This is a genomic window from Streptomyces sp. AM25 (genome assembly GCF_058146165.1).
In genome coordinates this window covers 55021-109803 of sequence record NZ_JBKIWN010000018.1, presented here as the reverse complement: position 1 = coordinate 109803, position 54783 = coordinate 55021, and the positions used below count along the sequence as shown (strand labels likewise).

At 72.0% G+C, this 54783-nt stretch carries 59 protein-coding genes and 2 pseudogenes (2 of these 61 cut by a window edge); 35 read left to right on the top strand and 26 right to left on the bottom strand.

Going from position 1 to position 54783, the window contains the following annotated elements:
• Positions 1 to 216, top strand: partial view of a nucleoside deaminase gene (locus tag ACLHRZ_RS24905; protein ID WP_490420728.1) — the 3' portion only. The gene continues 288 nt to the left of window position 1, outside the view; the window shows 216 of its 504 coding nt (coding positions 289-504); the start codon falls outside the window, past its left edge; the stop codon is at positions 214 to 216.
• Between the two features lie 356 nt (positions 217 to 572).
• Complete coding sequence (locus ACLHRZ_RS24900) at positions 573 to 2045, top strand: radical SAM protein (protein ID WP_490420727.1); 1473 nt, start codon at positions 573 to 575, stop codon at positions 2043 to 2045.
• A gap of 29 nt (positions 2046 to 2074) precedes the next feature.
• Here ACLHRZ_RS24900 and ACLHRZ_RS24895 read toward each other — a convergent pair whose 3' ends face one another.
• Positions 2075 to 2779, bottom strand: a complete 705-nt coding sequence (locus ACLHRZ_RS24895; protein ID WP_490420726.1) for a class I SAM-dependent methyltransferase — start codon at positions 2777 to 2779, stop codon at positions 2075 to 2077.
• 120 nt (positions 2780 to 2899) lie between these two features.
• On the bottom strand, positions 2900 to 3091 hold the full coding sequence (locus ACLHRZ_RS24890; protein WP_490420725.1) for a hypothetical protein: 192 nt from the start codon (positions 3089 to 3091) through the stop codon (positions 2900 to 2902).
• Between the two features lie 101 nt (positions 3092 to 3192).
• On the opposite strand from ACLHRZ_RS24890, the gene ACLHRZ_RS24885 reads away from it, so the two are divergent.
• The 3 genes from ACLHRZ_RS24885 to ACLHRZ_RS24875 all read left to right on the top strand — a co-directional run bounded on the left by ACLHRZ_RS24885 (position 3193) and on the right by ACLHRZ_RS24875 (position 4630).
• The gene (locus ACLHRZ_RS24885) at positions 3193 to 3684 is read left to right on the top strand and encodes a hypothetical protein (RefSeq protein ID WP_490420724.1); all 492 of its coding nucleotides are present in this window, start codon (positions 3193 to 3195) and stop codon (positions 3682 to 3684) included.
• A gap of 117 nt (positions 3685 to 3801) precedes the next feature.
• Positions 3802 to 4266: a hypothetical protein gene (locus ACLHRZ_RS24880; RefSeq protein ID WP_490420723.1), complete on the top strand. Its 465-nt coding sequence runs from the start codon at positions 3802 to 3804 to the stop codon at positions 4264 to 4266.
• Positions 4267 to 4477: 211 nt separating this feature from the next.
• Positions 4478 to 4630: a hypothetical protein gene (locus ACLHRZ_RS24875; RefSeq protein WP_490420722.1), complete on the top strand. Its 153-nt coding sequence runs from the start codon at positions 4478 to 4480 to the stop codon at positions 4628 to 4630.
• A 539-nt stretch (positions 4631 to 5169) separates the two neighbouring features.
• Here ACLHRZ_RS24875 and ACLHRZ_RS24870 read toward each other — a convergent pair.
• Entirely contained in the window at positions 5170 to 5649 is a 480-nt protein-coding gene (locus ACLHRZ_RS24870) for a DUF6083 domain-containing protein (protein WP_490420721.1), read from the bottom strand.
• 229 nt (positions 5650 to 5878) lie between these two features.
• Here ACLHRZ_RS24870 and ACLHRZ_RS24865 point away from each other — a divergent pair, with 229 nt between their 5' ends.
• The 3 genes from ACLHRZ_RS24865 (at position 5879) to ACLHRZ_RS24855 (ending at position 8147) form a co-directional block, all read left to right on the top strand.
• Entirely contained in the window at positions 5879 to 6217 is a 339-nt protein-coding gene (locus ACLHRZ_RS24865; RefSeq protein ID WP_490420720.1) for a hypothetical protein, read from the top strand.
• Between the two features lie 16 nt (positions 6218 to 6233).
• Entirely contained in the window at positions 6234 to 7178 is a 945-nt protein-coding gene (locus ACLHRZ_RS24860) for a threonine/serine dehydratase (protein WP_490420719.1), read from the top strand.
• A gap of 216 nt (positions 7179 to 7394) precedes the next feature.
• Complete coding sequence (locus tag ACLHRZ_RS24855) at positions 7395 to 8147, top strand: phosphotransferase (RefSeq protein ID WP_490420718.1); 753 nt, start codon at positions 7395 to 7397, stop codon at positions 8145 to 8147.
• A gap of 164 nt (positions 8148 to 8311) precedes the next feature.
• Here the strand turns inward: ACLHRZ_RS24855 and ACLHRZ_RS24850 are convergent, their stop codons facing one another.
• The gene (locus ACLHRZ_RS24850) at positions 8312 to 8773 is read right to left on the bottom strand and encodes a hypothetical protein (protein WP_490420717.1); all 462 of its coding nucleotides are present in this window, start codon (positions 8771 to 8773) and stop codon (positions 8312 to 8314) included.
• A 916-nt stretch (positions 8774 to 9689) separates the two neighbouring features.
• On the opposite strand from ACLHRZ_RS24850, the gene ACLHRZ_RS24845 reads away from it, so the two are divergent.
• A complete protein-coding gene (locus tag ACLHRZ_RS24845; RefSeq protein WP_490420716.1) occupies positions 9690 to 10787 on the top strand; it encodes an endonuclease domain-containing protein in 1098 nt (365 codons plus the stop codon).
• A gap of 226 nt (positions 10788 to 11013) precedes the next feature.
• Positions 11014 to 11424, top strand: a complete 411-nt coding sequence (locus tag ACLHRZ_RS24840) for a hypothetical protein (RefSeq protein ID WP_490420715.1) — start codon at positions 11014 to 11016, stop codon at positions 11422 to 11424.
• 27 nt (positions 11425 to 11451) lie between these two features.
• On the opposite strand, the gene ACLHRZ_RS24835 is transcribed toward ACLHRZ_RS24840, so the two are convergent.
• Positions 11452 to 13128, bottom strand: coding sequence for a bifunctional 3'-5' exonuclease/DNA polymerase (locus ACLHRZ_RS24835; protein WP_490420714.1), 1677 nt, complete (start codon positions 13126 to 13128; stop codon positions 11452 to 11454).
• Positions 13129 to 13389: 261 nt separating this feature from the next.
• Between ACLHRZ_RS24835 and ACLHRZ_RS24830 the strand changes: the two genes are divergently transcribed.
• The 3 genes from ACLHRZ_RS24830 (at position 13390) to ACLHRZ_RS24820 (ending at position 15597) form a co-directional block, all read left to right on the top strand.
• Entirely contained in the window at positions 13390 to 13623 is a 234-nt protein-coding gene (locus ACLHRZ_RS24830) for a chaplin family protein (protein WP_490420713.1), read from the top strand.
• Positions 13624 to 13829: 206 nt separating this feature from the next.
• Positions 13830 to 14843, top strand: a complete 1014-nt coding sequence (gene ligD / locus ACLHRZ_RS24825; protein ID WP_490420712.1) for a non-homologous end-joining DNA ligase — start codon at positions 13830 to 13832, stop codon at positions 14841 to 14843.
• A gap of 109 nt (positions 14844 to 14952) precedes the next feature.
• Complete coding sequence (locus ACLHRZ_RS24820; RefSeq protein ID WP_490420711.1) at positions 14953 to 15597, top strand: hypothetical protein; 645 nt, start codon at positions 14953 to 14955, stop codon at positions 15595 to 15597.
• Positions 15598 to 15610: 13 nt separating this feature from the next.
• On the opposite strand, the gene ACLHRZ_RS24815 is transcribed toward ACLHRZ_RS24820, so the two are convergent.
• The 3 genes from ACLHRZ_RS24815 to ACLHRZ_RS24805 form a co-directional block, all read right to left on the bottom strand.
• Entirely contained in the window at positions 15611 to 16150 is a 540-nt protein-coding gene (locus ACLHRZ_RS24815) for a class I SAM-dependent methyltransferase (protein WP_490420710.1), read from the bottom strand.
• Positions 16151 to 16160: 10 nt separating this feature from the next.
• Entirely contained in the window at positions 16161 to 17384 is a 1224-nt protein-coding gene (locus tag ACLHRZ_RS24810) for a serine hydrolase domain-containing protein (RefSeq protein WP_490420709.1), read from the bottom strand.
• A gap of 154 nt (positions 17385 to 17538) precedes the next feature.
• Positions 17539 to 18666, bottom strand: a complete 1128-nt coding sequence (locus ACLHRZ_RS24805) for a sialidase family protein (RefSeq protein ID WP_490420708.1) — start codon at positions 18664 to 18666, stop codon at positions 17539 to 17541.
• A gap of 241 nt (positions 18667 to 18907) precedes the next feature.
• Here ACLHRZ_RS24805 and ACLHRZ_RS24800 point away from each other — a divergent pair, with 241 nt between their 5' ends.
• Positions 18908 to 19324, top strand: coding sequence for a hypothetical protein (locus ACLHRZ_RS24800; protein WP_490420707.1), 417 nt, complete (start codon positions 18908 to 18910; stop codon positions 19322 to 19324).
• A gap of 87 nt (positions 19325 to 19411) precedes the next feature.
• Entirely contained in the window at positions 19412 to 21040 is a 1629-nt protein-coding gene (locus tag ACLHRZ_RS24795; protein ID WP_490420706.1) for an APC family permease, read from the top strand.
• Between the two features lie 129 nt (positions 21041 to 21169).
• Here ACLHRZ_RS24795 and ACLHRZ_RS24790 read toward each other — a convergent pair whose 3' ends face one another.
• Positions 21170 to 22405, bottom strand: a complete 1236-nt coding sequence (locus ACLHRZ_RS24790; RefSeq protein WP_490420705.1) for a cytochrome P450 family protein — start codon at positions 22403 to 22405, stop codon at positions 21170 to 21172.
• Between the two features lie 309 nt (positions 22406 to 22714).
• Here ACLHRZ_RS24790 and ACLHRZ_RS24785 point away from each other — a divergent pair, with 309 nt between their 5' ends.
• Entirely contained in the window at positions 22715 to 23374 is a 660-nt protein-coding gene (locus ACLHRZ_RS24785; RefSeq protein WP_490420704.1) for a DUF4360 domain-containing protein, read from the top strand.
• 48 nt (positions 23375 to 23422) lie between these two features.
• Complete coding sequence (locus ACLHRZ_RS24780) at positions 23423 to 24730, top strand: PP2C family protein-serine/threonine phosphatase (RefSeq protein ID WP_490420703.1); 1308 nt, start codon at positions 23423 to 23425, stop codon at positions 24728 to 24730.
• 155 nt (positions 24731 to 24885) lie between these two features.
• Here ACLHRZ_RS24780 and ACLHRZ_RS24775 read toward each other — a convergent pair whose 3' ends face one another.
• The 4 genes from ACLHRZ_RS24775 to ACLHRZ_RS24760 form a co-directional block, all read right to left on the bottom strand.
• On the bottom strand, positions 24886 to 26331 hold the full coding sequence (locus ACLHRZ_RS24775) for an FAD-dependent monooxygenase (RefSeq protein ID WP_490420702.1): 1446 nt from the start codon (positions 26329 to 26331) through the stop codon (positions 24886 to 24888).
• Positions 26332 to 26355: 24 nt separating this feature from the next.
• Positions 26356 to 27066 (bottom strand): VC0807 family protein, encoded by a 711-nt coding sequence (locus tag ACLHRZ_RS24770; protein ID WP_490420701.1) that lies wholly within the window; start codon positions 27064 to 27066, stop codon positions 26356 to 26358.
• 65 nt (positions 27067 to 27131) lie between these two features.
• On the bottom strand, positions 27132 to 27773 hold the full coding sequence (locus ACLHRZ_RS24765) for a TetR/AcrR family transcriptional regulator (protein WP_490420700.1): 642 nt from the start codon (positions 27771 to 27773) through the stop codon (positions 27132 to 27134).
• 139 nt (positions 27774 to 27912) lie between these two features.
• Positions 27913 to 28407 (bottom strand): hypothetical protein, encoded by a 495-nt coding sequence (locus ACLHRZ_RS24760; protein WP_490420699.1) that lies wholly within the window; start codon positions 28405 to 28407, stop codon positions 27913 to 27915.
• 147 nt (positions 28408 to 28554) lie between these two features.
• On the opposite strand from ACLHRZ_RS24760, the gene ACLHRZ_RS24755 reads away from it, so the two are divergent.
• The gene (locus ACLHRZ_RS24755) at positions 28555 to 29085 is read left to right on the top strand and encodes an NADPH-dependent FMN reductase (protein WP_490420698.1); all 531 of its coding nucleotides are present in this window, start codon (positions 28555 to 28557) and stop codon (positions 29083 to 29085) included.
• Between the two features lie 112 nt (positions 29086 to 29197).
• On the opposite strand, the gene ACLHRZ_RS24750 is transcribed toward ACLHRZ_RS24755, so the two are convergent.
• The 5 genes from ACLHRZ_RS24750 to ACLHRZ_RS24730 all read right to left on the bottom strand — a co-directional run bounded on the left by ACLHRZ_RS24750 (position 29198) and on the right by ACLHRZ_RS24730 (position 33033).
• Positions 29198 to 30064 (bottom strand): hypothetical protein, encoded by an 867-nt coding sequence (locus ACLHRZ_RS24750; RefSeq protein ID WP_490420697.1) that lies wholly within the window; start codon positions 30062 to 30064, stop codon positions 29198 to 29200.
• A gap of 108 nt (positions 30065 to 30172) precedes the next feature.
• Positions 30173 to 30721, bottom strand: a complete 549-nt coding sequence (locus ACLHRZ_RS24745; RefSeq protein WP_490420696.1) for an EF-hand domain-containing protein — start codon at positions 30719 to 30721, stop codon at positions 30173 to 30175.
• A 138-nt stretch (positions 30722 to 30859) separates the two neighbouring features.
• Positions 30860 to 31519 carry a hypothetical protein gene (locus tag ACLHRZ_RS24740; RefSeq protein WP_490420695.1) on the bottom strand — a complete coding sequence of 220 codons (660 nt, stop codon included), beginning with the start codon at positions 31517 to 31519 and terminating at the stop codon, positions 30860 to 30862.
• 160 nt (positions 31520 to 31679) lie between these two features.
• Positions 31680 to 32267 (bottom strand): NADPH-dependent FMN reductase, encoded by a 588-nt coding sequence (locus tag ACLHRZ_RS24735; RefSeq protein ID WP_490420694.1) that lies wholly within the window; start codon positions 32265 to 32267, stop codon positions 31680 to 31682.
• Positions 32268 to 32331: 64 nt separating this feature from the next.
• Positions 32332 to 33033 (bottom strand): PhzF family phenazine biosynthesis protein, encoded by a 702-nt coding sequence (locus ACLHRZ_RS24730; protein ID WP_490420693.1) that lies wholly within the window; start codon positions 33031 to 33033, stop codon positions 32332 to 32334.
• Positions 33034 to 33103: 70 nt separating this feature from the next.
• Between ACLHRZ_RS24730 and ACLHRZ_RS24725 the strand changes: the two genes are divergently transcribed.
• Together ACLHRZ_RS24725 and ACLHRZ_RS24720 are read left to right on the top strand one after the other, a co-directional pair.
• A complete protein-coding gene (locus ACLHRZ_RS24725) occupies positions 33104 to 33691 on the top strand; it encodes a TetR/AcrR family transcriptional regulator (RefSeq protein WP_490420692.1) in 588 nt (195 codons plus the stop codon).
• A gap of 34 nt (positions 33692 to 33725) precedes the next feature.
• Positions 33726 to 33908: pseudogene (locus tag ACLHRZ_RS24720) on the top strand (DUF4865 family protein); the annotation flags it as partial.
• Between the two features lie 108 nt (positions 33909 to 34016).
• Here the strand turns inward: ACLHRZ_RS24720 and tnpA are convergent.
• On the bottom strand, positions 34017 to 34418 hold the full coding sequence (gene tnpA / locus ACLHRZ_RS24715; RefSeq protein WP_490420691.1) for an IS200/IS605 family transposase: 402 nt from the start codon (positions 34416 to 34418) through the stop codon (positions 34017 to 34019).
• On the opposite strand from tnpA, the gene ACLHRZ_RS24710 reads away from it, so the two are divergent.
• From ACLHRZ_RS24710 to ACLHRZ_RS24670, 9 genes are all read left to right on the top strand, one after another.
• Positions 34396 to 34581, top strand: a complete 186-nt coding sequence (locus ACLHRZ_RS24710) for a zinc ribbon domain-containing protein (protein WP_490420690.1) — start codon at positions 34396 to 34398, stop codon at positions 34579 to 34581. The genes tnpA and ACLHRZ_RS24710 overlap by 23 nt on opposite strands.
• 40 nt (positions 34582 to 34621) lie before the next feature.
• Positions 34622 to 34918, top strand: coding sequence for a DUF4865 family protein (locus ACLHRZ_RS24705; protein WP_490420750.1), 297 nt, complete (start codon positions 34622 to 34624; stop codon positions 34916 to 34918).
• Positions 34919 to 35101: 183 nt separating this feature from the next.
• Positions 35102 to 35710: a hypothetical protein gene (locus ACLHRZ_RS24700; RefSeq protein ID WP_490420689.1), complete on the top strand. Its 609-nt coding sequence runs from the start codon at positions 35102 to 35104 to the stop codon at positions 35708 to 35710.
• 142 nt (positions 35711 to 35852) lie between these two features.
• Positions 35853 to 36335: an NADH-quinone oxidoreductase subunit B family protein gene (locus tag ACLHRZ_RS24695; protein WP_490420688.1), complete on the top strand. Its 483-nt coding sequence runs from the start codon at positions 35853 to 35855 to the stop codon at positions 36333 to 36335.
• Entirely contained in the window at positions 36332 to 38362 is a 2031-nt protein-coding gene (locus ACLHRZ_RS24690) for a proton-conducting transporter transmembrane domain-containing protein (RefSeq protein WP_490420687.1), read from the top strand. Before ACLHRZ_RS24695 ends, ACLHRZ_RS24690 begins: the two co-directional genes overlap by 4 nt.
• Positions 38359 to 39321 (top strand): respiratory chain complex I subunit 1 family protein, encoded by a 963-nt coding sequence (locus ACLHRZ_RS24685; protein WP_490420686.1) that lies wholly within the window; start codon positions 38359 to 38361, stop codon positions 39319 to 39321. The genes ACLHRZ_RS24690 and ACLHRZ_RS24685 overlap by 4 nt, the downstream gene beginning before the upstream one ends.
• A gap of 7 nt (positions 39322 to 39328) precedes the next feature.
• The gene (locus ACLHRZ_RS24680; protein ID WP_490420685.1) at positions 39329 to 40036 is read left to right on the top strand and encodes a hypothetical protein; all 708 of its coding nucleotides are present in this window, start codon (positions 39329 to 39331) and stop codon (positions 40034 to 40036) included.
• The gene (locus tag ACLHRZ_RS24675) at positions 40036 to 41532 is read left to right on the top strand and encodes a proton-conducting transporter transmembrane domain-containing protein (protein ID WP_490420684.1); all 1497 of its coding nucleotides are present in this window, start codon (positions 40036 to 40038) and stop codon (positions 41530 to 41532) included. Before ACLHRZ_RS24680 ends, ACLHRZ_RS24675 begins: the two co-directional genes overlap by 1 nt.
• Before the next feature lie 3 nt (positions 41533 to 41535).
• Positions 41536 to 43050 carry a hydrogenase large subunit gene (locus ACLHRZ_RS24670; protein WP_490420683.1) on the top strand — a complete coding sequence of 505 codons (1515 nt, stop codon included), beginning with the start codon at positions 41536 to 41538 and terminating at the stop codon, positions 43048 to 43050.
• 22 nt (positions 43051 to 43072) lie between these two features.
• On the opposite strand, the gene ACLHRZ_RS24665 is transcribed toward ACLHRZ_RS24670, so the two are convergent.
• A complete protein-coding gene (locus ACLHRZ_RS24665) occupies positions 43073 to 43948 on the bottom strand; it encodes a universal stress protein (protein WP_490420682.1) in 876 nt (291 codons plus the stop codon).
• Positions 43949 to 44119: 171 nt separating this feature from the next.
• On the opposite strand from ACLHRZ_RS24665, the gene ACLHRZ_RS24660 reads away from it, so the two are divergent.
• The 5 genes from ACLHRZ_RS24660 (at position 44120) to ACLHRZ_RS24640 (ending at position 48874) form a co-directional block, all read left to right on the top strand.
• Complete coding sequence (locus tag ACLHRZ_RS24660) at positions 44120 to 44740, top strand: Rv1733c family protein (protein ID WP_490420681.1); 621 nt, start codon at positions 44120 to 44122, stop codon at positions 44738 to 44740.
• 15 nt (positions 44741 to 44755) lie between these two features.
• Positions 44756 to 45781: a zinc-binding alcohol dehydrogenase family protein gene (locus ACLHRZ_RS24655; protein ID WP_490420680.1), complete on the top strand. Its 1026-nt coding sequence runs from the start codon at positions 44756 to 44758 to the stop codon at positions 45779 to 45781.
• Between the two features lie 43 nt (positions 45782 to 45824).
• Complete coding sequence (locus tag ACLHRZ_RS24650; RefSeq protein ID WP_490420679.1) at positions 45825 to 46739, top strand: ABC transporter ATP-binding protein; 915 nt, start codon at positions 45825 to 45827, stop codon at positions 46737 to 46739.
• The gene (locus ACLHRZ_RS24645) at positions 46736 to 47560 is read left to right on the top strand and encodes an ABC transporter permease subunit (RefSeq protein ID WP_490420678.1); all 825 of its coding nucleotides are present in this window, start codon (positions 46736 to 46738) and stop codon (positions 47558 to 47560) included. Before ACLHRZ_RS24650 ends, ACLHRZ_RS24645 begins: the two co-directional genes overlap by 4 nt.
• Positions 47561 to 47644: 84 nt before the next feature.
• The gene (locus ACLHRZ_RS24640; protein WP_490420677.1) at positions 47645 to 48874 is read left to right on the top strand and encodes an FUSC family protein; all 1230 of its coding nucleotides are present in this window, start codon (positions 47645 to 47647) and stop codon (positions 48872 to 48874) included.
• Between the two features lie 62 nt (positions 48875 to 48936).
• Here the strand turns inward: ACLHRZ_RS24640 and ACLHRZ_RS24635 are convergent, their stop codons facing one another.
• The 6 genes and pseudogenes from ACLHRZ_RS24635 to ACLHRZ_RS24610 all read right to left on the bottom strand — a co-directional run bounded on the left by ACLHRZ_RS24635 (position 48937) and on the right by ACLHRZ_RS24610 (position 53831).
• On the bottom strand, positions 48937 to 49797 hold the full coding sequence (locus ACLHRZ_RS24635) for an isocitrate lyase/PEP mutase family protein (RefSeq protein ID WP_490420676.1): 861 nt from the start codon (positions 49795 to 49797) through the stop codon (positions 48937 to 48939).
• A gap of 390 nt (positions 49798 to 50187) precedes the next feature.
• Positions 50188 to 50562, bottom strand: a pseudogene (locus ACLHRZ_RS24630) (L,D-transpeptidase); the annotation flags it as partial.
• A 448-nt stretch (positions 50563 to 51010) separates the two neighbouring features.
• Entirely contained in the window at positions 51011 to 51631 is a 621-nt protein-coding gene (locus ACLHRZ_RS24625; protein ID WP_490420675.1) for a trimeric intracellular cation channel family protein, read from the bottom strand.
• Between the two features lie 74 nt (positions 51632 to 51705).
• Positions 51706 to 52248, bottom strand: coding sequence for a hypothetical protein (locus ACLHRZ_RS24620; protein WP_490420674.1), 543 nt, complete (start codon positions 52246 to 52248; stop codon positions 51706 to 51708).
• Positions 52206 to 52805, bottom strand: a complete 600-nt coding sequence (locus ACLHRZ_RS24615; protein WP_490420673.1) for a hypothetical protein — start codon at positions 52803 to 52805, stop codon at positions 52206 to 52208. The genes ACLHRZ_RS24620 and ACLHRZ_RS24615 overlap by 43 nt, the downstream gene beginning before the upstream one ends.
• Before the next feature lie 102 nt (positions 52806 to 52907).
• The gene (locus ACLHRZ_RS24610; protein WP_490420672.1) at positions 52908 to 53831 is read right to left on the bottom strand and encodes an MBL fold metallo-hydrolase; all 924 of its coding nucleotides are present in this window, start codon (positions 53829 to 53831) and stop codon (positions 52908 to 52910) included.
• Positions 53832 to 54011: 180 nt separating this feature from the next.
• On the opposite strand from ACLHRZ_RS24610, the gene ACLHRZ_RS24605 reads away from it, so the two are divergent.
• Positions 54012 to 54783, top strand: the 5' portion of a protein-coding gene (locus tag ACLHRZ_RS24605) for a hypothetical protein (RefSeq protein ID WP_490420671.1). It continues 446 nt past the right edge of the window; only the first 772 of its 1218 coding nucleotides appear in the window; its start codon is at positions 54012 to 54014; its stop codon lies beyond the right edge, outside the window.

Here is a 54783-nt window from a genome sequence, read left to right as displayed (position 1 = left end):
TGGGCGCGCATTCCGCGGGTGGTGTACGCGGCGGACAGCCGCGACGTGGCGGAGCACGGCTTCGAGGACCTGCGGCTCTACCGCGAGCTGACGCTGGACAGCACGGACCGGACCCTGCAGGGCGTTCCCGTGGACGGCCCGGTCCGGGCGGAGGCCGTGTCCGTACTCAAGGCCTGGAGCGATGCACTGCCGGAGCCGGTGGTTCCGAAATACTAGGCGGGCTTGGCGAAGCACGGTGCATGATCGTGCCCCGAAGGGGCGCGGGGAACTGCACGACCAGCCACAACGAGCCCGCAGATGACGCACTGCACTTCCCGCGGAGCGCTTTGGCGCCGTCTGCATTGCCCTCTTTGGCCGGAAGGTTGCTGTACACACCCGCTCTTTGGTGCGGACCATCGATGAGTGCGACATAGCACGCGATCCCGAAAATGAGAACTCACCGTCCATTTCGGGTTCTTCAGGCATCGGCACCGCCCTCGGGAAGACACATGGCTTCTTCGGCAACTCCTCTGCTTCTGTCTGCACCGACCCTTTCACCGGACACCGCGCACGTCCCCACCGGTCGAATTCTGATGATCCATCCGCCCTATGTGCACGACGACTACCTCGGCACCGGCACCCCGTTCTCCCCGGACCGGCTCCCCTTCCTGCCCGTCGCACCGCTGTACGCGGCCGCATTGCTGGAACGGCAGGGCCTCGCCGAACCCGACCTGTTCGACTGCCAGCTCCACGACCTGCGCAGCGCCGAGAACCTGGAGGACTACGACGCGTTCGGCATCGCCGTCATGGGCGCGCAGAACATCAGCCCGGCGGCCCAGGTCCACCGCCACCTCACGGTCGAACGCGGACTGCCGGCCGACAAGGTCCACGTCGGCGGCCAGGGCGTGGAACGGCTCTCCCCCGAGGAGTTCGCACGGATCTTCCCCGGGGCCCACCAGACGGACCGGCGGTGGCTCTCCGCCGCCCCCGGCGCCATGGACATCGACCTGCGCCACCAGCTCGACCGCCTCGGCGAGGACGACCTGCGCACCTACCTCACCCACGAACTGACCCTGCCCTTCAGCCAGGGATGCCTGTTCGGATGCAGTTTCTGCGGCGCACAGATCCAGCAGCGGGAGTCGTTCTTCAACGTCCGGGCCCATCTGGAGAACGCCTGCCAGATCGCGGAACGCCTCGGCCTGACGTCGCTGTACCTCTACTGCACCTCACTGGACTTCTTCCAACAGGGCCTCCCGGGCGGGAACCTGGGCCTGCTCACCGCCCAGCTCGAGGCCGTCATCGAGGTGGAGGAGCGGTACCCGGGAATCCGCATCGGCCTGCACGCCCTCACCCGCGCCGACTCCTACAACGCCGCGATGCGCTCGGAGCAGGTCCGCGACCTGGTGCTGCGCGCAGGGTTCGACCGCTTCGGCTTCGGCGCCGACGGCGCGGCATCCGTCGCGGTCCTGCGGGCCATGCGCAAACACGCCGACACACTGCGCTCCGACCTCATCACGGCCTTCCAGCACATGGAGGAACATGAACTCGTCCCGGAGATCCTCTACGTGTTCGGTATTCCCGAGGAGACCGAGGAGACGCTCGCCGAAACGCGCACGCTCTGCGGTCTACTGCTGGAGACCTTCCCGTCCTCGGAGTACCGCGGATTCCCCGCGAAGAACGAGATTCCGGGCAACTCCAACTGGAAACGCCCCGGATGGCGCGGCTCGGCGGCCCACCGCACACTGCTCGACCACCCGGACCACTTCCTGAACCTGGGGTTCGAGGCACTGGCGAACGAAACCTCGCACCGCGACCCGGAAATGCGCATGCTGGTCAACCGCTACGCCGTGGACATGAGCCGGCACGCCCACGACCTCGGCCGGGTCCGCAGCTACCTGACCCTGCCCGTGGCCACCCCCGGCGCCGCGATCATGGATGAGGAGACTCTGGACGGATTCCGGGACATCGCGGCGCACTACGCGCCGGACGCCGCAACCGAACTGCGGGCGGACAATCTGGCCGAACTACGGCCGGTGCTCAACTCGGCGATTCCGAAGGACTACTGAGGAAAAGGACTACTGAGAGAAGGGAATAATCACGCCGGTTTGGTGCCGGACACCACCGTGGTCGGCACCCAGGGCCCGGTCCACCACATCCGCGCCCCCACTCCTCGACGGGTGACATCGCGCAGCCCGAGCCGTTCCAGATCGGCGCGGTACCGGCGCGTGTTGCGAATATCGGCGACGACGATACGGCCGCCGGGCCTGAGCACCCGCACCGCCTCCTCGATCGCAGCGGTACGGCCGGCGTCGTCGGGGATGTTGTGGATCGCCAGGCTGCTGACCACGGCATCGAACGTGCCGTCTTCGAAGGGAAGCCGAGTCATGTCGGCAGTGTGCAGCTCGACCCGGTCGGCCACACCCTCCGCCCGCGCATTGCGCTCGGTGACAGCGGGGTCGTTGCCGCTCTGATCCCGACTGCGCCACAAGTCGACGCCGTGCGCCCGCCCTTCGGGTAGCCGACGGGCCGCCGCCAGGAGCACCGCGCCCCGCCCGCAACCCAGGTCGACGACGTCCTCGTCACCGCCCAGCGCCAGTTCGTCGAGAAGCTCCTCCCAGACGGCGAACTTGCCGCGCCGGGTCGCGTACATGTACAGACCAGCGGCGACGAGCGCAAAGCAGCCGAAGAAGAGAGGCCAGGCTGCGAGTGCCGGCCATCCCATGGCCAAGGAGACGATGCCCCAGGCCAGCAGCACGACACCCGCAACGCCATAGAAGGCCGGGACGTACGGAGCGTCCACACCGTACTCCCCCTGACGCCGGACAGAGGACTGAGCAGATAAACGGGAAGGCAAGACCACCCCTGACGATCCGGGAACGGACATCATCCGCGGGTCAGGCTATCCCCCAGTTGACAGGACTCACTCCTCGCGCGACGTGCCGAGCCCACCACGCCGACTCTCCACGAGCGCCCCGCCCGCGGCCCCGACGGCGACGCCCAGGCCCATGCCGAGCCCGATGTTGCCCAGGACGAGCAGCCCGACGACGACACCCCCGGACAAGCCGATGGACATCCCCAGCGCGAGTGCCGTACCTGGATCGTTCTTTGCCATCTGACCATTGTGCCTGCGCAGGCCGGCGGCACGGGCAGAGGGGCCCCGTGCACCATTCAGTATGATATACGCCAGATATTCCGTCCCGGATTGCGATCTCGATGCCTGACCTCCGACGACTCCCGTCATCACGACTGAACTGGACCGTGCACCTTGCGCCTTGGGTCTTCCCCATCGACTACAGCGGACGGAAACCCTGGACCCGCACCCCGCGCCTCCTCCTGTTGCTGCTGCTGGGGCCCGTTCTGCTGATCGGGGCACTCAACCCGCTGGCCTCCGTGCCATGGCAAGAACGGATCCTGTGGGGGCTCGCCGGGTTGATCGTCACTACGTTTCTGGCGCTCTGCACCGCCGGCTATCGGCGGCTCGCCGCGTTCGTGGACGCCGAAGACCAAAAGTTCGGCGCAGTGGAAGAGCGTCACCGTCGTCACGTGCGCCCGCCGGCCGACGATGAGCCCCTGGATCCGGGCCGGCGTCCCATCGCCTTGTCACGCGACCCCTTCGAACTCGAGTCCAGCAGCGTCCCCATGCCGGCGGACCTCACGTCCCTGCACTGGTGGCGGCCGAACTACTGGCAGCGCGTGCCCCGATGACTCCACCGGGCGAGAGGCGTTCACCGCTTGTTGAACGGTGTGCTGGAACGTTCGTCACGGCGCGGGATACAGCCCGCACCACCACGAACACCGAGAACACCGAAACGAGGAACAACCATGCGCACTTCCGCACGCTTCGCGATGCTGGCCACGGTGACCGCCATCGGACTCGGCACGATCTCCACCGGCACCGCCCAGGCCGACGCCCAGGCGGCCCGCAGCACCCATGTCCGTCTGCACAACGGGACCGGGTGCACGCTGACGCGCACCGACTACGGCCTGGACCACGGCATCTGGTCGCAGGGCCAAGAGCCCCCGTACCAGCTCGGCAACACCGGCGACGCCGACTTCCAGTCGGAGAGCAACGGCTTCATGACCGGCACCGAAGGTCATGTGACCTTCCAGGCGTCCAACTGCGAGGAGGGCTTCCGAAACGGGCGGACCGTCCGGCTGCACTGGGACAACCCGTTCGCCGGGTCCAACAGCTACGACAAGGACGGCACCGACAACACCTTCCGCGACACCCGTGACGGTGGCGGCGGCGACAACGCTTATGTGGCGTGGGGCGTCTACAAGAACTGACCCACGACGCGAGCGCCGTCAGAGTGGCCTCCGCGATGGGCCAGCCGGCTGCGAGTGCACGCTCGTAGTGGAGGAAGGATCCCCTTCCCGTGAGACAGCGGATACAGGCATCGGCGCTGCATCGCTGAGGCTACGTCAACTTCACGGCTGCAGCCAGATTTTCGATGGATTCGGCCACTCGCAGAGCACAGCCTGTCAGGACGCCGAGGGCGTGGGTGGCAACCCCAATGACGGCAGCCAGGCCACCGGTCTCGGCGAGTCCCACGACAAGCCCGTCTACCGCACCCGCATCGACTTCTACTGCGGCCTCGCTCTGTTCGGCGGGAGGGCCGCCGCCCGCCTGACCAACCTCCTCGTCGGCTGATCCGTCTACAAGCCCCCGCGCTCGTCGCCTCACCAGGTCGACGGGGGCGGGGGCTTTCTGCCCGTCGGTATCACCGCCATGTACGCGATCGAGGACGAGCCGCTGGGCCGTGGCGGCGGCCTCTGAGCTGGAGCGGCTGGGTCGGCGGCTGGTTGCGGCGCGGGCGGCGTTCGGTCGCTGATCTGCAACTGTGGTGTGCTGGGCGGTTGTTCGCCCGGCGGTGTTTCGGACCGTGGTGGTGATGGCCTACTGCCCCCATTTGTCGGGCCATGGCGTGGTCTCGTTTCGAAGGAGGCCCCATGTTTCCTGTTGGTGCGCGTGTGGTGATCGTGAGCGTTGATCACCCTGCCTGATCGCGGGCGTCGAAGCTCTTCGGTCGGACGACGGTGGTGACGGATCACGTGGACGACATGTACGAGGTCGCGGTGCTCCACGCCGGGCGGTTCACGTCGCTCGTGCGGTGGATGTCCAACGCCGAGGATCTGCGGTCGGTTTGAGGATCAGAGCCCGATGGCCGCGGCCGGCGCCCCGGGCTGATGTCAGTGGGTGGGGAGTCCGGCGGTGGCGCGGTTGTGGCGCCAGATGACGGTGAAGATCGCGGGTAGATGGGTGGGGCAGGGCTCGTGTGCGCAGACGGTTTTGTGGGCGATGCGGCAGGTCGTGAACCGGGAGGGCAGCGCTGTCTTCCAGTTGATGACACGACCGTCCCCGCCGACGACCCATCGCAGTTCCTGCGGTACTTCGGCAGGGGGCAGCTCGATGCAGGGTTCGAGGAGAACGTAGCGGTCGTGGCCGGTCTGCCACCGGTCCTGCTCCTGACCGCACGTCCGGCAGATCGGTGGTGCGTCTGGCGCTGGCGCGAGTGCGCCCTCTTGGAGGGCTTGCTCGTCGTCGGCGATGTGCATCTCGTCGTGGAAGCAGCGGTCGCAGAGCGGCCCGTAGGACTGGCCGCGGTCGGTGACGCTGCCGCCGATGGCCGGGCATCCCCGGCAGGCATGCGGTTCGTAAATGGCCCCCATCGTCCGGATATTGCTTGCCGGTGAGCAGCGTCGGCGAGTGGTTGCTAGGCCGTTTGTGCTGGTGGCGAGTGGTGTCGGTGGGTTGGTGGGTGGCGGCCGGGTTGTCGTTGGTCCCACGGCTGTACAGGCGGGGTGGCCGTAGCGGCTGTCTTGCCTCTCGAGTACCCGTCTGCTGCGTGGCAGCAGACCGGGTGATCCATTCAGGTTCGTCGTTCAGGGAGGAGACTGCTTGTCTCGTACAGTTCTTGATCCGTCGTTTGCCCCGGTGGAGGCGGCGGCGCAGCTCGCGTTCAACGTGTGGGTAGAGGTTCCATCGGCTGGTGGGGCGACGTCAGTATGGCGTCACCGCTGGGAGCCGGACGGTGAACGGGCCCGGGAGGCTTACGGGTATGCGCCGTCCGCGGTCCAGGGGCGGCAGCGGGTGGAGCCGGCGCCGGAGTCGGGTGACGGTCTGCTGTTCAATCCGGCCGGCTTCCACGCGGTGGAGCCGAATCCCGGGGAGCGGCGGATCGCTTTCGCCTTCTTCCCGAGGCTGACCACCACGGGCCAGCTCATCGCCTGGTCCTGACGCTAGGAGAGAGATCGTGAACACCCTCGTCTTCGATGATGTCAAACAGGCCGCCGATCGGATCACCGGCCATGTCCGCCCGGTATCCGTCGCGCCGGTCGACTCGGAAGCGATCCCGGGCGCCGAGGTGTGGCTGGCGCTGGAGTTCATGCAGCACACCGGCTCGTTCAAGGCCCGCGGCGCCGCGAACTTCATCCTCGCGCACCGAGAGTCTGCTGGGACATTGCCGGAGGCGGGGGTCACGATCGCGTCCGGCGGGAATGCCGGCTTGGCCTGTGCGTGGGCTGCGCGGCAGCACGGCGTGCGTGCCACGGTGTTCCTGCCGGAGACCGCCCCGGAGGTGAAGGTCAGGAGGCTCAGGGGCTATAAGGCGGATGTGCGCATCGCCGGTGCGGAGTACGCCGACGCGCTCGCTGCGTGCGAAGGCTTCGCGGTGGAGACAGGGGCCCTGGCCTCGCACGCCTACGATCACCCCTTGATCGCGGCCGGGGCCGGAACCCTGCTCGAGGAGATCCGGGAGCGGGTTCCCGGCCTGGACACGCTAGTGGTGGCCGTGGGTGGGGGCGGCTTGTTCGCCGGAGTGGCCACCGCAGCCGTGGAGTACGGGATTCGGGTGGTCGCGGTCGAGCCCGAGGACTGCCGGGCGCTGAACGCGGCGATCGAGGCCGGCCGGATCGTCGACGTCCCGGTCGGCTCGGTTGCCGCGGATTCCCTCGGGGCCCGGCACACCTCGGAGATGGCCCTGCACGCTGCGCGGCACGCGGACGTCCGCTCCGTACTGGTGTCGGACGAGGCGATCGTGGGTGCCCGGCAGGCGTTGTGGGATCACCGGCGGTTGGCTGTGGAGCACGGGGCGGCCACGGCACTGGCTGCGCTGATGAGCGGCGTCTACGTTCCTGCTCCCGGTGAGCGCATTGCCGTGGTGCTGTGCGGGGCGAACACGAACCCAGCCGACCTGTGACCTGGGGAGGGGGTGAGTCGTCATGAGCGAAGAGTGTGATCACGACTGGGTGCAGTGGAGTGGCGCGACCCGCTGTCGGAAGTGCGGGGCAACGGCGTAGGTGACGGGGTAGTTTCCTGTCGGTCATGGCGGGGGTCGCGCCGGCGGCCCCCGTTCTCGTGTGGAGGCAGGATGCGGTCTACGTGGGTGGGGTTGCCGTCGGGGGTTCGTGCCGCGGTGGTGGCGGAGACGGGGCCGGTCGAGGATGTGGTGGACGTGTCTCACGGGATCACGTGCCGGTTCGCGGCGGTGCTGTCGACGGCGTCCTGCAGTGTGTTCGTGAAGGGCGTGCCGGCCGACGATGAGCATGGGTGTGCGGCGCAGCGGTGGGAGCGGCTGGTGAACCCGGCGGTCGTCGGGGCGAGTCCTCAGCTGCTGTGGCATCTCGAGGTCGAGGGCTGGGACTTGCTGGGGTTCGAGGCAGTGAAGGGTCGTCACGCGGACCTGTCGCCGGGCTCGTTGGACCACGGTCCAGTGGGTGCCGTTCTGAATGCCGCGCAGGGTCTGCGTGCGCCGGCCGGTGTGGCGCAGTTCGTGGACCGGGACCTGGAGGGCTACGTGACCTCCAGGGAACGGGAGTTGCTGCGCGGCGACGCGTTGCTGCACACGGACACGAACCCGCACAACCTGTTGGTCGGCGACGGGATCGCGTGGTTGGTGGACTGGGCGATGCCGACGCTGGGCCTGGCGTGGGTGGACGTGGCGTACACGGCGGTGCGCTTGATGGAGGACGGCTGCAGCGCGGAGGAGGCGTTGTCATGGGCGGCCCGGTTCCCGAGCTGGACCGGGGCGAATCCGGCAGCGGTGAAGGCCTTCGTGGGCGCGTCATGCCGTCGCTGGGAGGCTCGGGTGGGTGCGCGGGGTGCCGCAGTGTCGAACGCCCGGTTCAAGGCCCTGCTGTGGGCGCACCCGGAAGAAGCGCATCTGTGAGCGTGGGCTGGTAGACGGTGACGCCGCAGGATCAGCGGCTGTGGTTCGAGACGCCGGACCGGCTCAAGATGCAGGTCTGGTTGCTGGGTCATGGGGCAGGGCTGCCGGATACTCCCGGCCGCGGGTCCCGGCAGCCCTGCCCGGCTGTGATCCCGACGGAGGTCTCAGGCACCTATCGATGCCAGCTCGACAGCGCTGCGGTAGTCGGCGGATGCGGCCACCACACACGTGCGATAGGTGCGGCTGCCCCGCACCGCCTGGAAGTAATTGCGCAGCTGGAGCGCGTACTTGACCAGGTACGACGGCCCGGGTATGAACCCCGGCGGCTTCGGGACGAGCGCGAACGCCTCGGAGCACTTGAGGATCGAGCCGGTGGCCTGGGACAGCACGTCGGCCACGTCACTGTTCATGTTCCAGCCGTCGGCCAGCTGCTGGTTCCAGATGGCGGCAGCCACGACGCGCAGCTGTGCCTGCTCGTCGGGCGTCGGGTCGTCGGCCGGCGCGACGGCCGACGCGGCCGCGTGTGCGGGTGCTGCAGCGGCGGCCTGGGCCGCTCCTGTCCCGCCGACGGTCAGCACCACGCAGGCCAGGGCTGTGGCAGTCGCCGATAAGAGTCGTTGTCTCATTCTTGCCCCCAGTCAACGGGCGCGGCCACCGGCCGCGCGCTCGTCGAGGCTGGCACGGCCATTCCGCCGTGTCCACGGGCGGGAGCAGACTGCCTCGGCTCCGCAGGTGCCCCAGCACCGGATGGGATCGCCGGTCAAATCCCATTGCCCGGCTATGTCAAGTAGGGTGCTTCACGCCGTCGGTTCACTCCTCCTCAGCGGGGTGCTGGAGGTCCTCTCGCGGCACGGGGCATCGAGTTGTGTCTCGTGGTCCCGGTCTGGGGGATGCACACCCGCACTCCCACGAGTGCCCGCCGCGTCGCATGAGATCGGCAAGCGCCCCTGATCTACCAGGCCGCCACCCTGCGAAGACCTGATAGCCCTCCCCCGCAGATCCACGCTTCACCGCTCCGCGGCGACAGGCTCGGGTCGGCCAGCATCGCCCCCGCCGGAGACTTCGTCCTTCCCAGGCGTACACCCGTACCAGTTCGAGGCGCAGTTGGTGTGGTCCCAGGCAGTCGGAGCCGCGCGCACGACCCGACGGAAGTCCGGGCCGTGGTCTCATCGCGGGGTGAGGTGTCATCAGTGGGACTGCCGGTGAAGTGCCGTTGAACTGTCCAGGGGTTGACCCCAGCCGCTGCAGACCACCCACTCCCCTCACTACTTGCGGCGCTTGGAGATCCGCTGCCGCACTGCGGGCCGTTAGCCTGTCGGTATGTCAGAGCATGTCATCCCGGGTCGCGCAGGTGGCTTCATCTCTCTGGGCGCTGCGGATGCTCTGTGGGCCGGCTTGACGGCGGACAGCGCCGTGCCAATGGCTTCCGGGGTGTTCACCTGCCCGCCTGCCGATGCTCAGGTGGGGTACGTCGTACTCGGGGGCCGTGTGGTGGCGATGGTGAAGGCAAACGGCGGCCGTTGGAGGGTTCCGGAGAGTGAGGTGCGCCGGGCGGCAGCACAACTGAACGCGGTGGAGATGGATTGCCAGGGCCTGGTCCGCATCGGTCCGTTCCGCGGCACGCCGCAGCAGGAGCGCAACGAGGGGACGCTGACGCGCTGGCGTCAGCACGTCATGCGGGAGGTGCAAGAGCCGGGCGGTTCCGGGCGGGCAGCACGGGATGAAGGCGGCCGGCCATGCCATCTGGCGGGGATCCACTGGCGGCGGGTACTCGTGGAGCAGACCCGGGAGGGGACGGTGCGGACGTGGTGGCTGCCGCGTGCCGTGGTCAGGCTGCTGGACGCGGCCGAGCACGCCGAGACGCAGTGGCTGCATGCCGCACGGGCCCAGCAGGCGAGCACCGTCGTCACCGAGCGGCCCACTCAACACCGGCAGACGGTGAGCCCCGACTGCCCGGCCGCCCCGCTGCGCCCGTACGACGGGGAGTTGGAAGGGCAGTTGTACTCGGTGCTCGGCAGGAAACCCGGCTTCTCCCGCAAGGTGGCCCAGTGGGCTTGTGCCGTCTGCCGCACCGCACCCGCCACTGTGCTGGACCACTGCCACGAGCACGGTTATGCCCGTGGCCCTGTCTGCCAGTCCTGCAACACACAGGAGCGGCCCGACCACCTGTACAGCAACGACATTCGCGTGGCCGACCGCTACAGGCGCCTCTTCCACACCCAGGCCGCCGACTGGCTGCGTCACTGGCACCGTTGTCCCGGCTGCCGCGCCCGCACCACCCTTCCGTTGCCGCACCTCGCCGCATGGACCGCCTCCATAGCCTGCCGTCCGCTGCGCCCGACCCACCGCGCCTCCCGCGGGCGTGAACCCTGTGGTGTTCTGCGCGTGTCCTGGACCGGCAGCCAGAACGCGCCGCGTTCCTGCCTGCTCACGGTCACCGTCGACTTCTGCCCCTCCGGCGAGCACCGCGTCCTGGCACAGGTCCCCTACCGCGAAGCCGCCCGGCAATTCGGCACCTGGCTGGCCGAGATGGCACCAGCCGTAGCAGCCACGGCCGGCCCCGACCGCTTGGACGGCCTCCCCGCCCGTCCCCGGCCAGTCGTCGCGGACACCAGCGGCGAGGGTCTGGCCCTGTTCTGACCGGACCCGGGGCGCCGAGAACGGTGCACGGGTCCAGGAAGAGGTGGGGTGCCATGGTGTCTTTGCCGGAAGAGCTTCAGGTGCGGGAAGACGCGGCGCGGCAGCGCGTGGAGGAACTCCAGGCGGGTGCAGATCCTCTGAAGTGAAGATCCAGATCAAGCGAAGCTTGGGCACCTGACCTTCTGTGGAAGGAAAATATCAGGGCCATATGGTGCATAATCGACTGATGTCTGACGCAGTCCACACTCTTGATCTCCGCATCGTGGCCCCTGACCCCGAAGACCATCACCGTCGGCACCATCCCACCGAGGTGCGCCCGTTGGTTGATGGTTTGGACGTGCTGGACGAGGTCTTCCCTGAAGGGTTCACCGGCCGGCCTGAGGAGTGGCTCGTTGCCGACAGCCCCCTGGAGGCCGCTGATGTGCCCCACCAGGTGCTGATGGCTGAAGCGGAATGCGGAAGCGGATGCTGCGGCTTCATCTCCGTGACCATCCAGCGTCGAGGTGCCCATGTGATCTGGTCAGACTGGGAAAACACGACAGGGGATTGCGAGAGCATCTCTGAATTCCGCTTTGACGCCGGGCAGTACGATGCCGAACTCGTCCGGGCGACAGCGAATCGCAGCACGATGGCATAAACCGGGGGTGCGGGCGGAGGTGCTCAACTACCCCTTCGCATCCGCATAACACCCCACCACAGCCGTGGTGAACGGAAACCGCACCGGTGTCTCGCCGAAGGCGGTGCGCCCTGCGAGGTCGCCCGCTGCGCGGATGGCTTCCGCGACGGTCTCCGCCTCCTCCTGCGGGCAGTGGACGATGACTTCGTCGTGCTGAAAGAAGACCAGTTCCGCCCGGAGTCCGGCGATCGACTGCCGCAGCGCGGCCAGCATGATGAGTGCCCAGTCGGCGGCGCTGCCCTGGACGACGAAGTTGCGTGTGAAGCGTCCGCGGGCCCGGGCGCCCGCCGTGTTGCCGTGGGCGGCGGGCGGATCGTCCTGGGGGATGCCCGCCTCGTCGTCCAGCGTGGTGGAGGCGGGCGGGCAGGTACGGCCGAGCCAGGTGCGTACCAGGCGGCCCTCCTCTCCTGCGCGCGCCGCGTCGTCGACGTAGGCCACGGCCCGCGGGAAGCGGCGGCGCAGGTCGGCCAGGTGTTTGAGGCCGTCGCCAGAGGTCTGTCCGTAGATCGCGCCGAGCATGGCGAGCTTGGCCCGGTCGCGGTCGCCGGAGAAGGCGCGCTCGGCGAGGTCCGCGTAGAGGTCCCGGCCGCTGCCGGCCACCTCCATCAGGCCGGGGTCGCGGGAGATGGCGGCCAGTACGCGCGGCTCCATCTGGTCGGCGTCGGAGACGACCAGGCGCCAGCCCGGGTCGGCCACGACCGCGCGCCGGATGATCCGGGGGATCTGCAGGGCGCCGCCGCCGTTGGCCGTCCAGCGGCCGGAGACCGTGCCGCCCGGCAGGTACTCGGGGCGGAAGCGGCCGTCGCGCACCCAGGTCTGCAGCCAGGACCAGCCGTGGGCGGTGTGCACGCGGTAGAGCTTCTTGTACTCCAGGAGCGCCGGGACGGCGGGGTGGTCGATGCCCTGCAGTTCCCAGGCCCGGGTGGAGGTCAGGGCGATGCCCTGGCGCGCGAAGGCCCGGACGATGTCGGCGGCCAGGTCGGGGCGGACCCGCTCGCCGAACGCCTGCGAGACCTCTTCGGCCAGTTCGGCCAGGCGTCGGGTCTCCTGGCCGCCCGGATAGCGCTCGCCCAGCAGGGACGTGAGCAGTTCGCGGTGCACGTCCGCGCGCCAGGGCACCCCGGTGCGGCCCATCTCGGCGGCGACGAGCGTGCCGGCCGACTCCGCGGCGGTCAGCAGCCGCATCCTGCCGGGGTGCGCGGTGCGTTCCGTGCGGGCGAGCTGGGCCGCGTACACCTCCAGCAGGGCGTCCAGTTCGTCGGTGCCCGGCGGCAGGGGTACGGGGCCGGGCTCGAAGAGCGAGGGCTGGGTCTCGGCCGTGCGCACGGGCGGGTCCTCCGGCACGGGCAGTCCGTGCAGCCGCGCCCAGCCGGCGGCCAGTGAGCGGGGCTGGCCCGCCTGGCCCTCCTCGTGGCCGATGAGCAGTGCCTCCGCGGCCTCCACGTCGTAGCACCGCGCCACGCGGACGCCCTCGGCGAGCAGCCGCCCGTAGATCTCCCGTGTGGCGCGCCACACCCACCGGTCGGCCCCGGGCCGGGCCCGTACCGCCTCGGCCAGGCTCCGCTCCGCCACGACCGGCCCGGCGGCCCGTCCCTCGCCGTCGACCGGGCACAGGCGTACGCCCTCGCCGCCCGTCCCTGCTGCCACTGCCCATCTCACCTGCACGACTCTGCCACCGGGGTCTGACAATCGCCGGTAGCCCCGGGCGAGGCCGGTGATCAGCACCGGTCGCGGAACGCTTAACTTCCGTCATATTCCGGGCTGTTGGCGCAACTGGGTACACCCACAAGTGGTCAAGGGCGGACCGGCCGTCGCCGGACAGGATGAACATATCGTCCGCTCGTAAGGGAAGCGGTTTTCCGTGAGCAAGACTCTCTCTTGCCAGAGCCTTTGCTCTGCCAAACCCCCTTCCACGATGGAGACATCATGAGCATCCGCAACGCCGCCGCCGTGACCGCCCTGGCCGCCGCCGCCATCGGCGCCGGAGCAGCCACCGCCACCGCCGACGGCGCCCACGGCGCGACCTGCAAGGACCCGGGCGTCGTCGCCGGGAACATCGCCCAGGTCGCGCCCCGCGTCTCCCCGAACGTCGGCGGCAACACCGTCTCGGTCGTCGGCATCCTCAACAGCTCCACCGGCAACACGCTCGTCAACGAGTGAGCAGCCCCGGTTCCAGCCGCCGAGGGCACCGCGGGTGAGGCGCTGAAGCGCTCCGCCCGCACCGGCCGCGCGTTCCTCGTCCACCTCCGGCGAGGGCGCGCGGCCTTCCTCTGCAGCTACGGATCCGGAATGCGGGCCGTCGCTCCGGGCGGGAAGCTGGTGACGACAGCACCACGCACACTCCCGACCCGGGACGGACGATGCCGATGGTGAAGCCCGGGCCCCTCGACCGGCTCACCCCCGCACAGCTCGCCCGGCTGCGTCCGGCCCCGGAGCAGGACACCGCCCACCCGATGCTCGCCGTGCCGAGCGAGCGCCGGGCGTTCGGCGACGACTGGGTCTTCGAGCGGAAGCTGGACGGCGTGCGCCTGCTCGCCTCGCGCCGCGCGGGCCGGGTGCGCCTGGTCTCCCGTACCGGGCAGGCGGGCGATGCCGCCTATCCCGAACTGGTCGACGCCCTGGACGCCCAGGACTGCGGGGATTTCACGGTCGACGGCGAGGTGGTGGCCCTGTCCGGGGGGCGGACCGACTTCGCCCGGCTGCAGCAGCGGATGCAGATCACCGACCCCGCCGTGGCGAGAGCGAGCAGGGTCCGCGTCGTCTACTACCTCTTCGATCTGCTCAGCCTGAACGGCGTGGACACCACCGGACTGCCGCTGCACACCCGCAAGGCCCTGCTCCGCGAGGTCCTCGATCTGCGGCCACCGCTCCGTTTCACCGCGCACCGCACGGGGGACGCCGGGGCCCTGCTGGACGAGGCCTGCGCGCGGGGCTGGGAAGGGCTGATGGCCAAGCGCGCCGACGCCCCGTACGTGCACCGGCGTTCCCGGGACTGGCTCAAGCTCAAGTGCTCCACCGGGCAGGAGCTGGTCGTGGGCGGCTTCACCGACCCTTCCGGCAGCCGTACCGGCTTCGGCGCCCTGCTCCTCGGCTATTTCGAGGACGGCCGGCTGCGGTATGCGGGCAAAGTGGGCACGGGGTTCTCCACGGCCGTCCTGGCCGGGCTGCGCCGCCGTCTCGACGGACTCGGGCAGCGGGACTCGCCGTTCCACGACGAGGTGCGGGAGAAGGGCGCCCACTGGGTGCGCCCCGAACTCGTCGCGCAGATCGCCTTCGCCGAATGGACCCCGGCGGGCCGGCTGAGGCACCCCCGTTTCCTGGGGCTGCGCGACGACAAGGCCGCGGCGGACGTGGTCCGCGAGCGGCCCCCGCGCGCCTGACGGATTCACGCCATTGTCGGACCGGCATCTACAGGAACTCCCTTTCCCCGCACGATCATTCCTGCCGTGTCCGGCCGCCCGGCCGGGCACGGCAAGGGAGGGAACAGCCATGCGGAGAGCGAGACCCCTGTCCGTCGCCGTTGCGGCGTGCGCGGCCCTGGCGATGGCGATGGCCGTACCGGCTTCGGCGGCGCAGCACACCGCCGGGTCGCCGGCTGCGGCAGCGCGGATCACCGGTGCCGGAAAGGAGATCCACACGAGGGTCGACACCGGCATCTACTTCGGCCCCGGCCTGAGCACGCCGCAGATCGGCACGGCGTGGGCCGGCGACAACGTGGCCGGCATCTGCCAGGTCCTGGACAACAACGGCAAGCGGCTCGTGCTGGGCATCGAGCGGCCGGGGCGCAACGGCGTCCAGTGGGCCAACACCGCCGGATACATCTGGGATCTCGACATCGTCGAGTACACCGGGGACCTGCCGAGCTGCAACGGCTATGGCAAGGGCGTCCATCCCCGGGTCGACACCGGTATGTACTCCGGTCCCGGCCTGAGCACTCCGCAGGTCGGGACCGCGTGGGCCGGCGACGACGTCGCCGGGGTCTGCAAGATCGACGACAACAACGGCAAGCGGCTGGTGCTCGGTATCGAACGGCCCGGGCGCAACGGCGTCCAGTGGGCCGACAGCGCCGGTTACGTCTGGGACCTCGACATCACCGAGACCACCGGTGACCTGCAGGACTGCGGCGTGGCGTGACCGCAGTGGACGGTCACGGCTTCCGGCAGGCCAGCCGCAGGTTCTGCATCCCGCGCTCCGCCCGTACCACCTCGAACCGCTCGCGGCACAGGGCGAGGACGGAGGCGGCGCGCCGAGCGTGGAGCACGGGCCGCCACAGGAACAGCACCAGCTGGCCGCCCGGGCGCAGCACGCGCTCGGCCTCGGTCAACGCGGCCCGTGCGTCCGGCATTTCCTCCAGGCTGTAGCTGTAGAGGAGGGCGTCGAGGGTGGCTGTGGCGAAGGGCAGGGCACAGCCGTCCCCGGCGATGTGTGCGGTGCGGGCGCCCGGTGCGGCGGGCGGCTCGTGCGGGATGTCCGCCGCGGCCGGGTCGAGGGCCACGAGCAGGCTCTGCGGGCCCAGGTGGCGGGCCAGTTCCGCGGTGTAGAAGCCGCCGCCGCTGCCGATCTCGGCGCACACCGTTCCCGGGCGTGCGGGGATCCAGTGCACGTCGCGGCGGGGGCGGTCGCCCAGGGCGGCGCGGATGGTGCGGTGGCTGATGAAGTGGTAGCAGCGGGCCGGTGTGCGGGGCATGGGGGCGGCCTCAGTGGAATCCGGGCGCGGATGCGCCGGTGACGGCTCGCGCCTGCGGGGCCGGGGCCTTGCCGCAGAACTCCGCTTCGAGCAGGGCGAGCAGGTCGAAGGCGAAGCCGTAGGCGTTGATGCTGAAGGCCGCGGTGTGGCCGGCGTCGCGCGTGCTGTTGACCAGGGAGAGGAAGCCGGGGATGCCGCCGCCGTGGCCCCACACCGTCATGCCGCAGGAGAGCCGTTGTTCGTCGATACCCAGTCCGTACCGACCGATCTCGCGGACTCCGGTGTCCACGGTCGTGAGCATCTCGCCGAGCTGTCGCCCGGGCAACAGCCGGCCGCGCAGCAGGGCACGGTAGAAGGACTGGAGGTCGCCCACGGACGAGATCATCTCGCCTGCCGCCCCGGCGACGCTGGGGTTCATCGCCGTGACATCGTGCAGCGCGGTGCCGGGAGGCTCGCCGGGGAGTCTGAGGTACCCGCGTTCGGCGGGGCGGGGGATGCGGGGCGAGGTGCCGGGGACGGTGGTGGCGTGCAGGCCGAGCGGTCTGATGATGCGTCGCCGGATCTCGGCCGCGTAGGAGTGGCCGGCCGCCTTCTCGATGATCATGCCGGCCAGGACGTAGTTGGTGTTGGAGTAGCTCCATCCGGTGCCCGGGGCGAAGAGCGGCCGGTGTGCCAGGGCGGTTTTTACCAGGTCCCGGGGCCGGTAGGTGTCGAAGCGGTGGCGGAGGAAGTCCTTGCCGAACGCCTTGGCGGCGAGGGCGGGGTCGGCGGTGTAGTCGTAGATCCCGCTGGTGTGGTTGAGGAGTTGGCGGACGGTGATACGGCTGCCGTCGTTGCCGTTGCCGTGGACCGTGCCCGGCAGCCAGTGCTCCACCGTGTCCCCGAGGGCGAGCCGGTGTTCGGCCTCCAGCTGGAGCACGACGGTGGCGACGAAGGTCTTGGTGTTGCTGCCGATGCGGAAGCGGTCGCCGGGCCGCGGGGCCCGGGCGCGCCTGATGTCGGCGAGCCCGGACGAGGCGTTCCACACGTGCCCGCCCTCCCGGGCCCGGCCCAGCACGCCGGGCACTCCGCCGCGCACGATCTGGCCCATGACGGCCCGGGTGGCCGCGTGGCCGGCCCGGTGGCCGGTGGTGCGGGCGGCGGAGACGGGCGGGGCCGCGGTGAGCCCTGCGCCGGTCAGTCCTGCCGCCAGGACGACCGGCAGGGCGGTGCGCAGCGGACGACGCATCGGCATGGGGGCCTGCCTTTCCGGAACGGCGAGTGCCGCACCGGTGCGGCAGGCCGCGAGCCGGTCGGCACTTGATCGCTACCGCGCAGGCCGCTCCGCAATCGGCCGGGCGGCGGAACTCAGCCGAACGAGTGCGCGACACGCGTGCCGCGTACGCTCCTTACGGGCGCTCGTCCACACGCACTTCCTCGACCCCCAGGTACATCACATCCGGCCGGTCCGGGTGGAAGGCGATGGCGGAAATGCCGTCGTAGCGGTTGTGGGTCTTGGTGACCGTGCCCGTGGCGGCGTCGAAGCGGAACAGGTCGGTCCCCTCGCCCTGGAACCAGGTGCCGAACTCGAAGTACAGGACGTCCGGGTCGGCGGGGCTCGGGGCGAGCAGGGTGCTGTTGGTCAGCTTGGTCTGCCCCGAGTCGTCGACGGCCTTGGTGAAGGTGCGGCCGCCGTCGGTGGACCGGTACAGGTGGCGGCCCTCGGTGGCCGCGCCCGGGGCGGCCTCGACGAGGTCGATGCCCAGCGCGTAGACCACGGAGGGGTCGGCGGGCGAGACCGCCGCGCGGAAGAGGTTCGCGGAGCCGCCCGCGGTGCCCGACAGACCGGTGACGGGGCTCCAGGTGGCGCCGCCGTCCGTGGTCACCGCGCCGCCGCGCACCATGGCGCCCACGACGGCGTGGTCGAGGTCGGCGGGGTCGAAGGCGACGGAGTAGATGCCCGTCCCCCGGGGGAAGGCCAGGGTTCCTACGGACTTCCAGCTGGCGCCCGCGTCCGTCGAGTCGTACAGCCGGCCGTCCTTGCCGGCGAGGCGCACGTGGTCCGGGCGGGCGCGGTCGGTGCCCAGGCCGGTGATGGCGGTCGTGGGCGGCTTCAGTGTCGTGACGGTCCGGCCGTCCACGCGGGCGAGGTGGCGCCCGTTCGGCTCCCAGGCGAAGGCGCGGTCGCCGCGGGCCGCGGTGAGCCGGCTGGAGCTGCTGCCGAGCGTGGCGACCGGGGTCCAGGTGCAGCCGGCGTCGGCCGAGAGCTGCAGGGTGCTGTTGTGCGCGGCGAGCAGCGTGTTGGCCGTCTCCAGGGCCACCAGGCCGTGCGTGTAGCCGGTCTGCTGGAGGGTGCCGCTGGTGGGAGCGAGGGTCCTGCCGTCGTCGGTGGTGAAGGTGACGGCTCCGTCGCCGGTGACGCGGTTGCAGGCCGGCGGGGTCCAGCCTCCGCCGCCCGCCGCGGCGGCGGAGAAGGACGGCTGGGCGAGGGCGAAGGCCGACACGGCCGTGATGACGGCCGTACGGATCCGCTTCATGGTCTCTCCCTTGTGGGGAACGGGCAGCAGGGCTGCTTGACGATCACGTTGTAGCCGCAAGGACCTTCGCCCCAGAACCCGTTCGGGCGCCAATCCTGCTGTCTCGTAATGATCTTGACGGAAGTCTTCCGTTTCCGGCGCCGGGGCGGGAAGAGCCCGGTTGGCCCTGTGCTGGTGCCGGTCGGCCCGGCATCTCGTACGGTCGACAGTGACACTGCCGCCACGACAGGAGCACCGGGTCATGAGCGTCCACGACCGTGCGGACCACGGGGGTCACGTCGAGAGTGCCGACCACGTCAGTGTGCATCTGACCACCTGCGGCCACGAGGACGCGGGCGCGGTCTTCCGTGCCCTGGACGCGGCCTTCCCCGATGTGGAGGAGGAGTCGCGCAGCGAGGTGACGGCCGCGGCGCCGGACATGGCCGACCGCATGGTCTGGTGCATGGTCGTCGACGCCCGCACCCGCAGCGTGCCCTCGAAGGGCGCCCCGGTGCCGCTGTCGGCCCCCGTGAGCGTCGACCTCTTCGGCGCGGCGGATCCCGTCCGCCAGGTCAGGCAGGAGCTCGCGGCGGCGTTCGACGTGGAGGACCAGGGGACGGTTCCGGGCGAGCACGAGCTGGAGGTGCGGCTCAAACTCCGCCCGTCGTCGGCGGGTTAGCCCATCGGTCGCTCCAGCCCTGACACTGGCGTCCTCTCCGCGGGAGAAGGATCATGGCCTCCAACCAGGGACGAGGAGGGCCGTGTCATGTCGCAGGCGGATCCGGACAGAACGGAGCCCGAAGGGCGCGTCGCGGGGGACGGTGTCGCGCCGACCGTGCTCACGCAGGAGCGGCGGCTGCACCGGGACCTCGGCTTCTGGGGCCTGACGGCCATCGGCTTCTCCAACATCGTCGGTTCCGGCTGGCTGTTCGCCGCGATGTACGCCGCACAGACGGCCGGGCCGGCGGCGCTGCTCTCGTGGATCGGTGCGGGACTGCTGTGCGCGCTGGTGGCCCTGGTGATGATCGAACTGGGGGCCTCCCGGCCGGAGGGCGGCGGCACGGTCCGCTGGCCGCTGTACGCCAGCGGCCGGCTGGTCGGCACGCTGGTGGGCTGGTCGGTGCTGCTGTCGGTGGGCGGGACCGCGGCCGAGATCAGCGCGATCATGCAGTACATGGCGCACTACTGGCCGGTCATCTACAACGGTCACACGCTCACGCTCGCCGGACTGGGCGTCGCCGTCGCGCTCAGTGTGCTGCTGACGGCCCTGAACTGGTTCGCCGTACGGCTGTTCGCGCGGCTGAACAACATCGTCTCCATCTTCAAGGTCGTCGTGCCGATCGTCACCGTCATCGCCCTGTTCGCCTCCGGCTGGCACTCCGGGCGGCTGACCGACCACGGCGGCTTCGCACCCTACGGCTACGCGGCCTGTCTGACCGCCCTGGCCGGGGGCGGCATCGTCTACTCGGTCAACGGCTTCCAGGCACCGCTGGACTTCTCCGGCGAGACGTCCAACCCCCGCAAGACCATTCCCGCTTCGGTGCTCACCGGCATCGCGCTGGCTCTGCTGATGTACCTGGCGCTGCAGGTGGCCTTCCTGTTCACCGTGCCGGAACATCTGCTCGGGCACGGGTGGCACGGGGTCAGCTTCGACTCGCCGTTCGGGCAGCTGGCGCTCATCCTCAATCTGCACTGGCTGTCCAGCCTGTTGTACGCGGACGCCGTGCTCTCCCCCGGCGGTTCCGCCTACGTCGGGGTGGCGATCGACGCGCGGCACACCTACGCGCTCGCCAAGAACGGCACGCTCCCCCGCTTCTTCATGCAGGTGGACAAGCGCAGCGGTATCCCGCAACGCGCCCTGCTGCTCAACCTCGTGGTGATCGTGCTCTTCCTGCTGCCGTTCGGCGGCTGGCAGAGCATCGTCCGCGTCATGGGCGACATGTATCTGCTGATCTACGCGGCCTCGGCCGTCGCCGTCGCGGTGTTCCGGGCCGAGCCGGGGGGCGCCGGCACGGCCGGCTGGGTGCCCGGGCTGCGCTGGATCGCACCCCTCAGCTTCGTGGTGTCGAGCGAGTTCGTCTATTGGTCCGGGTGGCAGGATCTGCGGCTGGCCCTGCCGCTCGTGCTGGCCGGGCTGGTGCTCTTCGTCACCATGTGGCGCCCCGATCACGGCAGTTCACTGACCGGTGAACTGCGCACGGGGACATGGATGGTGGTGTACCTGGGCGTGCTGACCCTGCTGTCGTGGCTCGGCACGTTCAAGGGCTCGGGACGGCTGCCGGCCCCCTACGACTCGGTGACCGTGGCGGCCGTCTCGCTCGCCGTCTTCTTCTGGGCCGTCCGCTCGGGCGTCCGGCAGCTGACGGCCGAACGCCTGCGGGCCCGGCCCGCCTGAACGCTCCGCGGGAAGTGCAGTGCGTCGGCTGCGGGCTCGTCGTAGCTGGTCGCGCAGTTCCCCGCGCCCCTTTGGGGCGCGATCACGCACTGCACTTCGCCAAGCCCGCCCAGCCGCGCGGCCGGCGGCTCAGCCGCTGCGCACCGGCAGCGTGCGCGGGCCGCGGACCAGCAGGCCCGGCCGGTACGGCAGCATCTCCGGGTCGGCGGCGAGGCGCAGGTGCGGCAGTGCCGCGAAGAGGCGCGGGAGTGCGACGGCGGCCTCCAGGCGGGCGAGGCGGGAGCCGAGGCAGAAGTGCGGGCCGTGGCCGAAGGCCAGGTGCGGCGCGGGCCGGCCGCCGTCGGGGCGGTGGCGGGCCGGCCGGAAGGCGTCCGGCTCGGGGAAGTACTCGGGGTCGCGGCCCGCTGCGGCGAGGACGACCAGGACCGAGGCCCCTGCGGGGACGACGGTGCCGCCGCCGAGGTCCACCTCCTCCGTCGTGCGCCGCCAGGTCGTCCCCTCCAGGGGGCTCGCGTGCCGCAGCACCTCCTCGGTCACCGCGGCCCAGTGATCGGGGCCGCCCTGCTGTGCGTCGGCCAGTTCCTGCGGGTGGGTGAGCAGCAGGAGTGCGGCGGAGGCGAGCAGGTTCATGGTGGTCTCGTAGCCCGCGAAGAGCAGCAGGAAGGCCATGGCGAGCAGTTCGCCGTCGTCCAGCCCGCCCTCGTCGGCGTCGTGGACGAGGGTGCTGAACAGGTCGTCGCCCGGGGCGTCCCGCTTCGTCGCGATCAGCTGCGTGAAGTAGGCGTGCAGGCGCGTCCATGCGTCGTCGGCCGCGCCGTCCTCCAGCGCGTCGGCGGGCGACCCGACCCGGTAGGTCCAGGTGCGCAGGTCGGCGCGGTCGGCCTCCGGCACGCCGAGCACCTCGCCGATGACGAGGACCGGCAGCGGGAAGGCGAAGTGGTCGACCAGGTCGGCCGTGCCCTCCCGGGCGAGCCGGCCGGACAGGTCCGTGAGCAGTCCGTCGGTCAGCCGCTCGATGCGCGGGCGCAGGGCGTCGACGCGGCGCGGGGTGAAGGCCGCGGTGGTCAGCCGGCGCAGCCGGGTGTGGTCGGGGGCGTCGGAGTTGAGCATGTGCCGGGCGAGGCATTCGCGGGCGCGCTGGGCCGGGGAGTCCGGCTTGGGGCGGCCGGCGCCCTGCGGCGGGACGTTCGAGAAGCGCGGGTCGGCCAGGACCTCGCGCGCCTGCCGGTGGCCGGTGACGAGCCAGGCGTGGGTGCCGTTGGCCAGGGGCACGCGGACCGCGGGGCCGCGGGCGCGCAGCTGCGCGTAGTACGGGTAGGGGTCGCGTGCGAAGCCGGGGTCCGCGGGGTTCAGGGGAGCGAGCACCCCGTCATCCTTGCCGATGCACCGTGTCCCGGCGGCGGCGGGCCCTGTCAGGAGGGACCGGGGCCGACTGTACGGTTCCTACAACTCTCCCCGACCGGCGCCGGAGGGGCCGATTCCCGTTTGGCCTGCGGACGGACCGTATTGACTTCTGCGCGGGCGTGTGGAATTGATGAAGCATTCGTATCCGGTATCCGGATTCCCACGGATACGGATTATTGCGCTCTCAAATTTTCCGTTCGCATCCGCTCGGCATCGTTTCCGCAGCCAGGCCGTGCCCGGCAGCACGGTCGCGACCACCATGGGAGCCTCATGTCCAGATTTCTGGCCACCGGCAGCGCGCTCGCCGCGTTATGCGCCCCGGTATTGGCCACCAATGCATCGCCCGCGGCGGCGGCCGGCATCCATGTGCCGCCCGACAAGATTGTGATCGAGATCGCGACCGTCAACGGTTCGGGCTGTCCGGCCGGTTCGGCGGCCATCGCCGTCTCCCCGGACAACACCGCCTTCACCATTACGTACAGCAAATACCTCGCCGAGGTCGGCGTCGGTGCCTCGCCGACCGACTTCCGCAAGAACTGCCAGCTCAATCTGATCGTGCACGTCCCCCAGGGCTTCACCTATGCCGTCGCCAGCGCCGACTACCGCGGCTTCGCGCACCTCGAAGCGGGCGCGACGGGCGAGCAGAAGGCCTCGTACTACTTCCAGGGACAGGCGGAGACCGCCGTCGCCTCCCACCCGTTCAAGGGTCCCCTCGTCGACAACTGGCAGGCCACGGACACCACCGACATCGCCCAGCGGGTGTGGTCGCCCTGCGGCGAGCAGCGCAACTTCAACGTCAACACGGAACTGACCGTGGCGGCCGGAACCTCGGACCCGGAGAAGACCACCAGCTTCATGGCCATGGACTCCACCGACGGTGCCATCAACACCATCTACCGGCTCGCCTGGAAGGACTGCCCCTCCGACTGACCCGGCCGCACCCTGCTACCGGATCATCGGATCGCTACTGTGGGGTCCGTGGCAACGAGCGCAGCGGACGACGCGGACCCCGGCCGGCTCGGCGAGCGGCTCGCCGACTTCGCCAGGACCCAGGAGCGGATGCGGGCGCTGCTGGGGGCCATGGTCTCCATCAGCGGGGAGCTGGAACTCGCCGTGGTGCTGCGCCGCATCGTCGCCACCGCCATGGAACTCGTCGGCGCCCGCTACGGCGCGCTCGGCGTCCTCGACGAAGAGGGCGCCGGGCTCGCCGACTTCATCCCCGTCGGCCTGGACGGCACGGAGCGGGCCCGGCTGGCGGATGTCGCCCCGCCGCACGGCGAAGGGCTGCTGGGCCTGCTGATCAGCGACCCGCGGCCGCTGCGCGTGGACTCCATCGCCGCCGACGCCCGGTCGGCGGGGTTCCCGCCGGGCCACCCGCCGATGCGCAGCCTGCTGGGCGTGGCCATCTCGGTGCGCGGGCACGTCTACGGAAACCTCTACCTGACGGACCGTCGGGACGGCAGGCCCTTCGACGCGGCCGACGAGTCCGTGGTCGTCGCCCTCGCCGGGGCGGCGGGCGTCGCCATCGAGAACGCCCGCCTCTACGGCCAGGTCCGCAACGGCGCCGAGCAGTTCCAGCGGCTGCTGCTGCCCCGCCTGCCCGACCTCGCGCCGTTCACCTCCTGGGCCCTGTACCAGCCGGCGGCCGAACCGGCCCTGCTCGGCGGGGACTGGTACGAGGCGCTGGTGCTGCCCGACGGCGCCCGGGTGATGATCGTGGGCGACGTCATCGGCCACGACGTGCAGGCAGCCGCCACCATGGCACAGGTCCGCAACATGCTGCGGGCCCTGGCCTACGAGCCCGGCGCGCCGCCCAGTGCCCTGCTCGACCGTCTCGACCGCACCCTGCAGGCGGTCGCCGACCCCACGATGGCCACCGTGTGCATGACCCGCATCGAGCCCTGCGAGGGCGGCTGGTCGCTGCTGTGGAGCAGCGCGGGACACCCTCCGCCGCTGGTGGTCACCACGGACGGGCGGTGGCAGTACCTGGCGGGCGAACCGGACGTGCCGCTGGGCACCGATGCGGGGCTCCCCCGGCACGACCACCGGCACGTCCTGCCGCCGGGCGCGACCGTGCTGATGTTCACCGACGGGCTGTACGAGCATCCGGAGCGCGACATGGACGACGCCCTGCGCACGGTGGCGGAGGTCGCCGCGGCCCATGCGGACCGGCCACTGGACGTGCTGGGCAAGGCGGTTGCCGCAGCGCGGCCCAGTGACGGTCACGACGACATGGCCGTGCTCGCGCTGCGGGCGCCGGGCCGGGGCCGAGCGCTCCGCCGGTAGCGCAGTGCGTCGACTGCGAGCTCATCGTGGCTGGTCGCGCCCACGCGGCGGAGCCGCTGGAGGTACCTCCTGGGGGCACCTCCTGGGAGCACCCCCAGCGGTAGCTGGGGGAGGTAGCTGGGGGAGTAACAGCCCCGCGCCCCTTTGGGGCGCGATCACGCACCACCGAACCAGCGGCTGAGTGCGGCACCGAGTCCCTCGCCGTCGGCAGGGCCGGCCCAGCAGACGTGCCCGTCCGGTCGCAGCAGCACGGCCGCGGCACCGTCGCCGCCCGGGATGTCGGCCGCCATCCGGTCGAACCGGTCCTGCCAGGGCCGTATCAGCGTCTCCAGGGCGGGCTGCGCGCCGGAGGTCAGCAGCAGCCCCCGGCCGGTGGTCAGCGGGACGTCCGCCACGTGGCGGCCCAGCAGCGGGTGTTCGGGGAAACCCGGCATCGGGTAGCGGATGTCGAGGCCCGAAATCATCCCGGCGATGCGGCGGTTGGCCTCCGGTGTGTCCAACAGGTCGGTCACGATGCTCCGCAGCGCGTGGACGTCGGTGTCGGGAAGCATCAGCACGCCTTGTGCCCGGGTGTTCTCCAGGACCCGCGCACCGACCGGATGGCGCTCGGAGTGGTAGGTGTCCAGGAGGTCTTCCGGCGCCCGGCCCCGCACGCAGGCGGCGAGCTTCCAGCCGAGGTTGACGGCGTCCTGCATGCCGAGGTTGAGTCCCTGCCCGCCCGCCGGGAGGTGGATGTGGGCGGCGTCCCCGGCGAGCAGCACCCGGCCGACGGCGTACTGCGCGGCCTGGCGCGAGGCGTCGGTGAAACGGGAAGCCCAGCAAACCGCCTTCAGCCGGAGGGCGTCGCCGTGCTCGCGGTGCAGCGCCACGCGGACCTCCTCCTCGGAGACCGGGGCATCGCGGTCGAGGCCTTGCTGCTCCGGTCCGCCGAACAGCATCCGGTGCACTCCGTCGCCGAGCGGGAGCAGGAACGCGCCTGCTCCGTCACGGACTTCGAAGGACGGCATCCGCCACTCCGCGGGCAGGATGCCGCCCGGGTCGTCGAGCACGACGTCCGCGACGGCCAAGGACACACGGCCGTCCCGGCCGGGGAAGGCGACGCCGAGTTCCTTGCGCACCCGGCTGCGGCTGCCGTCGGCCCCCACCAGATAGGCGGCCCGCAGCGAGCGCGGACCGTCCGGGCCGTCGACGCTGACGGTGACGCCCTCGGCGTCCTGCCGGAACCCGGTCAGTTCACAGCCGCGCAGCACCGGGATGCCGTATCCGGCGAGCCGCTGCTCCAGGTACTCCTCGACCCGGGGCTGCGGGATGCCGATCTGGTACGGGAAGCGGGTGCCGAAGACCCCGTAGTCCAGCGGGATCCCGGCGAAGTGCCCGCCGTCCAGCCTGCTGACGGCCCGCTCGTGCAGCGGCTCCAGCCAGCCGCGCATCTGCAGCACCTCGGCGGTGCGCGGCTGCAGGCCCAGCGCCTTGGACTGGCCGCTGCGCTCGGGAAGCCGCTCCACGACGAGCGTGCGGACCCCGGCCAGCCCCAACTCGTTGGCCAGCATCAGCCCGGTGGGCCCGGCGCCGGCGACGATCACATCGGTTTCCGTCATCATGTCCCCCGTATACCCCTGGACCTGCTACGCCTTCAGCCCGTGCCGGGTGACGTAGCGGGTGTGGAAAATCAGCAGGCAGGCGAGCACCACCAGCCATTGGGCGGTGCTGACCGCCGCGACCAGGTCGACCGGCAGGGTGAAGGCCAGCACGGCTCGCGCCACGGCGTCCAGGGTGAACACCGCACCCCACACGGCCGAGATCAGGCGTATGTGCCACCGGAACGCCTCGTCCCGCTCCCACCTGGACTCCCATTCCCGCGCGCCGGCCTCCCCCGTCTTCGCGACGGCGATCGCCCGCCCGGCGGTGAGCTGGAAGGGACGGCGCGTCAGCAGCGTGCCGAGCATCCACAGCCCCAGCGTGCCGAGCATCCAGCTGTCCCGGACCAGCAGTACCCGGGCGCTGCCCGTCACCATGGCCACCAGCGAGCCGAGGAGCAGCAGGACCAGGGTGAAGACCGCCATCATGTCGATCTTGCGCTGCCGGATCATGCCATGGACGATCCACGGCACGCTCAGCAGTGCGCCCACCGCCATGGCCTGCCACTGCCCCCAGCCTGCGGCGCGCAGCCCGTAGTAGCTGCCCAGCGGCAGGGCGAGCTCGAGCACGAGCTGCCGCGCGAGGTGCCGGCGCAGGCGGGCGGCCTTCTCCTTCTCCGTCGGGCCGGGCACCCCGGCCTGCTGTTCCCCGGCCGGCTGCTGCTGCAGCGCCTGACCGCTCTCCCGTTCGCTGTCCACTGCTGATTCCCCCGTCATTCCCAAGTCCGTCCGTAAGCCCGTCCGTAAGTCGGTGCGTGATTCCGTCACGCCTCGGTCTTGCGCGTCGCGTGATCGAACAGGTCCGCCAGCTCCCGGCCGTAGGCCGTCACGTCGAGGCCGGGCTCGCGCGCCGCGCGGCCGATCACCTCGTCGATGGCTCCGCGCATCGCGTGGACCATCACATCGGCGTCGAACTCCCGGAAGACTCCCGCCCGCTGAGCGACGCGCATGCGCTCCGCCAGGACGTGGTGCATCATCTCCGTCGCACCGACGAACTCGCCCATCCCCGCACTGTCCCCGCGGACGTTGGACAGCACCTCGATCAGGGCCGGCAGATGCTTCGGGTACTCGACGAGCAGCTCCAGGTTCGACTCGATGTGCGTGCGCAGCCGGGCCGAGAAGTCGGAATGGGCCTCGATCCTCGGGCGCATGTAGGCGTCGGCGACGCGCAGGACCTCGACGACGACCTCGCGCATGAGGTCGTCCTTGCCGGCGAAGTGGTACGAGATCATCCCCGTGCTGCTCAGCCCGGCGTGCCGGGCTATCCGTGCGAACGAGGCCTTGCCGTAGCCGACTTCGGCGATGACCTCTATGGCGGCGGCGACGATCTGCGCCCTCCGGGCGGACTCGGTGAACGTCCGGGCACCGGAGGCGTCTTGCTTGGCCGAGCTACTGCTTGCTTGCATGAGCAAAACGGTACCGGACATTTGCTCGGTCGAGCAAGAGGTTGTTCGAGCAAGCAAGTTGACGACGGGGTTCCGGTTCTGGGCAGACAGAAGGGCCCGCCGCAGTGCGCAGCGGGCCCCATGTGCGGAGCGCGGTGGGTCAGGAGATGTTCGCTCCGTTCGGGACGGAGTACACCGCCTCGTCGGGCAGGTTCTGGATCCTGTTCCAGGCGAAGTAGTACTTGTCCATCGCCGCCGGGCTGGTGATCCAGCGCTTGACGCCGTTGCTGAACAGATAGACCTCGGGCCGGTCCGGCGCCTTGCCGAGGAACGCGCCGTCGCTGAGCGCGCTGTCCTCCGTGATGCTCCAGATGTCGAGGACCTGCGCGACGCCGTTCCAGTCACGGAACAGGTTGTTGTAGGTGGTCGGGTTGGGTATCCAGTGGCGCCTGCCGTCGAGGATCAGGTAGATGGCCGGGCTGTTGACGGCCTTGACGCGCAGGCCGTTCAGGTCGGGTCTGTCTCTCTGCGGCTTCGCCGTCGCGCCGTGCGACGCCGTGTCCGGGGCCGTCGTGGCCGCGGACGCCGTCGCCACCCCGGCGGAGGAGGCGAGTACCAGGGCCAGGGCTGCAGCGCACCATGAACGTTTCGTCACTCTTCCTCCATGGATTCCGAAGGAGCTCGGGCCTTTGGGGCGCGACAACAGTCGTGGCAGCCCGACCGGCTGTCAAGGGACGTCCTCAGTCGCCCCGCGGACGGTCGGCAGTTCTCCGCCAAGACCGCTCACGTAGGCTCCCTCCCCATGAAGATCACCGCCATCTCCGGGAGCCTGCGGGCCCGTTCGGCCAACGGCACCGTCCTGCGTAGGGCGCTGGAGCTCACGGATGCCGAGGCCCGGACCGCCGACATCGGCGCCCTCCCCCACTTCAATCCCGACCTCGACGGCGAGGGCGCCGTCGCGCCCGCACCGGTCGCGGCCCTGCGGGCCGCCGTGGCGGAGGCCGACGCGGTGCTGATCGTCAGCCCCGAGTACGCGCACGGCGTGCCCGGCGTGCTCAAGAACGCGCTCGACTGGCTCGTCAGCAGTGGCGAGTTCGTGGACAAGCCGGTCGGCGTGGTGACCGGCTCGCCGTCACCGACCGGGGGCGATTTCGCCAACGCGCAGTTGCGCGAGACGCTCAGGATGATGACCGGCGCGGTCGTCGACGACGCCTGCCTGTGCGTCGGGCTGATCGCCACCCGGATCGATCAGGAGACCGGGGGCATCGTCGATGAAGCGACGCTGGCCTCGCTCGCCACGGCTCTCAAGGCCCTTGAGCGGGCGGTCGGCTAGCGCGGTGCTGCGGCTGCGGGCCGCCTTGGGCTGATCGCGCCCACGCGGCAGAGCCGCACATCGATACTTCCCCGCGCCCCTACGGGGCGCGGGGAAGGGTCCCCGCGCGCGCTCACCCGGCGGGCAGCAAAGCCCCCATGGGCAGCGCCGCCACCTCGGCGGACGGTCGGGAGAGGTACAGGTCGGCGTGGTAGTAGCCGTCGTCCTCCTTGCCCGCCGGGTCGAGTTTCTGCCGGCCGAGTGCCTGGAAGGCGGCGGAGCGTTCGTGGCCGTCGGCGAACCGGCGTTGCCGGAAGGTGTGTCCGGTGAGCTTCTCGGTCACGAGTCCGATCTCCGCGAACAGGTCGATGACCGGCTGGTAGGAGATCGTGCGCAGGACGAACGCCGCGATCCACGGCGGTGCCGCCAGGCAGTCGAAGAGCCGGGTGAAGGTCCGGGTGAAGATGTAGCCCAGGCCGCCGGTCACCGTGATCAGATGCGTGCTGGCCACGGCCCGGCGCAGTGCGTCGGAGGGCTGGTGGTCCTCGAGGTTCTCGGCGAAGGCGTGCTGGAGGAGGCCGACGGAGCGTGCGTAGCCGACGGCCTGGGGCGCGGCGTCGAGGCCGACCATGCGTACGGGTTCCGGGCGGCGGCGCTCGGCGAAGTAGCGGCGGTCCGCCGCGGCGACCCCGGTCGCCGGGGCGGCCGACAGCTTCCCGTCCGTGTAGCGCTCGTAGAGCTCGGCCAAGGTGACCTCGTGGTTGAGCAGGGCGGCGTTGATCCCGTAGGAGCAGCACAGGTCCAGGACGGTCAGCGGCGCGTCGCCGGTGCGCAGCGGGCCCAGGGCGGCGGTCAGGGTGCGGAAGACGGCCTGGGCATGGTGCGGGACCTGGTACTGCAGGGGTGCCAGCGTGCTGAAATAGGCGCGGGGGTCCGGGCAGTTGTAGATGGCGTGGAAATCGGCCTTTCCCCAGTCCGAGCATTCAGTCTGTGCGGTCATCCGTGCCGGCCCTCCTGATTCCCCAGGGGAAACGCGGAGTTCGAGGATCCCGCGTCGGCGGGCCTTTTCTCAAGGGCACCCTTTGGCCGGTGAACGCTCCCGCGGTGGTTATTGGGCTTTCATCCCGAGGATACGCACGCCGGGCACGTCGGATCCGGTACTGGTGTAGAACTCCAGTACAGCGGACTGCCATTCGGCGACGGTAAGTCTTCCGTCCCCGTCGCGGTCGAGAAGGGAAAAGGCCTTGCGGGCGTCGTCGGCGCCGATTCCGGCGGCTTGCTGCGCGTTCACGAACTCGGCCTCGTCGACTTGGCCGTTGCCGTCCCGGTCGGCGAGGGCGACATGCGCCGCCACCGCGGGGCGCATGATGTCGGCGACGATTCCGGAGTCGTAGGCGCCGGCGAGTGCGGCGACGAACCGCTCCTCGTCGATGCGGCCGTCGACGGGGACGCCCGCGATGTCGGCGATGCTGCGCCAGCTCTCGCGCACCCCTTCGACGAGGGCCTTCGCCCGTGCCGAGTCCGCGGGTTCGCCCAGGCCGTCGACGAGTTGCCGGGCCCGGCGGACGAAGTCGTCCTCGCTCACCCAGCCGTCGCCGTCGGCGTCGTGGGCCCGGAAACGGTGGGCGTAGCGCTCGCGCAGCACCTCGCTGGTCATGGTCCGTCGCCTTTCCCTGGAGGATCTGGGGATCTGGGGATCTGGAGGCCTGGGATCCGAGGGGATCTGTCCACCATGGGCGACTATACGGATTTCGTCCCGAATGGTACGTCAAGCGCCGCGGCCGGAAGCCGGTCGTCAGTCCGTGAGGTCCGTGAGGAACTTGCGGACGCGGCCGCGCACGACGGGGGTCACGCCGTGGATGAGGTGCGCCCCGTAGGCGACGGCCACTCCGGCGGGGGCGTGGGCGGTCCAGCGGCTGGTGGGGGTCGCGTCCAGCCAGCCGGCCTCCTGCGCGTGCTCGCGGACGGCGGCGGCCTGGTGCGAGAGGCAGCGGGTGAGGGGCGTTCCCGGCACGTAGCCCTCGATCTCGCCCACCAGGGCGCCGGTCCACGGCAGGGAGCTGGAGGTCGTCTCGATGTAGAACAGGCCGCCCTGTTCGGCGTCGCTGATCGTCACGCCGATCCGGCCGATGCGGCGCGGCGGGGCCACGGGGGCGGGGATGCCGTCGAGGTGGGTGGGCACCTTCTGCCCCTCCCCCAGTTCCGTGAACCCCCAAGCGGCAGCGGCCCGGACGGAGGGCATGGCGCGGCGGATGGCCGGCAGCGCCCGCGCGGTGGCAACCTGCAGGATGTCCTCGGCGTCCGCGGGTGCCGGGAGCACCTGCACCTGGTGGGCGGGCCGCCGGACGGTGCTCCGCAGTTCGATGTCCATGATCTTGTTCAGCTGGGCGAGCTCGTCCGCGGCCAGGAAGTCCTCGACTGTCTGGACCGTCAGGGTCTCGCTGATGTGGATCACGATGCCTCCCGGGTCGGCCGGCGCGGAACCCCACTACCGTGCGCCCGGGGGCAGCCCCGCACAAGGAGCACAACCGGCCGCGCCGGGGCTGCGCACGGCGGGCGCAGCCCCGACGGAAGACTCAGGCGGACGGCTCAGGCGGACGGCTCAGGCGGACGGCTCAGGCGGACGGCTCCGCCGCGCCGTCGCGGACGGCCGCGGCGAGCAGCCCGGTGATCTCGGTGAGGGAGGTCCGCAGCTCGGGGCTCGTGGGCAGGCCGTCGGGGCCGAACGCCGAGTGGGCCTGGGCGATGCACAGTTCGGGCCCGACGACCTCGGCACCGCACGCGGTCAGGACCTTGCGCAGCTCGGCCTGGGCCCACTTGGCGCCGAAGCCGCTGGGGCTGGCGCCGATGACGGCGGCCGGCCTGCCGGCGAGGACGCCCTTGCCGTACGGGCGGGAGGCCCAGTCGAGCGCGTTCTTCAGCTGGCCGGGGAGGGAGGAGTTGTACTCGGGGGTGGCGAAGAGCAGGGCGTCGGCCCCGGTGACGGCGTCGCGCAGGGCGAGCACGGCCTCGGCCGGCGCGTCCTCCTCGTCCTGGTTGTACGGCGGAACGGCGGCCAGGCCGTCCCACACCTCCAGCTGCACCTCGGCACCGGCGAGGGCGGCGACCGCACGGAGCGCCGCGGTGTTGAAGGAATCGGAACGAAGGCTGCCGGATATGCCGAGCACCCGGACGGGGCCGGTGGAGAGATCAGTCGCGTTCATGAGTTTGATCTTGCCGGATCCGGCGGACGATCTGTCAAGTCCCCACAGATCAAGTGCTCACGGATCAAGTGCTCACAGAACAAGTGCCCACAGCACCATGGGGTGTCACACGGCCGCCCAGGTCCACGACGCCGCCGGGCCGGCAGCGCGTCAGGATGCGGGAGGCTGCGCCCTGCCGGATCTCCAGCGGCTGGCCGAGCTCCGCCGTGAGCGTCAAGGCGGCGGCTCCGGTGGCCTCGTCCTCGTCGATGCCGTCGCCGCGGCGCGGGAAGCCGCGGGCACGGACCCGCCCCTGCGCCTCGTCCTCCCAGGCCCAGGCGTACAGCCAGCCTTCGCCGGGCGGCGGGGCGGGCAGCGCGTCGACCTCGGCGACCGTGGCGAACTGCCGGGTGTGCCGCCCGGACGCCCACGCGGCCCTCGCCCGGATCCAGACGGTCTCCCCCTCCCGCCACACCGGGACGTCACCGGCCGGCGGATGCAGCACCGTCACCTCGTACCCCCGCTGCCACAGCAGCCACGCGGTCCCCACCAACGGGTGCCCGGCGAAGGGCAGTCGAGTGCTGGGCGTATGAATGTCGACCGCACCGCGCGCCGCATCGTCGACGAACACCGTCTCGCTGTAACCGAGTTGCGCGGCGATCCGCTGCCGCTCCTCCCGGTCGGGGACGGCGGCGCCGTCGAGCACGACGCCGAGCGGATTCCCGCCCTCCGCGCACCCCGGCAGACCGGTGAAGACGCGTACCACTGCGATGTCCGGATCGATCATGGCGCGATTCAACCATCACGGTACCGGCCCCGCACTCCTCTTTGTACCTACCAGTATGTACACTGCGATCATGAGCACGTCGGAGCGACTCATCGAGACCACCCGCGAACTCCTCTGGGAGCGCGGCTACGTGGGCACCAGCCCCAAGGCCATCCAGCAGCGGGCCGGAGCGGGGCAGGGCAGTATGTACCACCACTTCTCCGGCAAGCCGGACCTCGCGCTCGCCGCGATCCGGCGTACGGCGGAGGAGATGCGGGCCAAGGCGGAGCAGCAGTTCGGCGCACCGGGGACGACCCTGGAGCGGATCACCGCCTATCTGCACCGCGAGCGCGACGTCCTCAAGGGCTGCCCGATCGGCCGGCTCACGCAGGACCCCGACGTCATGGCCGACCCCGAGCTGCGCCGGCCCGTCGACGAGACCTTCGCCTGGCTGCGCGGCCGGCTCGCGGAACTCCTGACGGAGGCGCGCGACCGGGGCGAGCTGAACGCCGCGCTCGATCCGGCCAGTACGGCGTCGACGGTGGTCGCCGTGCTCCAGGGCGGCTACGTCCTGGCCCGTGCGGCCGGTTCGGACGAGCCCTTCCACCAGGCCGTCGACGGCGTCCTCGGCCTGCTCGCCGGATACACCGCGGCCCCGGCCCCTTCCCCCGACCGCTGACATCCCGGCCACTGACACGAGGCACGACCACCGCATGTACGCACAGCAGTACGAGATCACCCTGCCCGCCGACTACGACATGGGCATCATCCGCACCCGGGTCGCGAAGTCCGCCCACATCCTGGACGACCGGGCCGGACTGGGCCTGAAGGCCTACGCCATCCGTGAGCGGGGCGTCGACGGCTCCCCGGTCAACCAGTACGCACCCATCCCTCTTCCTTCGGGGGGAAAGCCCCGCCTTCAGGCGGGGAGGGAATCCGATCCGGAGCCTTGCGGCGCGGAGCGCCGCAGCATCGCTTCGTGATGCTCCATCATCGGCCCGTGCTCAGTCGGACTGCTTCTGGTTCTCGATGTAGTCCTTGACCATGGCCAGCGATGTCCTGCCGCAGGAGCTGGCGAAGTAGAAGCCGGACCAGAAACGGCCGCGCATGATCGCCCGGTTCACATGGCCGGCGAGCTCCTGGCGCAGGCGTCGTGAGCTGACGCCGTTGAGGGAGTTGACGAGGTTCGACAGGGTGGTCTTCGGCGAGTAGTGGACCAGCAGGTGTACGTGGTTCTCTTCGCCGTTGAACTCGATCAGCTTGGCCTCGAAGTCCTCGTAGACCTTCCGCATGTTCTCTTCGCAGTGGGACAGCATGGCGTCGTTGAACACGGCGTGCCGGTACGTGGTGACGAACACCAAGTGTGAGTGCAGAGTGGAAGTGATGGCGGTGGACCCCCGCAACACCTCCCGACGGTGCCCCGCATGCGGGCACACCGCCAAGGAGAACCGGCCCACACAGGAGAAGTTCCACTGCGTCTCATGCGGCCACCACGCACACGCCGACACGGTGGGCGCGATCAACGTTCTACGGGCCGGGCTGGTCCGCCGCGAAGCCCAACCGGCCTAGCGAGAAGCCACCCCGTTTACCGGGTGGAGGAGTCACGTACCTGTGGCACGAGACAGACACAGACAGACAGGCGGCCTCCCGGCGTCTGACCCCGGTGCCGGACGACGCCGACCCGGCCGCCGTCGTCGGCACGGCGCTCACTGAACTGGCCGGTCTGGCCCGCACCGGCGGGGTGCACACCGCCGCCCTCGCCGTCGACCCCCGGCACTGGCAGCTGCTGCTCTTCGTGCTGTGGGAGCAGGCCGTGGCCCCGGAGCACTCCGCGACCGAGCGGTACGAGGTGCTGCACCTGTCCGCGCCGCACCTGGACGAGATCCCGCGGGGACGGCACTGGTAGCAGCCCACTATTTGTCTACAAATCTCTCTGGCGACCGTCCGCGGCGTGCCACGGCCCGGGCGCCCAACTCCCCGTCCGGTCAAGGGAGCTGTCCCGGCCCCGGATGGCGTGCCCCCGATTGCGGGGTTCCGGGGCCCGGCGGAGGGTGATCGAAAAGATCCCTCCGCTCGAAGGAGTACGTCGATGGGTGCCTCCTGCAGAACCCGGTTCCTCCTGGCCAGTACCGTGTGCGGCGCGCTCGCCCTGGGCACGGCGCACTACACGGCCACCGCCGTCAGCGCGCCCGCGGCACACAGACCCGTGGCGGAGGCGCGGCACTCCGTCCCCGTCCCGTCGCCCGCGGCCCTGCGATCGGCCGCGGGCGACGGGATGAAGGCCCTCGACTCCAACAGCATCACCAAGGAGTCCAACGAGGCCGCAGCCGCGTGCAACAACCGCATCCAGCACGCCGAACCGGAACGCAGGCGGTGCGCCGCGCTCCAGGAGCACCTGGGAGAGCTGGGCCGGGCCCGGGCCGGACTGGACCGGCTGTCCACGGCCGAGCACCCGGACGTCGATGCGGTCGCCAAGGCGACCACGGACGCGGTCGCGGCCACGGCCCGCCTCGCCCAGGACCACGAGGCGATGCGCAGCGGCGGGCGGGAACACGAGCGCGACGGCTCGAGCCTGCTGGGGCAGGTGACGGGGCTGGTGGGCGGGCTGGTGCAGGCGCTGAGCACCGTGGTGCGCGGGGCCTCGACCCTGGTGACCGGGCTGCTCGGCGCTCTGCTGGGAATGGGAAGGGGCTACTGACGACTCCCCCGCGCAGCAGGCGTCCCACCCCGGCTCCGTCACCCCCACCTCCCCGGTAGGCCAAATTCCGGAAAAGCCCCGCACCCGCAGCAGGGGTCGTGCCGTTACAGGCGGTACGAACGCCAGGGATCGAGGAGTACTGGTGAGCCTGCTGCGAAAGATCCGTGACACCGGCCGCGTGGCCCGGCCCGCCCCTCCGGCGCCGCAGGGCGACGCGCCGCCCGTGGCCCGGGAGTTGCGCGGGTCGGCACAGGTGCGGTGCGTGGACGCGGGTTCGTGCAACGGATGCGAGATCGAGATCGGCAACGCCTTCGGCCCGGTGTACGACGCCGAGCGCTACGGCGCCCGGCTGGTGGCCTCCCCGCGGCACGCCGACGTGGCCCTGGTGACGGGGCCGGTGACCCGCAACATGGACGGGCCGCTGCGCCGTACCCTCGCCGCCATGCCCGAGCCCCGCGTCGTGGTCGCGGTGGGCGACTGCGCCCTGGACTGCGGCGAGTTCGCCGGGGGGTACGGGGTCGCGGGCGCCGTCGGCGACGTGGTGCCGGTGGACCTGAAGGTGCGGGGCTGCCCGCCGTCCCCGGACGAGATCGTGGCGGCCCTGCGCACCGTGACCGGCCGGTGAACCCCGCCGGTTCCGCCCTGGGCACGGCCGCGGGACTGGCCGGCTGCGGGGCGCTGGCCGGGCTGCTGCCCCGGCCCCGGGCGCGGACGGTCCTGGCCGGGGTGTGCACGGCGGGCGCCGGGGCGGCGGGAGCCGCTGCCGGGATCGCCGCCTGTGCCGGGGTGCGCTGGTCGCTCGTCGTGCCGGGCGTCCTGCCGCTGTCCGGGCTGCACTTGGCGGTGGACGGGCTGTCGGGCCCGTTCCTGGCGACCGCCGGAGTCGTGATCGCGGCCGTCGCCCTCTACGGCACCGGATACGTCCGGCCGGGCGGGACGGGTGAGTCCGCGCGCGGGGTGCAGGCAGTGCTTCCGCTGTTCGCACTGACCCTGCTGCTGGTCCCGGCGGCCGCGTCGGTTTCCGCGTTCCTGCTGCTGTGGGAGCTCATGGCGCTCGCCTCGCTCGTGCTGGTGCTCGCCGGGCACCGCGAGCGCACCGCGGTGCGGGAGGCGGGGGTCTGGTACGCGGTGATGACGCACCTGGGCCTGGTCCTGCTGCTGGCCGGGCTGGCCCGGTTCGCTGCCGGGGCCGGCGGGCAGACGTTCGCGGAGCTGCGCGCGGGTGCGGCGGGGCTGCCCGGCGGGGTGCGCAGCACGGTGTTCGTCCTCACGACGGTGGCGTTCGCGTCCAAGGCCGGCGTGGTGCCCCTGCACGTGTGGCTGCCGCGTGCCCACCCCGAAGCGCCCAGTCACGTCTCGGCGTTGATGAGCGCGGCCATGGTGCACCTGGGGGTCTACGGCATCGTCCGGGTCGGTTTCGACCTCCTGGGCGGCGGGCCCCGCTGGTGGTGGCTGGCGCTGATCGGAGCGGGCGGGCTGTCGGCGGTGTACGGGATACTGCAGGCGGCGATGGCCTCGGATCTCAAACGCCTGCTCGCGTATTCGACGAGCGAGAACGCGGGCTTGATGCTCATCGGGGTGGGCGCGGCCGGGCTGTTCGCCGACGCGCACCACGAGGAACTGGCGGCTCTCGCGCTGGCCGCAGCCCTGCTGCACATGGTCAACCACTCGGCTTTCAAGGCCCTGTTGTTCTGCGCGGCGGGCTCGGTGCTGCGGGCGAGCGGGCTGCGGGATCTGGACCGGATGGGCGGGCTGCGGGCCCGGATGCCGCTGACGGCCGGGCTGTTCGCGGTGGGCGCGCTGGGTGCGGTGGCCCTGCCGCCGGGCAACGGGTTCGTCGGCGAGTGGCTGCTGCTGCAGTCGCTGATCCACGGTCTGGCGGTGCCGGGCGAGGTCACCTCGATCGTGCTCCCGCTGGCGTTCGCGGTGATCGCCCTGTCGGCCGGGCTGGCGGCCGCCGTGTTCGTCAAGGCCCTGGGGGTTGGCTTCTTCGCCCGGCCCCGCAGCGACCGGGCGGCCGCGGCGCACGAGAGCCCGCCCGCGATGCTGGCCGGCATGGGCCTGCTGGCCGTGTGCTGCGCGGTCCTGGCGCTGGTGCCCGGGCTGCTCGGCCCGGCGCTGGACCGGGCGGTGGCGGTGGCCGGGTTCCGGCACGGGGCCTCGCTGACGGGTACGGGCATCCAGGCGCAACTGGACGGTGTGGCCGCGCGGTTGTCGCCGCTGTGGGTGGTCGCCGCGCTGACGGTCGCCACGGCGGCGGCTGCCGGGCTGCCCCGGCTCGTCCGGCGCCGGCCCCGGCGCACCCGTGCCCGGCTGTGGGACTGCGGGGGCGGGGCCCCGACGCCGCGCATGGCGTACACCGCGACCTCGTTCGCCGAGCCGCTGCAGCGGGTGTTCGACGACGTGGTGGCTCCCGAGCAGGACGTGGACGTCACCCCGGTGCGCGAATCGGCCTATCTGGTCGAGCGGGTGCGTTACCGGCAGCGGGTTCCCGACCGGCTGGAGCACCGGCTGTACCGTCCCGTGCTGGCCGGGCTGTCCCATGTCGGCGCGGCGGCACGGAGGTTGGCGAACGGCAGTGCGCACCTGTACGTCGGCTACGGCTTCTGCGGGCTGGTGACGGTGCTTCTCGCCCTGGCGGTGGGCTGGTGAGCGGCGTGAACGGTCCGGGCATCGCGGCGGTGGCCGCGCAGGTGGCGGTCGTGACGGCCGGGGCGCCGCTGCTGGCGGGCCTGATGCGGCAGGTACGGGCACGCCTGGAGGGGCGGGCGGGTGCGGGGATCGCGCAGCCGTGGCGCGATCTGCGCAAGCTGCTGCGCAAGGAGCCCATCACGCCGGTGGGCACCGGCCCCGCCTTCCGTGCCGCCCCGGCGCTGCTGGTCGCCACCACGGCCGTGACGGCCGCGCTGGTGCCGTTCCTGTCGACGGACACCCCCGTCGGCCGCAACGCGGACGTGATCCTGGTGGTGGCCCTGCTCGCCCTGGGCACCGTGGCCCTCGCGCTGGCGGGGCTGGACTCGGGCACGGCGTTCGGCGGCATGGGCGCCTCGCGGGAGATGACGATCGCCGCCCTGGTCGAACCGACCATCCTGCTCGCGGTGTTCGCGCTGTCGATACCGGCCCGGTCGACCAACCTGCCGGCCATCGTCGCGGGCGCCGTCGAGCAGCCGGCCCGGCTCGCCTCGCCCGCCGGGCTGCTGGCCACCGCGGCGCTCGCGGTGGCGGTGCTCGCCGAGACCGGGCGGCTGCCGGTGGACAACCCGGCCACGCACCTCGAACTGACCATGGTGCACGAGGCGATGGTGCTGGAGTACGCCGGGCCGGACCTGGCCCTGGTCGAACTCGGCGCCCAGATGCGGCTGACGGTGCTGCTGGGACTGCTGACCTCGGTCTTCGCGCCCTGGGGCATCGCCACCGGACCCTCGTGGGCGGCGCTGGCGGTGGCCCTGGCCGTGTTCGTCGCGAAGACCGCGCTGCTCGGCGCGGCGCTGGCGGCGGGCGAGGTGTTCTGGGCGAAGCTGCGGCTCTTCCGGGTCCCCGAACTCCTCGCGGGCTCCTTCCTGTTGGCGCTGCTGGCCGTGACGGCCTCGTACTTCCTGAGCGGAGAGTGAGGGCGCCGTGAGCGAAGGCACGTACATCCAGCTCCTGGACCTCGCCTGCGGGGCGTTCCTGCTGGCGGCCGTGGTGGTGCTGTGGCAGCGCAAACTCACCGCGATCGTCCGGACGTTCGCGCTGCAGGGCGTCGCCCTGGCGGCGCTGCCGTTCCTGCTCGGGCTGCACGAGGCGCGCGGCGAACTCATCGCCGTCGCCGCCGGGATCGGCGTGCTGCGCACCGGTGTCCTGCCGTACCTGATGCGCCGCGCCCTGGCCTCGCTCGTCCCCGCGCCCGTGACGGGGGCCGGGCACCGCTACGTGGAGAACGTCAGCGAGGCCTGGGAGACCCGGCCGCTGGTCAACGTCGCCGCCTCGCTGCTGACCGCGGCGCTGCTGACGCTGCTGGCCTATGCCGTGGCCCGGCCGCTGGTCCTGATCGATCCCGCGCCGGCCACCCGGGCGCTGCCGGTCGGGCTGGCGGTCCTGCTGATCGGCTTCTTCGTGCTCTCCACCCGCCGCCGGGCCCTGGCCCAGGTGGTGGGCTTCCTGCTGCTGGACAACGGCATCACCGCCACCGCGTTCCTCGCCGCGTCGGGCGTCCCCCTGATCGTCGAACTGGGCGTCTCCTTCGACGTGGTGCTCGCCGTGCTCGTCCTGCAGATCCTCACCACCCGGATGCGGACCGCCTTCGGCACCACGGACATCGACGACCTGCGGGAGCTGCACGACTGATGACCCCCCTCACCTCTGAGGTCTGGCTCGCCGTCCCCGTGGCCGTCCCCCTGGCCTGCGCCGGTGTGCACGCCGCCTTCCGCCGCCGCGCGCTGTCCGCGTGGACGGGCCTGCTCTCTCCCTGCGCCGTGCTCACGGCGGGGGCCGTCCTGGCCCGGGCGGTGCTCGCCGGCGGGGCGCCGCCGACCGCCTTCCGGGGCGTGCTGCGCGCCGATGCGCTGTCGGTGTGGATACTCCTCGTCGTCGGCGCGGTCGCGGCCCTGGCCGGTGCCGCCGCCCCCGCCTACCTGGCGGGCGAGCGCGCGGCCGGGCGTGCGGACGCGGCAACGGCCCGCCGCTACCAGGTGCTGGTGCACGCCTTCCTGGGCGCGATGTGCGCGGCGGTGCTGGCGGCCAACCTCGGGGTGCTGTGGGTGGCCATCGAGGCCACCACGATCGTCACGGCCTTCCTCGTCGGCCACCGCCGCACCCGCGCCTCCGTCGAGGCCGCGTGGAAGTACGTGGTGATCTGCTCGGCCGGGATCGCCCTGGCCTTCCTCGGCATCGTGCTGCTCTACTACGCGGCGCGGGCCGCGCAGGTCCCCGAGGCGCAGGCGCTGGACTGGCCGGCGCTGGTCGCGCACGCGGACCGGCTGGACCCGTCGGTCACCCGGCTCGCCACCGCCCTGGTGGTCCTGGGGTTCGGCGCCAAGGCGGGCCTGGTGCCGCTGCACGCCTGGCTGCCGGACGCGCACAGCCAGGCGCCGGCCCCGGTCTCCGCGCTGATGTCCGGGGTGCTGCTGTCGGTCTCGTTCACCGCCGTCCTGCGCTGCAAGGCCGTCGCCGACCTGGTGCTCGGCCCCGGCTACACCCGGACGCTGCTGGCCGCAACGGCCCTGCTGACCCTGGCCCTTGCGGTCGCGCTGCTGCTCGCCCAGCGCGACTACAAGCGGATGCTGGCGTATTCGAGCATGGAGCACATGAGCCTGATCGCGCTGGGCGCCGCCGTCGGCACCCCGCTCGCGATGTCCGCCGCGCTGCTGCACATCGCCGGGCACGGGCTGGCCAAGACCGTGGCCTTCTGCGCCTCGGGGCACGTGCTGCAGCTGCGCGGCACCACCCGGATCGGCCGGGTCCGCGGGCTGCTGGCCCGCGCCCCCGGGCTCGGCACCGCCTTCGGGCTGTCCGTGCTGGCGCTGCTGGCCCTGCCGCCGTCCGGCCTGTTCGCCTCCGAACTCGCCCTGGCCCGGGCCGCGTTCGCCGCCCGCTTCGGCTGGGCGGCGGCCGTCGTGCTGCTCCTGGTGCTGACGGCCTTCGCCGCGCTCGCCGTGCGCACCGCCTCCATGCTGCTCGGGCCCGCCCGGCTCGCCCCCGGCACCCCGGCCGTGCCGGTGCGGCTGGGCCCGGCCGCCGGGCTGCCGCTCTTCCTGGGGCTGGCCGCCTGTGCCGCCCTGGGAGTGGCCGCGGGGCCGCTGACCGACCTGCTGTCCGCCGCCGCGCTCCCGGGAAGGCCCTGACCGTTGCGATCCCTCTCCGCGCCCCGCGCGATCACCGACATCGGCCCCGGCGAACTCGCCCACCGGGCAGGCTCCTTGCTGCGCGAGGGCCACCGGCTCGCCCTGGTCGCCGCCCACCACGACGACGAGGCGGCGCCGGGCGGCCGGGCCGTGCGCGTGGTCTACCTCTTCGTGGCGGGCCCGCCGGACGTGCGCACCGAACTGCACGTCCGCCTGGACCCGGAGCGCCCCGAAGTGCCCTCCCTGGCACCGCTGTCCTTTCCCGCCGGCCGCTTCGAGCGCGAGATGCGGGACCTGCACGGGGTCGTCCCCCTGGACCACCCGCTCCCCCGGCGCCTGGTGCGGCACTTCCACTGGCCCAAGGGCTGGTACCCGATGTGCCCCGACGCCGGCCCCCCGCCGGAGTTCGGCGAGCCCGAAGGGCCGTACCCCTTCCTGGAGGTCGAGGGCGACGGCGTCTACGAGATCCCGGTCGGCCCCGTGCACGCCGGGCTCATCGAGCCGGGCCACTTCCGCTTCTCCGTCGTCGGCGAGACGATCCTCAAGCTCAAGGCCCGGCTGTGGTTCGTCCACAAGGGCATCGAGAAGCTCTTTCAGGGCCGCGACCTGGCAGGCGGCCTGGCGCTGGCCGAGCGCATCAGCGGCGACACCTCCGTCGGGCACGCCCTCGCCTACTGCCTCGCCGTCGAGGAGGCCGCCGGCATCCGGGCCCCGCGCGCCGCGCAGCGGGCCCGCGCGCTGCTGCTGGAGCTCGAACGCCTGCACAACCACGTCGCCGACCTCGGCGCGCTGTGCAACGACGTCGGCCACTCCGTGCTCAACTCCCAGGCCCTGCGCGTCCGCGAGACCCTGCTGCGCCTCAACCAGCAGGTCACCGGGCACCGGCTGCTGCGCGGCGCCGTACTGCCGGGCGGCGCCCGGCTGCGGGCCGTGCCGGAACCCGCGCGGATGCGGGCGATCCGCAACGACATCCGGGAGATCGCCGACCTGGCCCTGGGCCACGGAGGGGTCCGCGACCGCTTCACCGGCACGGCCCGGCTCCCCGCGCAGGCCGCCCGCGACCTCGGCTGCCTGGGCTGCGTGGCCCGGGCCAGCGGCCTGCCCGCCGACGCCCGCACCGCCCACCCCTTCCACGAGGAGGCCGCACCGCCCGCCGTGCCCGTGCACTCCGCGGGCGACGTGCTGGCCCGGTTCCTGGTGCGGGCCGAGGAGATCGACGCCTCCGTCGACGTGATCGTGCACCTGGCCGCGGGGCTGCATCCGGGCCTGTCCGTGCACGACCCCTACCCGGGCGCCCGGCCCGCGGGGTCCGGCGTGGGGATCGTCGAGGGCTGGCGCGGCACCATCGCCACCCGCGCCGAGGTCGCCGCCGACGGCACGCTGACCCGGGTGAAGCCGGTGGACCCGTCGTTCTTCAACTGGCCCGCCCTGCCGGTGGCGCTCGCGGACACGATCGTCCCCGACTTCCCCCTGACCAACAAGAGCTTCAACCTGTCCTATGCGGGCAACGACCTCTGACGATCGTCCGGTCGCGGGCCGGTCAGTCGTGCGAGACCACGGCGACCGGGCAGGACGCGTGGTGCACGCACGCCTGGACCACCGCACCCAGGCGGGGCGTCAGCGCCGCACGGTGTCTGCGCCGGCCGACCACCACCAGGTCGGCGCCCTCCGCCGCCTGGACCACTGCGCGGGCCGGGCTCTCCAGCCGGATCGTGCCGGTCGCCGACAGGTCGGGGTATCTCGCGCGCCAGGGGCGCAGCGCGGCCGCCAGCTGCTGCCGGGCGTCGTGGCCGAGCTCCTCGGCCACATCGGGGTCGACGCCCCACGGCGCATAGGCCTGCACCGGCAGGGACAATCCGTGCAGGGCCGTCAGAGGAACCCCGCGCCCGGCCGCCACGCCGAACGCGAAGGCGAGCACCTCGTCGCCGCCCGGGCCGTGCAGACCGGCCCCGACGACCACGCCGCCCCCGTGCGCGGGCGCCGGGCCCTCCTCCCGTGCCCCGGCGCGCACCAGCACCACCGGGCGCTCGGCCCGGCCCGCGACGTGCAGGGCCACGTCGCCCAGGAAGAAGCTCGAGACGCGGTCCAGCCCGCGGGAGCCGAGGACGGTCATCGTCGACTCCGCCGCGGCCCTCAGCAGGGCCGTCGCGGGATCGCCGGCCACCAGTTCGTCGACGATCTGCAGACTGGGGAAGCGCTCCCGGACCTCGGTGTGCGCGGCGTGCACCAGGCGTTTCGCCCAGTAGTCCTGGTCGTCCTCGCGGGCGGGGCTGCGCGGCTGCGCCACCAGCAGGATCCAGGCGTGCAGCAGGCGCAGGGCCGCCCCGCGCCGGTCGGCCTCGCCGGCCGCCCAGTGTGCGGCCGCCAGGCTCTCGGGCGAACCGTCCAGTCCTACGGTGATGGGTGCCGGTTCCATGGCTTCCGCCTCCGTCCGGTCCGCGGTGGCTCCTGTGCGGCGCACGGCCGCCGCCCTGCTTCCAGTGTCGGCCTGCGGCGGGCAAGAGGGCACTGCGTTCCCCGTGACGCCACGCGCGTCTGCCCCGACCATGGAGGGAAGACCGCTGCGCCGGGCTCAGGGAGGCACCACATGAACCTGCGAGGCAGGCACAGCACACCCGGGTCCGGTCCCCTCGGCCACGGCCCGGGCGAGGGCGACGACGCCCTGCGACGACCCTCCGACCGGCTGCAGGCCCGGCTCAACGCCTGTCTGACCGCGCTCCTCCTGCTCGCCCTCCCCACGGCGGCGCCCGCGGTGGGCAGGGCGGTGTACGACGCCCAGCTGCACACCGTCCGGGCACAGGCGGCGGAGCGGCACCAGGTCACGGGCCGGCTGACGGCCCACCCCCAGGGCACCCCGCAGTCCCTCTCGGTGACCGGCGTCCGCCTGGACGACGCCCCCGTCTCCTGGACCGACGCGGCCGGCCACCAGCACACGGGCATCGCCAAGGTCGCCGCGACGACGCCCGCGGGCGCCTCCGTGCGCATCTGGGTCGACCGCAGCGGATCCGTCACCGACCCCCCGATGCCGGTGGAGTCCGCGCTGCTGACCGGCTGGGTGGCCGGCGGCATGGCGGCGAGCGCCCTGGCCGTGCTCTCCCTCGGCGCCCGGGCCGCCGTCGCGGCCGCGCTGGACCGCAGGCGCTACGCACAGTGGGAGGCGGAGTGGAGCGAACTGGAACCCAAGTGGTCCAGGGGACCGAGCAGTTGAGCGGAGGCGACGGCCATGACACCGCCCGGTGACCTCCTGACCACGGCCTGGGTCGTCGACCGCACCGCCCCCGCCGCGGAACATCCGCTGCGCCATGTGCAGCGCACCCTGCCGCCGCTCGGGCCGGCCGATCTGCTGATCGACGTGCACGCGTGCGGCGTGTGCCGCACCGACCTGCACCTCGCCGAGGGGGACCTCTCGCCACACGTGCCCCGCTGCACGCCCGGCCACGAGGTCGTCGGCCGGGTCCTGGCCGCCGGACCGCAGGCGCAGGGCTTCGCTCCCGGCAGCCGGGTGGGCGCGGCGTGGCTGGCGCAGACCTGCGGCGCCTGCCCGTACTGCCGCTCCGGGCGCGAGAACCTCTGCCCGCAGTCGCGGTACACCGGCTGGGACCTGCACGGCGGCTACGCGGAACACACCGTCGTCGACTCCCGGTTCGCCTACCTCCTGCCCGAGGGACTGCCCGACGAGGAGCTGGCGCCCCTGCTGTGCGCGGGCATCATCGGCTACCGCGCCCTGCAGCGCGCCGAGCTGCCGCCCGGCGGCAGGCTCGGCATCTACGGCTTCGGCGCCTCCGCCCATCTGACGGCCCAGCTGGCCATCGCCCGGGGCGCCACCGTCCACGTCCTCACCCGCGCCCCGGCCGCACAGCGCCTGGCCCTCGACCTGGGCGCGGCATCGGCGCGCGGCGCCTACGACGCCCCGCCCGAACCGCTCGACGCGGCGATCCTGTTCGCCCCGGTCGGCGACCTCGTCCCGGTCGCCCTGGCGGCCCTGGACCGCGGCGGCACGCTGTCCGTGGCAGGCATCCACCTCACGGACGTTCCGCCGCTGGTCTACCAGGACCACCTCTTCCAGGAGCGCACCCTGCGCAGCGTCACCGCCAACACCCGCGCGGACGGCCGCGCCTACCTCGCCGAGGCGGCCCGGCACCGGCCCGTCGTCCACGTACAGCGCTATCCGATGAGCCGGGCCGACGAGGCGCTGGCGGATCTGGCGGCCGACCGCATGACCGGGGTCGGCGTGCTGATCGCCGACTGACACTGCGGGTAGGAAGGGTGGTGAGAAGAGGAGGAGGTGCCGTGTGCGCGATCCCGGAGCCGCCATCGAGATCCGCTCCCTGACCAAGCGCTACGGCCGCACCACCGGCGTCGAGGACCTCGACATCAGCGTCGGCGCGGGCGAGGTCTTCGGCTTCCTGGGGCCCAACGGGGCGGGCAAGACCACCACCCTCCGCTGCCTGGTCGGACTGCTCAGGCCGACCTCGGGCAGTGTGCGGCTGCTCGGCCACGACCCGGTGGCCGGGCACCGCGAGGTGGCACCCCGCCTCGGCTACGTCCCGGGCGAACTGCGCTTCTACCCCGAACTCACAGGGGCACGGACGCTGGACCTGCTGGCGAGCCTGCAGGGGGCACCGTCGCCGCGCCGGGCGGAACTGTGCGAGCGGCTGGGGCTCACGGCCGCGGACCTCGCGCGCACGGTCGGCGCGTACTCGCGCGGGATGAAGCAGAAGCTCGGCCTGGTGCAGGCGCTGCAGCACGACCCGGAGCTGGTGGTGCTGGACGAGCCGACCGAGGGGCTCGACCCGCTGGTGCAGGAGACCTTCTACGAACTGCTGGCCGAGGCCGCGGCGGCCGGGCGCACGGTGCTGCTCTCCAGCCACGTGCTGCCGGAGGTGCAGCGGACCTGCGGCCGGGTGGCGATCGTGCGGCAGGGGCGGCTGGTCACGGTGCAGTCGGTGGCGGAGCTGCGCCGGGCACGGGCCCGCAGGGTGCGGCTGGCCTTCGCCGACGGGCAGGGGCAACGGCCGCTCCCGGGGGCGGAGCGCTGGGCGCCGCGGTGGACCGGGAACCGGGCCGAGCTGCTGGTGCCGCCGCACGAGGTGGTGGACGCCCTGCGCGGGCTGCTCGCGCTGCCGGTGGCGGATCTGACCGTCGAGGAGGCGGGGTTGGACGAGGCCTTCCTGGACCTCTACCGGACCCCCGTGGAGGAGGCATGAGGGACCGTTTCCCGCTGCTGTGGCTGGCCCTGCACCGGCGGCGCCGGATGCTGACGGCGCTGGTGCTCGGCATGGCGGTCTTCGAACTGCTCATCGTGGTGATCGCCGGCACCGTGCCGCACGGGCAGGTGTTCGGCGGCGGCGAAGGACGGACCCCGCCGAGCGCGTTCAAGGCGTTCTCCGGCTCCACCGGCAGCGTGTCGATCGGCAGTTACCCGGGACTGCTCGGCGCGGGGCTGACCCACCCGTTCTGGATCGCCCTGCAGGTGACGGCCGTCGCCTCGCTGTCGGCGGCCGCGGTGGCCGCCGACGTGGAGTCCGGGACGATCGAACTCGTGGTCGTCCGGCCGGTCTCCCGGGCCAGGCTGCTGGCCGAACGCACGGCGGCGCCGCTGCTGGTCGGCCTGGTGCTCAACGCGGTGGCCACGCTCACCATCGCCGCGGGCGTGGCCCTCTCGCCCGACATGCACCACGACGTGCCGCTGCGCGGGGTGTTCATCGCGGGGCTGCTGGGCTGCGGGCTGACACTGTGTCTGCTGGGCCCGGCACTGGCCGTCTCGGCGGCGGCGCGGCGCCGGGCGCACGTCCTGGGTGCGGCCATCGCCCTGGGCGCCGTGGGCTTCGCCCTGAACTTCGTCGCCCTGGCCTGGCCGAAGGCGGCACCGCTGCGCTACGTCAGCCCCTTCCACTACTACACGCCGGGCGACATCCTGGCGCACCCGGCCGTTCCGTGGGGTTCGCTGGGCGTGCTGTGCGGGGTCGGGGCGGCGGGGATCGCCGCGGCGTTCGCCCTGCTGCACCGCCGGGACCTCGCGCCGTAGCGGCCCTCCGGGGCGCTACCACCAGGCGGGTGGCGCGGCGCGCGGGGCGACTGCGGTGCGCCGCGCAGCGGGAAGAGGCACCGTGTGCGCGAGCTTCCCGATCCCCTGACGACCCTGGTGCGGCGCGGCAGGGAGCCCGCGGTCGTCCAGGCGGTGCGCTCCACGCTGGCCGCCGTGATCTCGTACGTGGTGGCGCTGCAGCTGAGCCGGGAGCCGCTGCCGCTGACCGCGCCGCTGACGGCGCTGCTCGTCGTCCAGGTGACGCTCTATTCGACGCTCACGACGAGCATCCGCCGGGTCAACTCGGTGGTGGCGGGCGTGCTGATCGCCATCGGCTTCAGCGTGCTGGTGGGCCTGACCTGGTGGAGCCTGGGGCTGATCATCCTGGCCTCCCTGGTCATCGGGCGGTTCGTCCGGGTGGGGGAGTTCGTCCCCGAGGTGGCCATCAGCGCGATGCTGGTGCTGGGCGTCACCCAGGTGACGCAGACGGCCTGGGACCGGGTCCTGGAGACGCTGATCGGCGCGGTCGTGGGCCTGCTGTTCGACTTCGTGCTCGTGCCGCCGGTGTGGGTGCAGCCGGCGGGCGAGGCCATCGAGGAGCTGGCCCGGCGCATGCGGGACCTGCTGCTGGACATCGGGCGAGAGATCAGCGGGCACATGCCCGTCGAGGAGGCCGCGGCCCGGCTGCACGCGGCGCGGCGCCTGGACCACGACATCGTGCAGGTGGACGCCTCGCTCCGGCAGGCCGAGGACAGCCTGCGGCTCAACCCCCGGGTCAAGGAAGGGCTGTTGTTCCGCGTGGTGCTGCGGACGGGGCTGGACGCCCTGGAGATCGCCGCCGTGGTGCTGCGGGTGTCGGCCCGTACACTCACCGACCTCGCCAAGGAGCGCAGGGACGAACCGTTGTTCCCGGCGGACGTGGCCGCCGCCCTGGAGGAGGTGTTCGGTCATCTCGCCCGGGCCGTCGAGAGCTTCGCGGTGCTGATCACCACTCAGGTGCGACGCAGCGCCGAGGAGGCCGAGGCCCGGTTCGCCCGCGAGCTGACCGCCGGGCGCAGCAGCCGCGACCGGGCGGCCGACCTGCTGCTGGTGCGGGTGCAGGAGCATCCGCGCCAGTGGCAGCTGCACGGTGCGCTGCTGGCCGAGATCGACCGGATCCTGGACGAGCTGGACGTGGAGAAGCGGTCCGAGCGGCTGGTGGAGGAGCTGGACCGGCACTCGCGCGAACAGCACGACAAGCACCCGGTGGTGAGCGCGATCAGGCGCCGGCTGCGCAGCAGCCGCTACGGCTGGCGGAGCAGCGGCGGGGGTTGAGTCACGGGCGGGCCCTGCCGGGACGAGGGGCGTCCCGGCAGGGCGGTGTACCGATGGGAGCCTCAGGCGAGGGCGGCGGCCTCGCGGCCGTGGTTGCGGCTGATGTTCTTCTCCAGCAGGCCCAGGCATTCGGCGACGCCGATGCTGGAGGAGGTGAACTCCGGGAGCCTGCCGTCGTCCGCCTTGAGCCGGATCATCGCCGCGTCCATCGCGGACTGCGCGGCGAACAGGCACGGCGTGCTGTAGATGGCCACGTCCACGCCGAGTTCGGTCAGTTCGGGCAGCGACAGCCGGGGCGACTTGCCGCCTGCGATCTGGTTGAACAGCAGCGGCTTGTCGCCGATGACGTCGCGGACCTTGCGGATCCAGTCCACGCTGCGGACGCCGTCGACCAGGACGACGTCGGCGTCCGTGGCCGCGAGCGCCTTGGCGCGGCGCAGGATCTCGGACTCCTCCGTGGCGTCGGTGCGGGCGACGACGACGAGGTCGCGGCGGGCCTCGAGCACCATGTGGAGCTTCTCGAGGTACTCCTCCAGCGGCAGGATCTGCTTGCCGTCCACGTGCCCGCAGCGGCGGGGGCGCTTCTGGTCCTCCAGGATCACGCCGGAGGCCCCGATGGCCTCGAGGTGCTGCACGGTGTGGCAGGCGGTCTCGGGGTCGACGTAGCCGTCGTCGATGTCGACGAGCAGGTGCTGCTGGGGGAAGGCCAGCCGCAGCCGCTGGACGAAGGCGACGATGTCGGGCCAGGCGATGAATCCGATGTCGGGCAGGCCGTAGTGCGAGGCGGCGAAGCCGAAGCCGGAGATGAACATGCCGTCGTAGTGCTGGGCGGACACCGAGGCCGAGAGCATGTCGAAGACGCCGATGAGCGGAGTCGTGCCGTCCGCGGCTATGGCAGTACGTAGTCGAGCGGGGTGATTCACGGTACCCTCCGAAGACTGGAGTTCACCGGCACGTCACGCCGGTTTCCGCCGCCAAGCTGTTGACCGGTGCGGTGATGTCGGTGAACTAGAGGAGCCCGGGGGTGCGTGCCGTCGTGCGAGGGCGCGCACCCCGGGGGTGCTGGGGTGTATTCCCGGAGGCTAGTCAAAGCTTTGGCAATGAAACAATAGCGACCGCGTAAAACCCATAGCGTTGCGCTGTATTCACGCCGATCGCGACAAGCCCCCCAGCCTTGCGGACACTTGCGGAGCAGCGGCGACGAGGGCCCCACCCGCCGCCGCAAGCTGTCCGGAACCATGCGCCCTCTGCCATCACTCCCCATGCCGGGCGCAACGAGCAGCCGCCGCCCGGGGACACGCACAAAGCGGGCGTCAAGTGCCGGGTTTACGGCCGGAGATGTATACGGCGTCCCCGGTGCGGAGGAGGTTCCAGTACGCCTTCGCGTCCTTGGGACGCATGTTGACGCAGCCGTGCGAGCCGGGCGGCGCCCAGACGCTGCCGCTGATGGCATGGAAGGCCTGCCCGCCGTCGAAGAACTGGCTGTAGGGCATGCCGACGTGGTAGATCGACGACCAGTGGTTCCGGTCGCGCCAGTACACCTTCTTCAGCCCGGTGCGCGTCACATAGCCGACCCGGCCCGACCGTATGTGCACGGGCCCGTAGGCGGTCTTCTTGCCGTTCTGTATCCAGCTGACCTGCCGGGTCAGGTCGACACAGGCGATCCGCCCTTTGTTCGTGGGGCACTTGGGGCCGACCGCCGCCTGCGCGGTGCCGCCCTCGGCCACCGTCAGGGGAACGGTCAGTGCCGCCGCCCCCAGCAGGACGCCCAGCCGCTGCCCGGCCGTCGTGCACCGATTCCTTGTCATGAACGGTGAGACAGGGAACAGTGCTCGAAGGTTGTACGACAGAACGGTGAACGCGCCCTAACGCACGGGCCGTTCGCCGTTCATCCGTTCACCCGGCGGGAAAGCGCGTACGCGCCGAGGTGCACCAGCAGCGGCGGCATCTCGGCGCCTTCGGGCCGCTCGATCTACGGGACCGGCGCGGTGGCGCGAGTACCGCCACCCACGCCCCGGAACGACAATGACGCCACAGCCACCCCCGAAGTCTCACGCCTGACCTGCTCTCAGCCGTCGGACCGCCCCTGCCCCTCACGGTACGCCGGAGTCCGGCCCGTTCTCAGCCGGTTGGGCATCACCACGCCCTCCGCCGTGCCCCCAGCAACCTCGGCAGATGCAGGTCGAAATGGAGTGCGCCCATGCGCACCGCGAAGACGAGTCCCATCGAGACCGCCGCCGCGGCCGTGGCCCCCACCCCGGCCCGGTCCAGCAGCAGATAGGTGACCGCGCCGGCCAGTGCCGCCGTCGCGTACACCTCCTCGCGCAGCAGCAACGGCGGGAACTCCCCGCACAGCACATCCCGGATGACCTCACCCGTCACTCCGGTCATCACGGCCAGGATGATCACCGCGAACGGCGTGACGCCGGCATCGATCGCCGCCCGTGCACCGATCACCGTGACGACGGCCAGCCCCACCGCGTCCACGGTCATCAGCGAGCGGTGCGGCAGATCCCGGTAGCGCAGGAAGACCATCGTCACCAGCGCCGTACCGGTGATGACCACGAGCAGCACCCAGTCGTGCGTCCAGTACAGCGGATGGCGGTCGAGGATCAGGTCCCGCAGCGTCCCGCCGGAGATCGAGGCGGCGAAGGCCAGGACCAGGCCGCCGAAGGGGTCCAGCCTCGCCCGGTGCGCGGCCAGCACACCGCTGGCCGCGAACGCGGCGATCCCGACAAGGTAGAGGACGTGCAGCATCGCCGTCTCCGTTCCGGTGGTGCAGGAGGAGGGGAGAGAGCGGTACACCGTCGTCCGCAACCCGACCGACCCACTCAACCACCGGCCCCCGCCCCGCCGCCTCCTCCGTCCGGCCAGTACCGCATCGGCCGAAGGAACGAGACGGCGGGACCGCCGTCACCAGGACCCGAGCGGCACCGGGCCGGGGCCCACGCTGTGCCGGTCCCGGCCCGCGTCGCTGACCTGGTGGACGAGGTGGCCGCAGCACCAGACGGCCAGGTGCTGCCCGTCGGTGTCCAGCGCTCCCCCGCCCAGCTGCGCCGGGAGGCCGCGTTTCTTACCCGGCTGGTCCCGGTGCGGAACGAATGCCAGCCGGCACCCCGCCCTTCGTCGGGCGCATAGCTGCTGTACTCCAGCAGCAGCTCGTGCGGCACCCCGTCGAGCGTGAAGTCGAAGCGCCAGTGGGTGTGGTGGCGTTGGTCGAAGGGACACTGCAGCGCCGCGTTGAAGAGCCGGGGCAGCACCACGCCGTCGGCCTGGAAGACCCACCGGTGCGTCAGGCGGTACGCACCGATGGTGTGGTACGACTCCAGGTTCAGCGCGCTCTGCGCCCCGCTGCCCGAGGCGTAGGCGCACACGCGGTGCGCGGACACCTTCGGGTGGGGTGGGAGTTGTCGTAGTCGAGCGGATCCTTGCAGGGCCGCACGGCGAGTTCCACGGCACGCTCGATCCCGGCCGGGGACGGCCCCGGCTGGGCCCGGCTCTCCGTCACGCCGACGACGACCGGGGGCTCCGCGTCGGCCGGCGTGATCTCCAGCGTGCGGCGGCCCGTGCAGCCATGGACGAGGATCGCGGGCACCGCCCGGTCCTTGTCGTCGCACAGCCCGCTCGCGCCCAGGACGACGTACCGCCGCCCGTCCAGCGCGGCCCGTACACGCCCGTCCGCCGACAGGTCGGGCGCCACCCGGGCCGACAGGTCCGCGCTGGACGGGTGGCCGGTGCGTTCCCAGGCGACCGGTGCGGCCGGGCCCGGCGGCGGGCCGGGCTCCGGGGTGTCGGTGAGGGGCGGCTCGACGACCGCCGGGAACTCCTCGGCGCCGGACCACTGCGAGGGGGTGGATCGAGACCGATCCCCGGTGGCACGGCACGCCCTTTCTCCCGGCGCCGGAGCTGCTCGTCGAGCGCCTTGCAGCACCGATGATTTCAGCCGGATGCGGGACCGTCACCGCTGGTGGCCCCCGGACGGATGCGCATGCACGACGGCCGCGCCCCGGCGCGTACCACGGCGGCCCCCGCGTCAGCTCCGGTCGAACGCCGCCCAGCGCGAGACCGCGAACGCCGAGCCCTCGCGGCGCACTTCGGCGCCGCCGTGCCCCGGGAAGTGACCGGGGAAGAGCAATGCCCCGGTGTCCGCGGCCTGTTCCAGGATTCGTCGCCGGGTGCGCACCGCCTCGGCCTGGTCCTCGCTCAGGCAGGTGTCGCAGTCGGGCTCGGCGAACTGCAGCGGTGTGTGCACCACGTCGCCGACGAACAGTGCCTTGTCCGTGCCCGATTCCAGCCGGACGATGCAGGAGCCGGGCGTGTGCCCGGGGGCCGCCTCCAGGGTGAGTGCGGAGTCCATGCGGTGGCGCTCGCCCTCCCACAGCACGGTGCGTCCCGCCCGGTGCACGGGCAGGATGCTGTCCTCGAACATGCTCCCGCAGGTCTGCTCCACGGTGATGTCGCCGAGTCTCCCGCGCTTGGGGCGGTTCTCGGCGGGGTTCCAGTGGTCGAAGTCCGACCGGGGGATCAGGTAGGTGGCGTTGGGGAAGGTGGGGATCCATTCGCCGTCCACCAGGCGGGTGTTCCAGCCCACGTGGTCCGGGTGCAGGTGCGTGTTCACGACGACGTCCACGTCCTCCGGCCGCACCCCCGCGGCGGCCAGTCGGTCCAGATAGCCGGTTCTCAGGTGCATCCAGGCGGGCATGTACGGACGTTCCTTGTCGTTGCCGACCCCCGTGTCGACGAGGACCGTCATGCCGCCGCTGCGCAGCACCCATGTCTGCACGTTGACGGCGAACGCGTCCTGTTCCGGGTCCCAGAAGTCCGGCACCAGCCATGACGCGTGCGCCTGCCATTTGTCGGGGGTCAGCCCGGGGAAGGCGGCGGCCACGGGGCCCATCGGGGCGTGCCATTCCACGACGCGGGTGACCTCCACCGCGCCCAAAGTGATCGTCTGCATGGCCCCGACCCTAGGTACTGCCCGCACGGCGGCGGGAGAGGAATGGCCCATTCACGCGGACCGGCCGAGGATGGGCGGGGACGTACGGGGATCCACCCGTGCGGCACGGGGCGTCCCCGCTCGGGTGAAATCCCTGTCACCTCCACGGCAGGGGTGCGGCACGCACGGCAGTCTGCGTCCATGCGCCGACGTCTCTCCCCGTACGAGCGGGTCATATGGGCCGCGGGCGACGTGCTGCCCGCCAACGTCGCCGCCGTCGCCCGGGTCTACGGGCGGGCCGTCCCGGACCGCCTGTCCGGCGCGCTTGCCGCCGCCCGGCTGCGGCATCCGCTGCTCGGGGCCCGGATCGTCTTCCGAAGACGCCGGCACGCGCTGCTGACCACGGACGGCGTGCCGGGCCCGCCGCTGCGGGTGGTCGGGGCCGACGGCAGGGACACCTGGGCCCGCGTCGTCGAGGAGGAACTGCAGCGGCGCTTCGACACCGCCGCCGGGCCGCTCGCCCGCTTCGTGCTCGTCGACGCCGGGGACGCCTTCGACCTCGTCTGCGTCTTCCACCAGCTCGTCGCCGATGCGCTCTCGGCCTGCGTCGTCGTCCGGGACGTGCTGCGCCGGCTCGCCGGGCCCGCCCCGGACCCCGCCCCCGCCGCGGCGCTCCCGCCGCCCGCCGACGGTCTCCTGCCCGGCGGCCGCGCCCGGCTCGCCGACCTGGTGCCGTTCGCCCGCATGCTCGGCGGCGACGGCGCACGGCCCGCGCAGCCGGCCGGCCCGCTCTCGTGCGCGACGTGGACGCTGTGCGCGTCCGAGGTCTCCGCCCTGCGCTCCCGCTGCCGCACCGAGCGGGCCACGCTGCAGTCCGCCCTCTGCCTGGCCTTCGCCCGTGCCCTGCCGCACCCCGCCCGCATCGCCGTGGGCGCTGACCTGCGCCGCGTCCTCTCCCCCTCGCCGGGCGAGG

Coding starts and splice junctions, on each gene's coding strand:
- ACLHRZ_RS24830 (WP_490420713.1), top strand. CDS start 13,390: ATGAGCATCCGCAACGCCGCCGCCGTGACCGCCCTGGCCGCCGCCGCC.
- ACLHRZ_RS24815 (WP_490420710.1), bottom strand. CDS start 16,150: ATGCCCCGCACACCGGCCCGCTGCTACCACTTCATCAGCCACCGCACC.
- ACLHRZ_RS24900 (WP_490420727.1), top strand. CDS start 573: ATGATCCATCCGCCCTATGTGCACGACGACTACCTCGGCACCGGCACC.
- ACLHRZ_RS24890 (WP_490420725.1), bottom strand. CDS start 3,091: ATGGCAAAGAACGATCCAGGTACGGCACTCGCGCTGGGGATGTCCATC.
- ACLHRZ_RS24730 (WP_490420693.1), bottom strand. CDS start 33,033: ATGATCGATCCGGACATCGCAGTGGTACGCGTCTTCACCGGTCTGCCG.
- ACLHRZ_RS24710 (WP_490420690.1), top strand. CDS start 34,396: ATGGCGGTGGACCCCCGCAACACCTCCCGACGGTGCCCCGCATGCGGG.
- ACLHRZ_RS24850 (WP_490420717.1), bottom strand. CDS start 8,773: ATGAGACAACGACTCTTATCGGCGACTGCCACAGCCCTGGCCTGCGTG.
- ACLHRZ_RS24880 (WP_490420723.1), top strand. CDS start 3,802: ATGCGCACTTCCGCACGCTTCGCGATGCTGGCCACGGTGACCGCCATC.
- ACLHRZ_RS24735 (WP_490420694.1), bottom strand. CDS start 32,267: ATGAACGCGACTGATCTCTCCACCGGCCCCGTCCGGGTGCTCGGCATA.
- ACLHRZ_RS24755 (WP_490420698.1), top strand. CDS start 28,555: ATGAAGATCACCGCCATCTCCGGGAGCCTGCGGGCCCGTTCGGCCAAC.
- ACLHRZ_RS24660 (WP_490420681.1), top strand. CDS start 44,120: ATGAACCTGCGAGGCAGGCACAGCACACCCGGGTCCGGTCCCCTCGGC.
- ACLHRZ_RS24745 (WP_490420696.1), bottom strand. CDS start 30,721: ATGACCAGCGAGGTGCTGCGCGAGCGCTACGCCCACCGTTTCCGGGCC.
- ACLHRZ_RS24800 (WP_490420707.1), top strand. CDS start 18,908: ATGAGCGTCCACGACCGTGCGGACCACGGGGGTCACGTCGAGAGTGCC.
- ACLHRZ_RS24820 (WP_490420711.1), top strand. CDS start 14,953: ATGCGGAGAGCGAGACCCCTGTCCGTCGCCGTTGCGGCGTGCGCGGCC.
- ACLHRZ_RS24725 (WP_490420692.1), top strand. CDS start 33,104: ATGAGCACGTCGGAGCGACTCATCGAGACCACCCGCGAACTCCTCTGG.
- ACLHRZ_RS24795 (WP_490420706.1), top strand. CDS start 19,412: ATGTCGCAGGCGGATCCGGACAGAACGGAGCCCGAAGGGCGCGTCGCG.
- ACLHRZ_RS24785 (WP_490420704.1), top strand. CDS start 22,715: ATGTCCAGATTTCTGGCCACCGGCAGCGCGCTCGCCGCGTTATGCGCC.
- ACLHRZ_RS24765 (WP_490420700.1), bottom strand. CDS start 27,773: ATGCAAGCAAGCAGTAGCTCGGCCAAGCAAGACGCCTCCGGTGCCCGG.
- ACLHRZ_RS24700 (WP_490420689.1), top strand. CDS start 35,102: ATGGGTGCCTCCTGCAGAACCCGGTTCCTCCTGGCCAGTACCGTGTGC.
- ACLHRZ_RS24840 (WP_490420715.1), top strand. CDS start 11,014: ATGTCTGACGCAGTCCACACTCTTGATCTCCGCATCGTGGCCCCTGAC.
- ACLHRZ_RS24675 (WP_490420684.1), top strand. CDS start 40,036: ATGACCCCCCTCACCTCTGAGGTCTGGCTCGCCGTCCCCGTGGCCGTC.
- ACLHRZ_RS24810 (WP_490420709.1), bottom strand. CDS start 17,384: ATGCCGATGCGTCGTCCGCTGCGCACCGCCCTGCCGGTCGTCCTGGCG.
- ligD (WP_490420712.1), top strand. CDS start 13,830: ATGGTGAAGCCCGGGCCCCTCGACCGGCTCACCCCCGCACAGCTCGCC.
- ACLHRZ_RS24870 (WP_490420721.1), bottom strand. CDS start 5,649: ATGGGGGCCATTTACGAACCGCATGCCTGCCGGGGATGCCCGGCCATC.
- ACLHRZ_RS24775 (WP_490420702.1), bottom strand. CDS start 26,331: ATGATGACGGAAACCGATGTGATCGTCGCCGGCGCCGGGCCCACCGGG.
- ACLHRZ_RS24655 (WP_490420680.1), top strand. CDS start 44,756: ATGACACCGCCCGGTGACCTCCTGACCACGGCCTGGGTCGTCGACCGC.
- ACLHRZ_RS24665 (WP_490420682.1), bottom strand. CDS start 43,948: ATGGAACCGGCACCCATCACCGTAGGACTGGACGGTTCGCCCGAGAGC.
- ACLHRZ_RS24610 (WP_490420672.1), bottom strand. CDS start 53,831: ATGCAGACGATCACTTTGGGCGCGGTGGAGGTCACCCGCGTCGTGGAA.
- ACLHRZ_RS24750 (WP_490420697.1), bottom strand. CDS start 30,064: ATGACCGCACAGACTGAATGCTCGGACTGGGGAAAGGCCGATTTCCAC.
- ACLHRZ_RS24645 (WP_490420678.1), top strand. CDS start 46,736: ATGAGGGACCGTTTCCCGCTGCTGTGGCTGGCCCTGCACCGGCGGCGC.
- ACLHRZ_RS24805 (WP_490420708.1), bottom strand. CDS start 18,666: ATGAAGCGGATCCGTACGGCCGTCATCACGGCCGTGTCGGCCTTCGCC.
- ACLHRZ_RS24885 (WP_490420724.1), top strand. CDS start 3,193: ATGCCTGACCTCCGACGACTCCCGTCATCACGACTGAACTGGACCGTG.
- ACLHRZ_RS24625 (WP_490420675.1), bottom strand. CDS start 51,631: ATGCTGCACGTCCTCTACCTTGTCGGGATCGCCGCGTTCGCGGCCAGC.